The sequence below is a fragment of the Streptomyces sp. NPDC107454 genome (genome assembly GCF_055582885.1).
On sequence record NZ_JBVJPA010000026.1, the window covers coordinates 1 to 54634 of the forward strand.

The following is a 54634-nucleotide window of genomic DNA, read 5'->3' on the forward strand; positions in this document are numbered from 1 at the left end:
CCCTGGCCCGGAAGGTGGCGCGCAAGGCGGCGTTCGGCCTGGCGGCGTCGGCGGCTGTGCTGGGCGCGTTGGCGGCGAGCCACGGACACGGCCAGAAGCCGGCGACGGCTTCGGTGGCGGCGGTCAGCAGCACGGTGCCCCCGCAGGACAACAAGGCCGTTGTTGGTACGGGGGCCGCGCAGAGCGCGCACTTGACTACGACGTTCCACCATCCGTTCTACGACGAGACCCAGTCGGCGTTCGTGGATGCCAAGGACCTCCACACCGGAGACGTCCTCCAGACCCCGACCGGCACCGCTGAGGTCACTGGCGTCCGCCTCTACCACGCGAACACCACCACCTACGACCTCACCATCGGCACCCTCCACACCTACTATGTGGAGGCTGGGGATGCTCCTGTTCTCGTCCATAACTGTCAGGGCGGAGTGGACGCCTCTGGTGCACCTTGTTCTTGTGCCAGTCCGCGACCCGCTACTTGGACGATCGACGCAATTCAGCATCCTGACAGCGCAATACATGCTGCTGAAGAGGATGGCGAGGGGCTGATGGTTACCCTTGACCGGGCCGGAGCGGACGCGCGTCGAGCCGATAATCTTCGAGGGATACCGACTCGGCCCGGTCAAGATAGGGATGAATTCCCGCCGGCTATCTTCCGGGAAGGGCAAGGGACGCATGTGAAGCACATAGGCGCTGGAGATAACCGTGGCGCCGGTTCAGACATGAAGAACCAACTAGTCGATATTCCAGATGGCGGTAGAGTAAAGGTCATGATTCAGAGTCTCGGCTACATTTTGGGCGGCTAGTAAATGGAATTCAAGAGTATCGGCGAGTTGCTTGCGATCGCGGGTGAGGCTCTCTCGGACGCCCCGTCGAAGAGCGTCGCTCTCGTTGACGGGGACGCCCAGCAGCTGAGGGCTCTGCTTTCCAAGCGAAATGGTTTCTACGCGTTTGAATCGGCCTTGCATGTTTTCCCTGTGAGTGACTTGGCGCTACTGGGACGCTCGCTTTGTGAGTGGAATAATCGACAGCTTTGGGCTGAGTCTTACGGCGAGTTGGCGCCCCCTGCACTTTTCTTCGCCGAGGATATCTTCGGGGGGCAGTTCGGCCTTGTGGGTAATGCGGTCTATTTGTTTGACCCCGAAACGGCGAAGGTGACCGCCTTTGCCGAAAATATCGAGGAGTGGGCTTCGCGAATTCTTGCGCAGTGCGATTACGCTACGGGTTATTCGATTTCCCATGCGTGGCAAGTCGAAAATGGCGCATTGCCCGTTGGGCACCGATTGATCCCAAGGGTGCCATTTAGTTGCGGTGGTGAGTTCACCGTTGGAAATATGGTGCTGGTTGAGGCTGCATCGGCGATGCGCTACTGGGGTGACTTTGCCGCGATGATTGCAGGGCTCCCGGATGGCGCTCAGTTGAAATTTAATCCGGGCGTAGTCGACGGCTTGCGGTGTGCCGGCTGGCCGCGGGGGCGCAGGGCTGAATGTAGATGTTTCGACCAATGAGTGAGTTTTCGGGTTGCTACCCGCCAGTAGTTGTTGGCGACCCGCCTTTGCTGGTTTCGTCGCTGGTCGAACACGGTCACCTGGGCGAGGCATAGTTCCGTGCATGCGGCGGTAATCGGCGAGCTGATGGGCGGTGCCGTACCGGCCGATCAGTCGGTGGTGGGGTCAGCGGTGCGGAGTGCGCAGGGCGGATATCAGGCTGGCGAGTTGGCGTGGGCCGGTGGTGAGGATGGCGTCCGGTTCGTCGCTTTCTCGGAGGAGGATCCTTCCGTCGGGGGTGGTCGTCACATACACGCAAGCGGAGGCCTCCTGGCTGTAGGTGGACTTCTGCCAGTGCAGTCCGGGCATGGAGGGCTCCTTCAGAGGTCTTGGGCGAGTTGGGCGATGAAGTCGCGGGACTTGGCTGGGGGAAGTGCGGCTTGCCGCATGCGGTCCAGGACTAGGCGGTAGCGCTCCAGTTGGGCGGGGGCGTCGATGAGTTCGGCGCCGTGGTCGGTGTCCAGTTGGACGGTGTCGAGTTGGTGGACCGGGCCGTGGAGGTAGTCGACGCCCTGGCCGGAGGTGTGGAACGGGCCGTTGTCGAAGGGGACGACGGCGAGGGTGATGTGGTCCAGTTCGCTCATCTCGTTGAGGTGGTGGAACTGGGCCCTGATTGTGGTGCGGTCGCCGAAGCGCCGGGCCTGGCGGATTCGTGGGCGTCGGTCGTGGAGTTCGAGGGGGAGGTGCCGCCGCACACGGTCAGGGAGAGCAGGAGGGCGGCGGCGACGGACGTGGTGGTGAAGGTTCGGCGCGTGCCGGAGATGCTGACCTTCACGGAGGCGTGGCGGGTCCGTGTAGCGGAGCTGTGACGCGGTGTTCCCTTGTGGCGTGCGGTGTTCGAGCGTTCCTGTGACGACGGCTACAGAGCCGCTTCCAGGGTCACCGACTGGGACGCGAAGCCGTTGCGCTCGTAGAAACGAATCGCCTCGGCGTTGCTCGCGTAGGCCGTCACCTGCGCCGATTCGGCGCCCGATTCCTTTGCCCAGGCCCGGAATTCGTCCACCATGCGTCTGCCGATCCGGTCGCGCCGATATGCGGGGCGCACATACATGCTCACCAGCGACGCGGCCTTCACCGGTTTCATCGCGGACGGCTCCACCAGCGCGCCCGTGAGATAGCCGACCACTTCGCCGTCGCCGCGATCGGCGACAAGGAGCAGTCGGTTCGGGTCCGCCGTGCCGGACGCGAAACGCTGCGGCCCGTGCTCGCGTGGCCAGTTGATGTCGACGCCCGGATCCCGGGTACCGGCGTCCTCGGCGAACAGCGCGCTGCTGCACGCGACAAGCCCCTCGATGTCGGCTTGTTCGGCCCTGCGGACGATCACCTCATGCCGTTCATCACTCATGGGTGGTGACACTAACGGCGGGTACTGACATGACCGACTGAATCCAAGGGGGGAGAAGGCCGCGGGGACAGGGGCGCGACCGGTTTCCCCGGCGACAATGCAGCAATGCGTATCCGAGCGGTCCACATCGACGAACTTCCCCTCCTTCAGGACATCGAGCGTGCCGCCGGGCGGTGTTTCGCAGACATCGGTATGCCGGAGATCGCCGACGACGAGCCCCTCACGCTCGCCGACCTCGCCCACTATCAGCGGGCCGACCTCGCCTGGGTCGCGGTCGAGGAGGCCGACAGGCCGGTGGCGTACCTCATCGCGGAACACGTCGACGGCAACCTTCACATCGAGCAGGTGTCGGTGCACCCGGACAGCGCGCGGCGCGGCATCGGACGGTCGCTGCTGGACCATGTCGGCCACCGGGCCGGGGCAGACGGGATACCCGCTCTGACCCTGACCACCTTCGCCGACGTCCCCTGGAACGCGCCCTACTACGTGCGCTGCGGTTTCACGTTCCTGGATGACAGTGCGCTTGGCCCCGGGCTCCAGGACATCCGCCGACGCGAGGCCGCCCACGGTCTGGAGCGGTGGCCGCGGGTCTGCATGCGCCGGCGTCTGTGACCTCCGGGCTCGTTACGCCTCTGCGGCGAACAGTTCTTCCGCGTTGGTGGCGGTGAGGGCCCGGTCGAACCAGGTGCCCAGCAGTTCCAGGTCGGTGCAGGCGTTGACGCGTTCGCGGGCGGCGTCTGGGATGTCGACGGCGCGGAGGTCGAGGATGCGGAGGATGTCCTCGGCGCGGCCCTCGGCGCGGCCCTCGGCCCGGCCCTCGGCGCGGCCTTCGGTTCGGCCCTCGGTTCGGGTTTCCTCGATGAGGGTGCCGCTGCCGGGGAAGCGGCTGGGACGGAAGGTCATCAGGTGCCTCCAGAATGCGCGGCTCTGGGTGTCGCCCAGGCCGATCTCGGTGTATTCGGCCCAGTCCTGCGCGGTCTCGCCTCCGGTGTTGGCGAGCGCCGTCGCCAGCGCCTCCAGTATCGCAGGCAGGGCGGGGTCGTTGGCGTGGGCGAGCGCGGAGAAGACGGCGAGAGCCAGGTCCTCGGCCGCCTCGTCCGGGTCGATGATCGTGGGGAGGTTCTCGGGGCCCAGGACCAGTGGGAAGACCGCGATGCTGGTGTGGGCGGCCAGACCGATGCGGATGGGCTGCGCGGCCCAGGACGCCGTGGGTTTGTCCTGGCAGACGACCAGCAGGAGGGGCGGCAGCTTGTATTCGGCGTAGAGGTACGCCAGGTAGTACGTCCAGCTGTTGAACTTGTCCGGATCCGGTTTGCCTTGCGCCTCCACGGCGAGCAGGTAGCTTCCGCTGTCCGCCGTGTCGACGCGCATCAGGGTGTCCACACGGCGTGCCATGGGTTTGATCTCGGTGAGATCGGTGTCCAGGAGCTGGATCGTGGTGGGTTCGGGTAAGGCGATGCCCGCTTTCGGGAGGGCCCGGGCGAACAACCCCGGGTCCTCCCTGAAGATCTGGTGCATCGCCTCATGCGCTGAGCTGACCATGTGACGGAATGTAGTGATGTGGAGGCGTTCCATTGTGTGGCATGGGATCGGTTCAGCCGTTCGAGTGACTATGCCTCAGGTCTATGCGTGAGGCAGACGGCGGTGAGGTGCGTCAGCGCGTCACCGGCAAAGCCGTCGCGAACCGGTGGCCGTCGGCGCGGGTCTGGACCGGGAAGTCGACCTTGAGGGCGCCCTCCTGGCCCTCGACGGTCAGGTGGGTCACCACCTTGAGGCCCAGGAAGGTCTTCTTGGGCGCGCTCGCGGTGACGTACGGACGCGGGAGGTTCATCAGCAACTTGCCCGGCTTGCCGCCCCGGTTGCCGTCGAAGAACAGGATCCGCTGGTTCGTCAGGACGAGGTACATCGGGCGCGGAGTGACCGTCGCCATCACCGTTCCCGCGCTGAGTACGCCGACCACCGCCGCGGTGAGGGCCTGCTTGCGCACAGAGACCGTTCCGATGCCGGCCACGCTCGTGAGTTCGACCTGCTCGCCCTGGAGCAGCAAGGGGGCCGAGATCTCGAGCAGTTGTCTGGCGCGACGGGCGTTGAGTGCCACGGGTGGGGCTCCTGGTGACGGTGAGGCGAAAGTGACGGTGACAGGGACGGTGACAGGGACGGCATGGATTGTTCCAAGCCACCGGAAAGCCGGAACGTCTCCTCCCACAAGGCGAACTCAAGTTCGAGTCATGACCCGATCAAGATCAGTCATCGAAGGGTCAAGATGACGTCCGTATGGCCTGTTTGGGCATTGTGTTCCCACAACCTCCCCACACCTGACCGAAAACCGTCTCCAACCCGCCACTTACCATCCGCTCCATGTCGACCGACGCGTCCCTCCCACCCCCCGACTTCGAAGTCGCCTCCGCCTTCCCCGAGGCCGGCTGGCTGCGGCAGGCCACCGCCGCGCGGGACTGGGCGGGGATCAGGCAGTACGCCGGCGGACTGCCGCATGGCACCGACCGGGCGTTCCTCGTCCGGGTCGTCGCCGAGGTGCCCGGCGTCGAGCACTTCCTGCGGGAAGTCGTCGCCGCGGCCCCCGACGACGTGCTGGCTCTCACGATGCTCGGGACCCGCGAGATCGAGATCGGCTGGGAGATCCGGAGCAGCGCGCGCGCCGAGCACGTCAGCAGGGAGCAGTTCCGGCAGCTGCACGAGCACTTGCGGCAGGCCGAGCAACTGCTCATCCGGGCCACCGCCCTCGACCCGTCCCACGACGCGGCCTGGGCCGCGCGCCTGACCACGGCGATGGGACTGCAACTCGGGCAGAACGAGGCGCGGCGGAGGTACGACCGACTGGCCGCGTACCACCCCCACCACTTGACCGGGCAGGCCCGGCTGCTCCAGCAGCTGTGTCCCAAGTGGAGCGGGAGCTGGGAGGCGATGCACGGGTTCGCCCGCGAGTGCCTGCTCAACTCGCCCGAAGGGTCGCTCAGCGGTGGTCTGGTGGCGGAGGCGCACCTGGAGCGCTGGCTCGATCTGCCCTCCGCGGGGAGCGAGCGGACCGACTATCTGCGCCAGGCCCACGTCCACGCCGAACTCGTCGAGGCCGCCGAACGGTCCGTGCTGCACCCGTACTACCGACCCGTGTACGGGTGGGTCACCATCCAGGGCGTCTTCGCCGCGCTCTTCTCGCTGATCGGCGACACCGCGCGCGCCGCCGCGCACTTCCGCGCCCTGGGCAACCTGGCCTCCGAGTACCCGTGGAGCTATCTCGGCAAGCCCGCGCACGCGTACGTCAAACACCGTTCCGCCGCCCTCGGAAGAGGCTGAGCGGATGCAGAACAAGACAGGCAGAGGCAGACGATGAGCCAGGGCATCCATCACACCGAGGTCGACGGCATACCCACCCTCTTCGCGTACGCCACCGGGCCCATGCGTGCCGGACTGGTCTTCCGCGTCGGCGTCGCCGACGAGACGCTCGCCGGGGCCGGGATCACCCACCTGGTGGAGCACCTGGCGCTGCACCGCCAGGGCCTGGCCGACTACCACTTCAACGGCGCGACCAAGGCCGCGTTCACCCACTTCCACGTGGAGGGCGCCGAGCACGAGATCGTCGCCTACCTCGACGGTGTGTGCACCTCCCTCCTCGATCTGCCCATGGAGCGGCTGGAGACGGAGAAGGAGATCCTGCGCACCGAGGAGGCGAGCCGGGAGCCCGGGCAACTGCCGCTGTGGCGGTACGGGGCCCAGGGGTACGGGCTGGTCAGCTATCCGGAGTGGGGCGTACGGGGGTTGCGGCCGGACGACGTACGGGAATGGGCCGGGACCTGGTTCACCCGGGACAACGCCGTGCTGTGGATCGCGGGGGAGCGGCTGCCGGCCGGGCTCTCGCTCAAACTGCCCGCCGGTCAGCGGCGCCCGATGCCCGCCGTCACCTCCGCCCTCCCCACCGCCCCCGCCTACTTCTCCGACGGCAAGGGCGGCGTCCTGCTCGATGCCGTCGTCACCGACACCACCGCCGCCCGGCTTTATGCCGGCGTCCTGGAACGCGAACTCTCCCGCTCCCTGCGCCAGGAGGGCGGCTACTCCTACACGGCGGCCAGCGACTACACCTCCCGCCGGGACGGTTTCGCGACCGTCACCGCCTTCGCGGACGCCCTGCCCGCCAAGCAGGACGCGGTCCTCGGCGGGTTCGTCGACGTGCTCGCCGGGCTTCAGGTCGGCCGGATCGCGCAGGCCGACCTGGAGGCCGTACGCGGGCGCAGCGACGCCACGCTGACCGCGCCCGACGCGGCCGTACGGCGGCTGCCGGGCGCGGCGGAGGAACTGCTCGCCCACCGTCCGCCGCGCGGGCTCGACGAACTGCGCTCCGAGCTGTGGGCGATGACACCGCAGCATGTGCACGCGGTGGCGCTGGAGGCCGCCGGGACGGCGTTGCTGCAGGCTCCCTCGGGGCACCGGGCCGACTGGGCCGGGTACACGGCGGCCCCGATCACGTCGTCGTACGCCGTCACGGGCACGCGGTTCAAGGCCGTACGCGAGGGCGGCCCTGCCATGGTCGTCGGGGGCGAGGGGGTCAGCCTGACGGCGGGGGGCGAGGCGGCCACCGTGCTCTATCGCGCGTGCGCCGCCCTGCTCAGCTGGCCCGACGGCGGGCGCCGGCTCATCGGCACCGACGGGCTGTCCGTGGAGGTGGAGCCGGGGGAGTACGGGATCGACGCGCACACCATGGCGACCATCGACGCTGCGGTGCACCCGAGCGCGGTGGTGCGGTTGCCGCCCCGGCAGCGGCAACAGCAGCAGCGGCGGCAGGGGGGTGCTGCTTCGGCGGGGCAGGCCGGAGGATCCGGTGTGGCTCAGCAGGTTCAGCAGAAGGCGTCGGCGCGGCGTACCGGCGGGCAGACGGCGATGCTCGTCATCTTCGGGCTCCTCGCGGGACTCTGGTCCCTCCTGGCCGTCTCGTACACCGTCTTCGGCGCCTCGGACCCGGAGACCAGCACCGGGGAGTGGGCCGCTCTCGCCGTCTTCCTCTGGGCCATCGGGGCGCTGCTCGCCTGGCCGGCCGTCAGGGTTGTGCGAAGCACCCGGCGGGGGTGAACCGCCGGGTGCCTTGAGTGTGGACGAGGGTTTCCGGGTGACCTCAGCGCAGATACGGGTTGCCCGGCGCCGGGCCCGGTATGGGCCCGGGTGTCCGCCCCGCGTGCGCCGTGGCGTACTTCGGCGTGCGCTTGTCGAACAGTGCGAACAGCAGCAGCCACACCGCCATGGCCAGAGTGACCACGGCGACCGCGCCGAGGACGGGATCGCCCGCGTCCGACTGAACGGTCGCCCACGGCAGCGTCACCAGCTCGTACAGCAGGAACGCGGCGAAGGCGCCCCAGTCCGAGCCCCTGCCGCGGCGGATCGCGACATACAGGAACGGCACCCACACCAGCAGACCCAGCGACGCGACCGCCAGAACCGACCACGCGATCCGCTGGGCCCAGCCGGCTCCCAGACGCTTGTCCACGCTCATGCCCATGTCTATGCCCATGCCCTCACACCCCCGAGCACCCACGAGCGCCCTATGAGCCCCCCGAGAGGTCTCCCGGGTCCCGAGAAACCTCTCGGGGGCGTCATGCTCCCATCCAGCGGGTCACACGTGCTGGTGTTCGCCCTTCAGGGACGTCACGATCCGGGTCGCCAGCTTCTTCGCCGTGGCGGCGCCGTTGTCGTGGCCGTCCGTGGACATGACGCTGACGACGTCGGTGCCCGCGCGCACGGCGATCAGGGTCGTGCCGTTCTGCCAGGCGCTGTTGGTCAGGGTGAGGGTGTACGCGGCGTCGCCCAGGCCGGGCGTGCCGGCGCCGGTGACCTTCACCTTGGTGTGCGTGTCGGAGTCGGTGAAGGACGCGCACGTGGTGGCGGTCTTCTCCAGGTCCGCCAGCACGGTCGTCGAGGTCGTGCCGCGGTAGGTGTCGACCTCCTGGGCGATGTCCTCGGAAGTGTTCTTGCTGACGTAGTCGTTCTGGGCGAAGGACACCCCCGAGTCGCCGGTGATCGATATCCAGCTGGTGCCGCCCAGCAGGGAGCAGTCCGGCTTCGGCGCGGGCGAGGAACTCGGCGGGGCGTAGGTGGTGCCGGAGTCCCGCGCGCCGTTCGGGTCGACCGCGAAACCGGTGGCGAAGAACGACGCGGGCGCCAGCGCCTTCTTGAGCTGCGCGCCTGTCAGCAGACCGGCGTTGGGGTCCTTGGCCGGCTTCGTCTTGGCGGACGAGGGCTGAACGGTGGTGCCGGAGGAGCAGGCCGCCAGGGCCAGCGGGAGCACGGCTGCGGCGAGCAGGGCCTTGGCCGTGCGAGAGGGGTGAAGCATCGGGATGTCAGAGTCCTTCTTTGAGAAATGGTGCTGCTGAGCCGAGCGGACTCTATGGGTGCACAGGCCATGCACAGGCATCCGTGTGCCAAGGATAAGTAAAAGAGGGAGTCGAAGGGCCCGGGGTTCCGTGGACTCCCCAGGTTTTGCCGTGGCTTGAGTGATTCTTGTGGCGATTGGGATGCGGGGTTTCCCGATCAAGGGGGTGGCGTCGGTTACGGTGCGATCCGCCCCGCGCGCCGGGGGCCGGTCACCCTCTCGCGTCGGTGAGCCGGGATGGGCGCCGACGGGGCCCAACTGTCTTGAACTGTCTTGATTCGATCTATATGACCGTATGTCCTGCGTGTTCCGTACGCCGTGACGTGCGCGTGTCATGAATGGGGTGGGGATGTCCAGCCATCGGATGTCTAAGAAGGGCCGTTACATCGCTTGGGCGACGGCAGGCGCGGCAGTGGTCGCCGGGGCCGGGATCGCGGCGCAGACGTCGATGGCGGCGACCACCTGGCCCGCCCAGAAGACGTTCACGGGACGCGCCTTCGACACCTGCGCCGCACCCTCGCTGACGGCGATGAAGGCCTGGCACACCGGCTTCTACGGAGCCGCCGCCGTCTACATCGGCGGCAAGAACCGCGGCTGCAGTCAGCCCAACCTCACCGCGTCCTGGGTGAAGTCGGTCAGCACCCTGGGCTGGAAGCTCATCCCGCTGTACGTCGGCGCGCAGCCGTCCTGCCAGACCGGCTCCAACCCGGAGAAGCTCACCGCCACCAACGCCGCCTCGCTCGGCGCCACCGACGCCGCGGACGCGGTGGCCAAGGCGTCCGCGCTGGGCATGAAGGCGGGCAGCCCGATCTACCTGGACATGGAGTCGTACGACATCACGAACGCGGCGTGCAACAAGGCCACGCTGACGTACGTACGCGCCTTCGACAAGGCGCTGCACGCCAAGACGTACCGGACCGGGTTCTACGGCTTCACCAGCTCCAGCGCCAAGGCCATCGCGACCGCGACCGACAAGACGGACCTGCCGGGCAACCTCTGGTACGCGCTGTGGGACAAGGTCAACACCACGACCTCGGACTGGCCGTGGGGCTCCACCCAGTTCACCGGCCACAGCCGCGCCCACCAGTACATGGTCAACAGCAAGGAGACCATCGGCGGTTACACGATCACCGTGGACCGTGACGCCTGGGACGCGCCGGTCGCCATCACCGGCTGACACTCGGACGCGTCCCGAGATCGCCGGAGAACGTCAACCGGAGAACAACCGGAGGAGGAGCAGGGCATGAGGGTCGAAAGGCTGCCGGCGGTCGTCGGACCGTCCGCCGTCCGTGCCGGACTGGCGGCGCTTCCCGTCGTCAGCCTGGGGCTGTTGTGTCCTGTTCCGTCCCTCGTGATCGCCCTGCGGCGGGGCACCCGCGCGGACTGGGCGGTCTTCGGGGGGTTCTGCGCGGTACTGGTGGCGTGGGTCATGCAGCTCTCGCTCACGCCCGAGACCACCCACGGCCTCGAGTTCGCGGACGACGTGCTCCTGATCCTGGTGTCGATGGTCGGCGCGGCGGTGCACGCCTGGACGGTCTGGCCCCGGCGCGTCGGGTACTAGCGGCGCACCGGCCGCACCGGCCGCACGAAAACACGGAAGCGCGGAAGAGCGAAGAAGCGGAAGTACGGGAACCACGTGGTCAAGCGGGTCAGGCAGGTGCCGCAGGCGCAGCGCGCGAAGGCGGCGCGCGACGCCACACAGGAGTCGAGACTCGCCGCCGGTGTGCGGGCGGTACTCCAGTGGCCGCGTGTACTGGGCGGCAGGGGGATCGCGATGGTGGCGGGTGCCGTGATCGTCGCGGTCGCGGTCGCCGTCACCGGGTACTTCCTCTCCCGCACCGACACGAAGCCTCAGGTGCCCGACACCCGGGCCCGCCACTACAAGGACGTCGACGCCTGTCTGCTGACCGGCAAGGACGGGATCACGGCCGGGACCACCGCGGCCGAGGTCTGGCAGGGCATGCAGGACGCGTCCCTCACGACGCACGCGCGCGTGAGCTATGTCCCGGTGACCGGTGAGCAGTCCGCGGCCAACGCGCGGCCCTACCTCAACGGCCTGCTCCAGCGGTCCTGCGACGTGGTCGTCGCGACCGGAAAGTCCGAGGTCACGGCGGCCACGCAGACCGCCCCGCAGTACCAGAAGGTCGACTTCGTGCTGGTGGGGGACGCCGGAGCCGACTCCACGAGAGCCAAGAACATCACCGTGACGCACGTCGGCGACGGACTGCGCGCCGAGGTCGCCGGGGTCGTCGAGCGCGAGGTCAAGGCGCGCGGCTAGCCGTGGCCGGTACGACAGGACACGATCGGCCGTACGAGCGGATGTGAACGGTCGTACGAGCGGACGGTGGCCGTCCCGCTCGGCACGGCAGCCGCGCCGGTATCTGAAGTCTCCGCGAATCGTTGGTCGAATGGCTGGCCGAGAGCCGGGCCACTGCCTACCATCGATCACCGCAAGACTTTGTGCACCGTCGCACAATCTCCTCGGGAGGTTTCCTTGCACCGCCGCCGTCGCACCGCGTTCGTCCTCTCCGCCGCGATCGTCGCAGCGGCCCCCCTTCTCACGGCGTGCGGTGGCGAGGCGCACCCAGGCGCCGCGGCCGTCGTCGGTGGCCGGCGGATCACGGTCGCGCAGTTGGAGAGCCGGGTGAACGAGGTGCGCTCGGCACAGCGGGCCGCCGTCAAGGGCGAGGCCCAGTACGAGCAGGCCATCGCCAAGACCGGCAGCCTCACCCGCGACACCCTGCACACCATGGTCCTCGACCAGGTTCTCGACCGGGCCGCCAAGGACGCGGGCGTGAGCGTCACCCGCGCGGACACCCAGCAGATGCGAACGGCGCTGGAGGGCCAGGCGGGCGGTGCGAAGGCGCTGGAGACGGCCTGGCTGCAGCAGTACGGGGTGGCGCCCCAGCGTCTCGACGACAACCTCCGTACCGAGATCGAGGCCCAGAAGCTCGCCGCCGCGCTCGGCGCCGACATGAACACCACCGAGGGCAAGGCCACGTTCTGGAAGGCCATGTCCGACGCGTCCAAGAAGCTGAACGTCGACCTGAACCCGCGCTACGGCGCCTGGGACGTCCAGAAGAGCAGCCGCGTCGATGTGAAGACGCCGTGGCTGCGGGAGGTCACGTCGACGGGGACGCAGCAGACGGCGTAGTAGGTCACTGGGGGCGAGGCTGTGGATAAACGGTTCGTCCCACTCCCAGCCTGTGGATAACTCCTGGGGGCGTCGGTGGCGTGCGTTACGTTCGTGGAGTGAACGCAACCAGCTCCGACGCCACCGCCCAGGTTCCCGACCCCGGCCGTATCGTCCTGCTCACCACCAGCCACCGCGTCGCCCCCGGGCTGCTGTCCTGGCCCGCCTGGCAGGTGCTGCGCGCCGCCGACCAGGTGCTGTGTGCGGACGGCGCACATCCGCAGCTGCCGTATCTGCGTGAGGCGGGCATAGGCGTCGACGAGGCTTCCCCCGATGCCCAGGACCTGGTGGACGCCTGCGCCGGTGGTCGCACGGTGGTCGTCGTCGCCACCGGGGAGGGCGAGCCGCGCCTCACCGACGGCCTGGCCCGCCTCGCCGGCTCCGGCCGCATACAGATGCCCGACCTGGAGCTGCTCCCGGCCTCGTACGACCTGCCGGGCGCCCGCCTCCTCGACCTCGTCCAGGTCATGGACCGCATCCGCGTCGAGTGCCCGTGGTCGTCCCAGCAGACCCACAAGGGCCTCGCGAAGTACGGGATCGAGGAGGCGTACGAGCTCGTCGAGGCGATCGAGGAGGGCGACCGGGACGAGCTCAGGGAAGAGCTCGGCGACGTTCTGCTCCAGGTCGTCTTCCACGCCAGGATCGCTGAGGAGGACGCCGAGACTCCCTTCTCCATCGACGACGTGGCCGGCGGCATCGTCGCCAAGCTGATCCACCGCCACCCGCACGTGTTCGGCGACGAGACGGCCACGACCCCCGAGGAGGTCAAGGAGCACTGGCTGCGCACCAAGGCCGAGGAGAAGCGGCGGACGTCCGTCACGGAGGGGATACCGCTGGGCCAGCCGGGCCTTGCCCTCGCGGCGAAGCTGGCATCACGCGTGCGCACGGCGGGACTTGAGGTCGAGCTCCCCCGCGGCGAAGGCGTCGGCTACGAGCTGCTGGCCATCGCCGCCCACGCGGAGGCCGAGGGAGTGGACCCGGAGGCGGCCCTGCGCGCGGCGGCGCGTGCCTACCGGGACGCGATCCGGGCGACGGAGACGGGCTGACGGCCGGCGGTTCCGGGATTACGTGTGGGGGGCGCGGCTTGTCGGGTTGTGCCAGTTGGGGTGGGGGCGGTCCAGGAGCCACTCCGCGGGGCCCAGCGGGCGGGGGCGGCTGGGGTCGGCGGGTGGGAGGAGGTCGTGGAAGATCTGTTCCGGCGGCGTGCCGAGGGCGGGGAGCGCCTCGGCGATCTCCTCGACGAGCTGGGGCGGCCCGGCGAGGTAGACGTCGTGGCGGGCCCAGCCGGCGCGGTTGCCCAGCGCGGTCAGCAGTCGCTCGGTGGCCTGGGCCTTGGGGCGGCCGGGCGCGGGGGTGATGAAGGTGACACCGAGGCGGGGTAACCGTGACTGGAGTCGTTCCACGGCCGACCGGTCGTAGAGGTACGAGGTGTCGCGGGCCACGAGGAACAGCCGGGCCTCGTGCGTGGCGTCGAGTTGCTGGAGCAGCGCCTTGACGGGAGCCCATCCGGTGCCGGCCGCGATGAAGGTCAGCGGCCGGTCCACCGGCGCCCGCAGGGTCAGGGCGCCGCCGGGTGAGCCGAGCCGCAGGACATCGCCCTCCCGGGTCTGCCGGACCAGGGCGGTGGACAGCACCCCGTCCTCGACGCGGCTGACGTGCAGGTCGACGGTGTGGTCGGCGCGGGGCGCGTTGCCGAGCGAGTACGGGCGCCAGATCCCCGGCAGATGGGGGACGCTGACGCTGACGTACTGGCCGGGGGAGTAGCGCAGCCGGTGGTGCGGGCGGAGGGTCAGTACGACGAGGTCGTCGCCGTGCCGGGTCCGGGACACGACCTCGGCGTCCCACCAGGGCGGTTCACCCGCGTGCTGTGCCTCCCACGCGCCCTGGAGCATGACGTTCGTGATCGCCCCGTACGCCTCGGCCCAGGCCTTCTCGGCCTCCGCGCTCCAGGCCGACCCCGAGACGGCGGCGAACGCGGCGATCAGGCTCGCCCCCACGGCGGCGTAGTGCTCCGGTTCGGCCAGGTACTTCCGGTGGTCCCGTCCCAGCTCCCGCAGATACCCCGGCAGCGTCGGATCCTCCAGTCGCTCCATCACATACGTGAGTGCCGCGAACAACCGGTCCCGCTGTCGCTCCATGTCCTCCGGGAAGTCCAGGGGGAAGAGCCCGCGGACGTCCGGGTTGTGCCGGAAGAGATGCGAGTAGAAGTACTTGACCGCGAACTCGGCCCGTCTTTCGACGACCGCGAAGCTGGATCTGAGTATTTCGGGGTCCACGGCGCGAATTTAGGGAGGAGGCGAGCCGTTGAGTCAAACAGCAGCCGATTTCGGGATGGCCCGGGATGAACGGGGCGCGGCCCCCACCCCGCTCCCCCTCCCTTCGCCGTGCCGTCCCTCTCCTCCCTCCGGATACCGTCAGGGAGTGACCGATCAGCCGCCGCCGTTCAGCCCCGCCCCGGAACTCTTCACCTGGGAGTTCGCCAGCGATCCCTACCCCGCGTACGCCTGGCTGCGGGAGCACGCCCCCGTGCACAGGACGCGGCTGCCGAGCGGGGTGGAGGCCTGGCTGGTGACGCGGTACGCGGACGCCAAGCAGGCGCTCGCCGACGCGCGGCTCAGCAAGAATCCGGCGCACCACGACGAACCCGCCCACGCGAACTCTTCTGACTAACATGGCATGCGTGATGAACCGACCAGCGGGGCCGCCCCGCGTAGTGGGAGCGCTGCGACTCAGCAGATACACCGACGCCAGTACATCCCCCGAGGTGCAGACAGACACGGTCACACAGGCCGGCTTGTCCATCGGAGGGCGCTTCGTCGGGTGGGCGCGCGACACCGACGTCTCCGCGTTGAAGACGACGCCGTGGGAGCGGGGAGAGCTTCGCTACTGGCTGGACAGGCCCGAAGAGTGGGACGTCATGGTCTGGCAGCGCATGGACCGTGCCGTGCGCAGCATGGCGGACATGGCGGACCTAGGGCGCTACGCGAAGAGGCACGGAAAGCGGCTGGTCTTCGCCTCTGGTCCCGGGGGCGGAATGCTCGAACTCGATTTCACGTCGATCATGAGCGAATTCATGATGATGTTCCTGGCTTTCGCTGCGCAGTTGGAGGGGCAAACCATCCTGGAGCGAAACCAGGGTGCGGCGGCGTACCTGCAACAAATCGGCCGTTGGGCCGGAGGTGGCGTGCCCTACGGATTTCGTCCCGACCGGAAGGTCTTCCCTGACGGCAACGAGGGTTGGTGGCTGTTCGCTGACGAGGCGGGACCAGGGACGGCAAGCATTCGCCGGGAAATGGTAGCCATGGCGATTGAGGGCAGTACATTTGCTGACATTCAGGAGCACCTTCAGACGACAAAGGCGATAACTCCGAAGAACCACCGAGCCCGGTACGCCCGTCCTCAGCGAGAGTTCGACCCTGACGACAAGTGGCATGTCTCGACGGTGTCAAAGATGCTTCAGTCGCCCGTCATGCGTGGTCACACCGTCAAATCGGACGGCACTCCGGTATTGACGGCTACTGGTGAGCCGGTATTCCAAGGCGAGGCACTCGTCAGTGACGGTGACTGGTTCGACCTCCAAGAGGCTCTTAAGAGCCGGCTGACGAAGGCGAGCGGCGTACCCAAGAGGAAGGATGCCCATCCTCTCCTCGGAGTCATCATCTGCGGTACCTGCGGCAGGAACATGGTTCTCCACGTCTACGTGGAGCGTTCCGGCAGGGAGGCGGGAAACCGGATCGATCAGTTCACCTGTGCCAACACCCACCACCCGGTGGGGCCGGACGGTAAGAAGCTGCCTGGCCTGACAGTGAAGGCGGAGCCCGTCATCAAGTACGTCGAGGCTGAGTTCCTCCGTCGTGTTGGTCGGTTCCGCATGACGAAGGTCGTTACCCGAGGTGGGGTCGACAACCGCGCGGCTATCGCAGAGTTGGAAGCGTCCATTGCCACACTCGGACGCAACCTCGCCTCGATCGAAGGGCCAGCGGCGGGCATTTTGTTGGGACAGGTCAAAGGAATGTCTGAACGGCTCGCAGTCCTCCAACAGACGCCCTATGAGCCCCCGCGGCAAGTAGTCGTGCAGCTTCCGGGCACTTGGGCGGACGAGTGGGCGAAGGACAGTGACAATCAGCGACGTCGGGAGATGCTGCTTCAGGCTGGCGTCAGGGTCACCGTCGGCAAGGTCGCGAGGTGGCGGCAACCTGTCGACGAGCGATTGACCTTTGAGCTTGGGGAGTTCGGCGACCCGGAGGCAACGGCGCTGGAAGCAATCGCGCGCGAAGAGGCAACGGACTAACTCAACGCGTAAGTCACCACACTTGCCGCACCACTGTGCGGCGCTCATGGCACAGCCCCGACATCAACTTGGCGGAAGACTCGGGGCTGTGTCCTCAACAGAGGAGAGATCAATGTACGCCATCACCCCCGTTCTCTGCGTCGGCCCCGTCGCCACCCCTGCCGACGTCAAGGCGCTCCGCACTCTCGCCTACAACGTCGCCAGTGAGCTTGGACGGCCGGCGGTGTGGGCGACGGACGCGGACCACTCGACCACCGACTACGAGGCCCTCTACCTGACGGGCGACCACACGGAGCTGAGGGACGCCCCGACGCTTGTCCTCGTCGCCGAAGCGCTGGTTGCGCATATGGACGTCAGCGAGCCGCTAGCGGCCGGCGAGGTGCGGGCGTGTGACTGCGGGCTCATCTCGCGGCACACGCGCCCCGCGGTCGACGACGAAGGCGCCGTGTGGTGCGCCGAGTGCCGCGAGGAGTCCGGTTGTGCGTGGTGTGGCGAGTGGAACGACACGGAAGACCTGGAGATCGTCCACCACGGAAACGCGTGGGTCCCGCTGCACGCTGCCTGCCTCGTCGGCCTCCGCCGTGACGCCCGCTGGGGCGCGCTGAAGGTCGCCGCGTGAGTGGCGAGGCGCAAGACCTCCGGGAGCTCTTGGAGGCCGTGTACGAGTCGTTGACGGTCCCGGGCGACTCGTCCGAGGGGCGTCGCCTGTCTGACCGCGCGATGTGGGCGCGCACCACTATCCGGGGCGCGCTGGACGAGGCGCCGGAGGATCTCGCGTGGAACGTCGACTTCCTCCGCCAGAAGATGGAGGAAGAGGAGCGGCACGCAAGTAAGTAACTATCTGTAACGGGGAAGGCCCTGCACTGGCTTCGGCCGGCGCGGGGCCTCCGTGCCGTCGACGTCGAGGAGGCGCGGTGCGTGCAGGGTGCATCGAAATGGTGGTTGCAGAACGTAGTCGATTCTCCGCCTCTCGTCACCCTCCGTCGACAGGCTGGCCAATCAGAGTGCCAAACCGACGAACTAACCCCTATCTCAACTTTCTCTCTACACGCGTTAGAAGAAATTGAAAGTACCGGTTAGTTCGACACTTTGACACTCAGTCTGTCCAGGGCGGGTGGAGGAGCCCGGTCGACGGGTGGTGACGGAGGGGGGTCGGACGGCACCCGAAAAACGTGACGCGGCTGACCGTCACAACGCCCTCGTTTTCCCCCATTACCCAAGTAGCAAGCCGAACGCCCGGCTCGCCGACGAATGGGGACTCCACATGTACGAGGACGGGAACGGCAACGCCGCTCGCCGGCACACGCGCTACACGTACGGGGCGGAGGCGGACGCGGCCTTCGCCGAGGAACTGGCGGAGGGCGGGGCGTACGTCTCCCCCTCGCGTACGCACTGGCGCGGTCTGGAAGGCACTGACCCGCTCGACGAGGTGACCGACGAGGAGTTCGGGGAGCGGCGGTTCGAGGACTGGCTTGACGCGTCGGAGGTCGACGAGGAGCGCCCCGTCCGGCAACGACCGTCGGGCAGGTCGGTCGACGTCGTTCCGCCTGTCGTAGGGGAGGTGACGGTTCGTGTCGACCCGGCGATAGCCGCAGCGTTCGCCGCACGGCAGGCGGAGGCAACTCCAACACTGTCGTACGAGAGCGCCGGCGGCCACGTCACGGTTGTCGGTCAGTCGAAGATCTGGCGGGGCAACTGTGCTCAGTGCTCGCAGCCCTTCGAGCAGCGTCGCCCGGTGAGCCAGCGTCGACGATGGAAGAGCCTGTGCGGCGACGAGTGCACCGCTGAGTGGGCACGTGCTGGCGCTCGCAGTCGCATGCGACGCCTACGGGGCGCCAAGGCAGCGTGACGCGTTCGCTTTTGTATTAGAAGTGGAGGGGGGTTGCATGTGCCCCCCTCCACGTCGCGACGGAGAGTCTCCGGCCCTGGAACGGTCGTTGTAGCCTCCCGAACCGCGTGGCGTCGTCCTCTCCTCCGGCGTCGCGCTGAATGCCCCCGCTCGTGTCGAGCACCGGTTCACCCCAGTGGCCGTGTCGCTCCGCGGGCGGGGGCATTCCTTTACCCGAAATTCGAGCGCTGGAGCGCTAGACCGATGAACGGACGGAGGTCCGACAATGCTCGATGTACCCAGCCGTGGGACACGGCCGTGCCTGACATGCTCTGAGGTGCTGCCTCACGACCTGGAGCACTTTCCCTTCGACCCGATGGGACGTGGAGGCACGCGGCCTCACTGCCTGGCGTGCTGGAACCGTCGGCGACGTCAGGCGTACGCCGACGATCCCGAACCTACGCGCAGGCGAAACCGCGAGCGGTACGCCGAACGCGCGGCGCACTACCGACAGGCCCTTGTCCCAGGTGGACCGGGGCCTGACTTGTTTGACGACACGGAGGATTGATCATGGCCACGAATGTGGAATTGGAAGCGGCACGAAGCACCGTGCCTGACATCGTCGACGCTCAGCGACGGCTCACGGCAGCGAAGACCCTCGTCGAGGACGCCCCGCCCCACGTGGATCCGCAGGCGGCGAAGAACGCCGTGCGCGACGAGGCCACGGAGTCCTTCATGGCGGGTAGGCCGTGGCCCAAGGACGTCGGGCAGCGCGCAGCGAAGGCCTTCGAAGAGGCAGAGGCGGCAAGAGAGGAGTTGCAGGCCCGTCAGATCGTTGTAACACGCGCTGAATGGGCGCTCTACGGAGCTCTGGACGCTGGTACAGAGGACGTTCTGACGGCTCTGGGAGCACGGCTCTCGGAGCTCCTCGACGAGGCCCGGAGCGCCTTCTCAGCCCTCCGTGGCGCCAACTCCGCGGAGGCTGCCATCGACGCCGGAGGCGACGCTGTGGAGGCTTGGGGCCGGCTGCGGAAGCTGACGGAGGACCTCAAGCAGGTGCGCGAAGCGCAGTGGGAAGCCCTCAAGGGGCCGCGCGTCCCCGGGAGCGGCGTGGACCTGGACGTACGCGTGCACGTCTGGAAGAACAAGGGATTCGGGCACGTGCGCGGTCTGAACCCCGCGGAGATGCCGGCGTTCGCGCGGGAGACCATCCGGACCGGTGCGGTAACGCGTGAGTTCCTCCGCTGGACGGCATCGCAGGACGGCTACGTTCCGACGAGCATCGAGGACATGGAGGCCGACATGGCGTCGACCCTCCCCGACGCCTTCGGTGACGACACGTGGGTGCCGACCGTGGAGGCCGTATGAGCGACGTACAGGGCTCCAACGCCCTAGAAGCCGGCGCAGCGCGCTACAGGGCCGCGCAGGGCGACACCTCCCCTGACGTACGGATGGCGCTCCGCGGCACTGTGGGTGGACGCTCCGACGTCCTGACGCCACCTCAGAACGCCCCCATCGGCGGGTGGTTCAACGGAGTTCCGTGGCGGCGCACCGAGGCGGGACGGGCGTACGTAGAGCAGTGCAGGACGGGTCGGCTGTGATCTTCGACGAACTCACCGCAGAGGCAGTCCTCAACCACGCGACCGCACTCGACGGCCTGTCAGCAACCGTCCACGTCAAGGACGGAACGACTCTGACGGGCGTTGTGGCCCGTGCCTCGACGTACGTCCTCATGGTCACTGACGGCACTGAGACGCACCACGTGCCTGTGTACGAGGTCGAGCGCGTGTCGAGCATCGGTCAGGGCTGACGTCAACGGCGCCAGAACCTCCAGAAGTCGGCAAGCGCACGGATGATCTCCGGTCTCTCGTTGGCCGCTGAGCCACGCAGGCTGAGCGGCAGGGAGACGAGGACGATCAGGAAGAGCGCAGTCACCAGCGCTCCTACCAACCATGGTGCAGCTAGGGCGAGTTCACCCAGCACAGACCACACGACAAGCACTCCTCGGCAACGGTGTGTGCCACGTGCCGGTGGAGGTAGTGAGGGCTACCTCAACGACGACAGGTGACCTGTCAGTACGCAGGGCCCTAGCTGCGCGCTGCACCGTTGCGGTGCATGTCGTTGAGGTCTACTGGAGACCTACAGAGTGGTGGCTCCCTGATGGCGTTGCGCCGTTGGGTACCTGTCTACTCAGGGCCGCTACTTGCCGGAACATGTAGCCAAGCTCCGTTGCGGAGCGGTTCCGCTCCCGTTGCGGGAGCGGTGCTGAGTTGGCGGTCCCAGCGCTCTGAGAGTAGCAGCCCGATGGTCGAGTCAGGCGGAAGTCGGCAACGTCAGCGACGGTGATCGTCGGGAGCCCCGCGCCGGCTTCGCAGCGAAGATCGACTAGCCCCGCCCCCAGGGGGGTGACCCCCTCCGGGACGATCTCCTGACCGTAAAGGTGCTGGGCCTCGCTCCGTCTACGGGTCTGGGAGAAGTGGACGAGGCGCTCACAGGCGCTCCCTGGAGGCCCGAGCAGAGGTCGCCCGGACTGATTTGGACCCCGGATCGGCAGACGGGCACACAGGGCTTCAGTCTTACAGGATGATAGATAGCCGCAGGTCAGACCTTGTTTTACCGTTACCGGCCGCACTAGAATGGTCCCCATGAACACACGGAGATGCGAGCGGTGCGTCGAGCACCTGGGCGCGAGGCACTCGCACCGGGCGCGCTACTGCTCGACTCGTTGCCGTGTTGCTGCGCACCGCGCGGCGAAGAACGACGCGACTCCACACGAGCTGACGACCCGCGACAGGTGGGTACGCCGAGCCGCGGATAAGAGGCCGCTCACGATCGGCGACATGCCGGCGTCGAGCACCGACCCGCGGACCTGGAGCACGCACAAGGATGCCGCCGCTTCGACGGCCGGCGTCGGTCTGGGATTCGTCCTGAGCGACGAGGACGACATCGTCTGTCTCGACCTGGACCACTGCATGAACCCGCTCACTGGGCAACTCGCCCCGTGGGCCGCAGCGATCGTCCGCGGCGCGGGAGCCACCTACGTAGAGGTTTCCCCGTCCGGTGACGGGCTGCACATCTGGGGCCGTGCCGACGTCCGACAGGGACGGAAGCTTCGTCGCCCCGACGGTACGGCCGTGGAGATCTATGGGACCGGCCGCTACATCGCAATGACGGGACGCCGACACGGCAGTTGCCCGTCGGTGCTAGGCGACCTTGCCCGCCTCGTTCGCGGGCTCATGGGCTGAGGCGGTCGGCCCCTCGCGGAACTTGCGCAACTCTTCGCGCACTTCCCGCAAGGCCCTGATCGCCTTCACTGCCTTATGGCTCAACGGGGGTATGTGGTCGAGCGCCCGCCCGATGAATCGGGCCAGGAAGCCGAGGAAGAAAAGGGCAAGCATGCCCACCGCCGCCATCTTCAAAAGATCACACCTTCCTTATCTGTAACGAACACAGGTATCCCCTGTGCGTTGATAGACGGCGTGATCTCTGGCGGGATCGAAAAAGACGCTAGCACGTCCGCCGTCATCCAATCCAGAGCTTTCCGGGCTGAGGTCGACTTAGTGGATCTTGGTGGACAACCCGCCAGTTGTGGATAGCCCGTTGACATGGGCGGGGGGGCGATGGCCAGCCGTGGACCCGCCCCGAAGGCCTCCGTGACGCGCAGACGTCGACGAGCAGCACCACACACCCCACAGACCATCGGAAGGAACCCCAGCGTTCGCGCTGGAGGTCCCTTTCTTCATGCCCTGGAGCAATTCCCTATGACCCCACGAGATTTGACGCGATGCCTTCGCCCCGGTTGCCGTTTCGCGCCTTTGCCGGCGCTGACGGAATCTGGAGGGCTGATGGTATTCGCCTACTGTTCCATCGACTGCAAGGAATGGACGGAGTCAGCAACGGCCGTTGCGCAGTCCCAACACTCCCCAACGATCGAACGTCAGGCGGAACAGCTCGACGTCATCGCGCGTTTGCTGGATCTCCGCGCGCACCCCAATGAGTTCGACCCGGCAAACGGGGGTGTTTGATGGTCGCGGACCTGGACGTCGTAGGTGGAGCAGCCGTTGACGTCGTTCCGATCGCCCCACAGTTCCACAACAAGCTAAAGGCCATCGTGCTCCCCGCCGCGGACCGCGTAGGCGAGGAGGCGGGGCGCAGGCTCGGCGACGCTATCAGTCGTCACATCGTCGTTGCTATCCCTGACGGTGTGACGCTAGGCGGTCAGCGTGCGCGGGTCTCCGCCACGCGTCAGGGAACGCAGATTGGGGGGGCTTTCGGCGAGTCCATCAAGCGCCGGTTGGAAGTAGCCTTCCGGTCCCTTCCGCGGGCTGACGTCCGTCTCGGGGACACGGGCGTGAACGCTCAGATAGACCGGATTCGCAGCCGGATCGAGTCGTTGGCCGGTAAAACGGTGGGGATCGATATCGACGCTGGCGCGACTCTGGCGGAGATCCGCGATATCAATGAGCGGTTGGAGCGGCTCAACGCTCAACATCCGAGCGTGCAACTGAGAACGGATACGGCTGCTGCGCGTGCTGCGTTGGCAGACGTCCAACGGCAGATCAACGACGTTGACCGTGACGACGTGAATATCCGCGTCAGAGTTGATTCCGCCGAAGCAATGGCAGCACTCCGAGGTATCGGAATTGCGGTTGCGGCCGTCGGAGCAATTCCCGTTGTCCCGGTCGCCGCCGCTGGGATCGGCGCTATCGCGTCGGCGGCAGTAGCGGCCGGCGCGGGAGTTGGCGCACTCGCACTCGCTGCGGTTCCGGCGATCAAGTCGGTTACCTCTGCGATCCAGCAGAAGACTGCCGCAGAGCAGCAGAGCAAGACGGCGACGGACAATTCCGCGGCCTCGTCGGTGAAGGCCGCTCAGCAGGCACTGACGCTCGCCGGCGCTCAGGCGTCGCTCACTGCGGCACACCGCCAGGCAGCACAGGCCGTAACGCAGGCGAACCGGCAAGTTGAGGACGCCGAGCGGTCCCTTGCCGACGCTCAACGAGGCGCGCGTCAGGCGGAGTTGGACCTGACGCAGGCTCGGGCGGACGCCGCACAGACTCTCAAGGATCTGAACGACCAACTCCTTGACGGGATGTTGGACCAGCGCGAGGCAACGCTCCGAGTCCAGGAGGCGAAGGCCGACCTTGACAAGACGATGGCCGACCCCACGGCCAGTGACCTTGAGCGGCAGCGCGCACAGCTCACGTACGACGAGGCCGTACGGAACGCGGACAAGCAGAAGTCGAAGAACGCTGAGCTGAAGAAGTCCGTCGACGACGCCAACAAGGCGGGCGTCAACGGCAGTAAGCAAGTCAGGGACGCGCAGGAACAGGTCCGGCAGGCGAACCAGAAGGTCGGCGACCAGGAGCGCGCTCTTGCCGACTCTCGCGCGAAGGTCCGCGGTGCCCAGGTGCAGGGCGCCGAGGCCGTCGCGAATGCCGAACGAGGCCTCCAGTCCGCGCAGTTGTCCGGGATCGACACCAGCACGAAAAGTGCGACGAAGGCGGACGAGTACCGCAAGGCACTCGCGAAGCTGACCCCGGAGCAACGCGACCTGTTCGACTCCATCGCCGGCCCGAAGGGGCTGACGTCGGCATTCAAGGACTGGTCGAAGGAACTTCAGCCGGACGTCCTCCCCCTCTTCACGCGAGGAGTTGACGGAGCGAAGGCGTCCCTTCCGGGTCTGACGCCACTCGTGAAGGTCGCGGCGGACGCGGTCGGGATTCTCTTCGACAGATCGTCGAAGGCTCTGAAGTCGCCCTTCTGGACAGGTTTCAAGCAGGACATCAACGACAACGCGAAGCCGGCGATCGTCGGGCTAGGAGTAGCGTTCGGCAACGTCCTTGCGGGGATGGCCGGAATCGTCGACGCCTTCCTTCCGCATATGGACGGAATTTCGGCGACGATGGAGCGGATCACCGGGCGCTTCGCGACGTGGGGGAAGGGCCTCAAGGGCTCCCCCGAGTTCGAGCGCTTCCTGTCCTACTCGTCGAACAAGGCGCCACTGATCGCCAGCACCTTCGGGAAGATCGCGGACGCGGTCATCGATATCGGAACGGCTCTGTCACCGGTATCCGGCCCGCTTCTGACGATGGTTGGCGGACTCGCACAGGGCGTCGGCTGGCTCGCGATGAACGTTCCTGAGTTGGTCCTTGGGATCTACGGCCTGTATCTCGCAACGAAGTTGTGGGCGGTCTGGCAGTTCGTCGTGAACGGCGCCATAACCGCGTTCAACATCGTCGCGTCTGCCGGCCCGTGGGGATGGATCGCTCTTGCGATCGGTGCCGTGGTCATCGCAGTCATCTACGCCTACAACCACTTCACGTGGTTCCGCGAAGGACTCCAGGCTATTTGGTCCTGGCTGAAGTCGTCGACGTCGGACCTGTGGGAGCACGCGCTCAAGCCGTTTTTCCATGCCGTCGCTGACATCGCCGTGTGGCTTTGGAAAAACGTCCTGGCGCCCGTGTTCGCCGCGATGGGTCTCGTCATCACGGTGTGGTGGAAGCATGTTGCCGAACCACAGTTCAACGCCGTGAAGAACGGCATCAAGCTGATGGCCGACGTCTTCACCTGGCTTTACGAAAAGGTCGTCAAGCCGGTTTGGAAGAACGCGCTCGGACCACTGATCACCGCCGTGTGGAAGGATCAGATCAAGCCCGCTTTCGACGACCTGAAGTCTTCCGTCGGACACATCGCTGATGCCTTCAAGGACGCGAAGGTGGCCATCGGTAAGCAGTGGGCGGGCATCAAAGATGCGACGAAGGATCCGATCAACTTCGTCATCGGGACCGTGTGGAACAACGGCATCGTCCCGGCGTGGAAGAAGATCGACAAGTGGGTGCCGGGACTTCCCACTCTCGGCAAGCTGCCGCTCCTCGCACAGGGCGGAACGCTGCCCGTTCAGTCGGGCGTCTTCAACCGTCCGACGGCCATCGTCGGGGAGGGCAATCCGAACTACCCCGAGTTCGTGATCCCGACAGACCCGCGGTACCGGGCGCGGGCGTTGGCGCTGCACGCACAGGCCGGCACACAGCTCCTCGCTGACGGAGGCATCATCGGCGACGTCTTCGGCGGACTGAAGTCCATCGGAGGCTCGATCGGCTCCGCGTTCTCCTCGGCTACCTCGTTCCTGACCAACCCCGGCAAGGCCCTCGACGGACTCCTCGGCAAGCTCCTCAAGCCGCTCGACTCCTTCAAGGACACCGCTTGGGGAAAGCTGTCCGTCGCCCTTCCGAAGGCCGTTCTCAAGGGACTGAAGAGCGTCGTCACCGGTGGTGGCGGAGGTGCTTCGGGACTCGGGGGAGACCTCGGGGCGCACGGCGCATCCGCAAGCCAGGCACAGCAGTTGGCCCGTTTGCTGCTCGGCCACTACGGCTGGTCTCAGGCACAGATGCCGTCGCTGATCAAGCTGTGGAACGGCGAGAGCGGATGGCGCTGGAACGCCCTCAACGCCTCCTCCGGCGCGTACGGCATTCCACAATCCTTGCCGGCCTCGAAGATGGCGTCTGCGGGCGCCGACTGGCGGACGAACGCGGGGACCCAGATCAAGTGGGGACTCAGCTACGTCAAGAGCCGGTACGGGTCTCCGGATAACGCCTGGTCTGCGTGGCTGTCCCGATCTCCAAACTGGTATGACAGCGGGGGCATGCTCCAGCCCGGATTGAACCTCGTCGCCAATGGCACGGGACGCCCGGAGCCTGTCCTGACGTCTGGCCAGTGGGACGCGATCCGCTCAACGTCACAGCAGCGCAACGGGGTCAGCGCGGACGGGATCAACGTCTACGTCTCGACGACGCTGGACGGCCGCGAGCTGACCGGCTTCGTGGACAAGCGCATTGAGGTCCACGACGACTCGACAGCTTCAGCAATCACAACCGGTCGCTACGTCTGACGCACACCACCACGCACACATCGGGCCGACGTCGCCATGACGTCGGCCCTTCCCACGCCCCGCGGACCGACATGGCTGCGGGGCGTCCCGACTTGAGAGGACCGACCATGCTTGGACAGCCGGCGAAGAAGCAGCACGTCTCTTGCCCGCAGTGCGGTGCCGACGTCGCGCAGAGCCCCGGAGCGGGACGCCCGCGTCAGTTCTGCACGCCCGCCCACGGACGCACCTGGCGACGTCGCATGCGCCACGCGGGATGGCTGTAGGGCTATCGCCTCTGAGATGCCACGGCGCCTGTGTACGTCTCGCGCGTCAGGTGCTCGGGGCTGATTCCAAGTTCGGCCAGCACCGCGCGGACATCGTCAAGTGCGGCGCCCACCTCGTCCTCGTCGACGAGCGTCTCAACTTCTAGGAACGTCCCATCGATCTCCGGCACCCGTACGAGAGTGGCGAGCATCTGCCGTCCGTGCGCTTCGAAGTCGTAGTTACGGCACCGCTTCTCGAACGCGATGGCGGGCACGTATCCGAGCCCCTGCAAGATGGCGTGCGCAGCCTTTGAGTCCTCAACGCGTGTCTCGTGCTCGGGCTTTGAGCCAGACGACTCGTCAACTGTGGCGCCCTTGAACGTGAGAACCGTTCGTCGGCCGTCGGCGCCGTGCACGGTCCGCACCCGAAGCTCTTGGTCCCGCTTGTCCAGAGATCCATCAGGCTCGTCGTAATACGTGTCCTGGTAGACCTCAACGCGCGCTGTGGCGCGCTCATCGAGTCGACGCATGACCGCCTCGGGCGAGTGGACGCGAGCCTTCAACTCCGCCTCGATCACGAGCGGTTCCCCTCTCCTCGTCACACCGTTCGATGCCCGCCGCTGAGCATCGCCTCGAACATCCGTCGAAACCCACGAAACAGAGGTCCATGGGGCGTCTCCATCACCTTGTACGTCGCGCTCTCGTGGCCTTCCCACCCTGGGTCAAAGGCGCTGACGAACATGGTGGAGTCTGCACGGATGAGCCGCCAAGTAGGCAGCATGCGGTACCGGTGTGCCTGGACGTCGCAGGAGTCGGCGAGTAGCTCACGTAGCCGTGCCTCTGCCAGCCGTACGCCCCCAGCGAGGGACTCGGCGGACTCCCCGATCTCTGCCGCCCGCTGGGTCAGAGCCTCGCTGTCAGGGTCGAGCAACAGGACGCGCACGCGTAGTCCCTTGTCTCCCTGATTCCGCGGTAGGCAGGCGCGCAGAAGCGAGTCATTGAGGCCGATCAGACCAAGACCGCGAACGGCAAGGACGTCCAACTCCTGCGCCTCGCGCGCCTGCTGTTGGATCTCCTCTGCTGCGGAGTTCTGAGATGCGTAGACGCGGACGACTTCGGGGAACGCAGCCAAGTCGAACGCCGCTCCCCCTGAGCGCTTCTCGCGGCTGGCAGCAAGGCCCAAGAGGTGGCGCGCATCGTCAGGCATGTGAAGGCCGTCAGCAATGCGTTCGTATACGTCAAGACGGGAGACCTCCCGACGTCCGTTGATGATCTCGTTGACGCGGGATTGCGTCATCCCGGAGGCTGTTGCAATACGTGCCTGACTGGCGCCGGAATAGCGCTGCACGTGCCGGAACACTGCGCCCACATCCCGAGCGCGCAAGGCTTGGCGAACGTCAGCGTGCTCCCAAGCCCAGTCAGGCAGGTCGATCGGCTCAAGCGCAATCGACATGGCGCAGCCCCCGGTATCCATGAACGGGATCAAAAGTCATCTCACGGTGAGATTACCCGTAGGGGATCGATCGCACAGCGTGTGTTCCGTAATTCTGCACCTAAAAGTCCACGGCGGAGGTGCAGGTATGGCGCTTGAGACGACGATGAGAGATCCGGTCGAGCTGTCCGACCCGCTCAAACACGAAGAACCACACCCCGCCCCCGGCTGTGACGTATGCGGGGCGCTGCTGAAGCAGTGGCGGCAGGCGAATGAAGCCGGTTCGCCGGCGTACGACCCGTCGCACGCGACGGACCTTGCCATCGAGATCAAACGGCATCCGCACGAGTGGCAGAAGAAGGGGCGGTCGACGTCGTGAAGGTTGATCCGTTCCCCGAGATCAAACACCGCATGGAGCTCGACTCCATACCGTCGCGGAACTGGATCGAGTGCGTCAACTGCATTGAGAGCCAGGACGTGCGCGACGGACGGGACCCCGACGAGTGGGCGCTTGAGCATTCGGTGTCCTACCCGTCGCACCAGCGGTACCGCATCGTCAGTCAGGTCAACTTCCGCGTCGTCCCGTCCGGTGTCACGCCGGACGCTCCGACCGGGCACGAGCCCGTGTGCGGCGTGACGCAGACGTTCCCCAGTGACCCGGAATGGCTGGCGCGGTTCGGGTTCGCGCCGACGATGGGCAACGTCACGGTGACGTGCGGGGAGCCGCATCACATGTGCGCTCCGGGGGACGTCGTGCATCACGCGACGGTCGTCGACGAGGAGAGCGACTCGTCCGCAAGTTACTACTGGGGCCCCGGGTACCGTCCACCGGGCCTCGTCTCGTCCCCCTGAGCCCGCCCGTCGGCTGCCTGTGCAGTCGGCGTGCGGTGGGCGCGGCGGGGGTTGGGTGCCGGGTGAGGCTGGCAGCCGCCCGACCCCCGCTAGCGTCCGAACCTCGTCCCCGGTGTGCTCATCACAGACGGCCGCGGACGAGCCGGCACGGTGGGTTCCGCACCTTCCCGGTCGTGCCGGAGCTGGGATCCCGCTCGTCTCTTGCCGTGAGAGGCGAGCGGGATTTCTTCGTGCCTTGGATCAGACGCTCCTCTATATAGAGGAGCCGCTCCGCCTACTGCATAGGGTCGGGGCATGCGCCATGACGAGCCCCGTGTACCCGAACTCTTCTCATGGGAGTTCGGGTCCAACCCGTACCCCACCTACGCACAGATGCGGGATTCGGAACCTGTGCGGTGGACGAGGCTCCCCAGTGGTGTGGACGCGTGGCTTGTGACGCGCCACGACCTTGCACGGCAAGCGTTGGCAGACAGCCGGCTGTCTAAGAACCCGGACCATCACATGACATGCAAGTCAGGAGAACTTGCGCACGCGAAAGGGAAGACGGGTATTCCGGGGGAGCGCAAGGCCGAGTTGATGACGCATCTGCTCAACATCGACCCGCCGGACCACACCCGGCTGCGGCGGCTGGTCTCGAAGGCGTTCACGCCGCGACGCGTGGCCGAGTTCGCGCCACGCGTGCAGGAGCTCACCGATCAGCTGATCGACCAGTTCGCGGCGAAGGGTTCCGCCGATCTGATCCACGAGTTCGCGTTCCCGCTTCCCATTTACGCCATTTGCGATCTGCTGGGCGTGCCCCGCGAGGACCAGGACGACTTCCGGGACTGGGCGGGGATGATGATCCGGCACGGCGGCGGACCGCGGGGCGGGGTCGCGCGGTCGGTCAAGAAGATGCGTGGGTATCTGCTCGAACTCATTCACAAGAAGCGGGAAGGCCTTCCCGACACGCCCGCGCCCGGTGAGGACCTCATCTCCGGTCTCATCCGCGCGTCCGACCACGGCGAGCACCTCACGGAGAACGAGGCCGCCGCCATGGCCTTCATTCTGCTCTTCGCCGGCTTCGAGACGACCGTCAATCTCATCGGCAACGGCACGTACGCCCTCCTCACCCACCCCGAGCAGCGCGCGCGCCTCCAGAAGTCCCTCGCCGCCCGCGAACGCGAACTCCTGGAGACCGGCGTCGAGGAACTCCTCCGTTACGACGGGCCCGTGGAACTGGCCACGTGGCGGTTCGCCACCGAGGCCGTGTGCATCGGCGGGCAGGGCATCGCGCCCGGCGACCCCGTCCTCGTGGTCCTCGCGGCTGCGGACCGTGACCCCGCGCGGTTCGAACAGCCGGACACCCTCGACCTCTCCCGCCGTGACAACCAACACCTCGGCTACGGCCACGGCATCCACTACTGCCTCGGCGCCCCGCTCGCCCGACTGGAGGGCCAGACCGCGCTCGCCACCCTCCTCACCCGTCTCCCCGACCTTCAACTCGCGGGAGATTCGGCCGATTTGCGCTGGCGTGGCGGGCTCATTATGCGTGGATTGCGCACGCTTCCAGTGGAGTTCACGCCTCCGGTACCGGTCGCGCGATAGCGGGCGACCATACACCCACGGACGCTCAAACCTGACGCGCACTCAACTCTGTGATCTTCACGTGATCTACGCTGCATCGACTTGTGACAAGTGTTCGGGTGCGGATACGTTCACTCGTCAACGCGACTCACACGTCGCGTAGTCACCTGCTGTCACGTGAAAGGCTTCCGCATGCTCTCCGGGAACGGCCGCCATCGTCGCCCCCGTCAGGCCCCGGCCCTCATCGTCGCGGCAGGAGTGACCGGATCCGCCATCGCGATCCCGTTGCTCGGTGCCACCAGCGCGAGCGCGGCCGACGGCACCACGTGGGACCGGGTCGCCGAGTGCGAGAGCGCCGGCCAGTGGAGTGCCGACAGCGGCAACGGGTATTACGGCGGGCTCCAGATCAGCCAGGCGGACTGGGAGAAGTACGGCGGCCTCGCCTACGCGTCGAGCGCCGACGAGGCCAGCCGCTCGCAGCAGATAGCCATCGCCGAGAAGCTCCTCGACCACCAGGGCCTCACCGCCTGGCCGACCTGTGGACCGCTCTCCGGGCTGAGCAAGAACTCGGGCAACATCCTGGTCGACACGGGCGTGGCGAACGACTCGTCCAGTACATCGGATTCATCCGGTTCCTCCGGTTCATCCAGTTCGTCCAAAACTTCGAACCCGTCGGCCTCTTCCGGCTCGAAGTCCGATTCGTCTTCGTCCGGCTCGTCTTCATCCGGTTCGTCCTCGAAGGCGACCGGGAAGGCGGCCGAGAACACGACGAAGGCCGACACCAGCGGCGACGCCCAGGGGTCGGACGGCTCCGACACGGATGCGTCGAAGAGTGACAACTCGGGCAACTCCGGCCAGGGTGGCGACTCTTCCGGCACGTCCGAGAACGCGACGACCGGTGCGGGGCGCCACCGCGGCGGCACCGCGGACGAGAACACCACCGACAGCGCCGTGGACGGCCGTAGCGACGACTCCTCCGGGCGGCATGCCTCGCGCGGCGCCGGCGCCTCCCGTGATGTCGTCGACGGCTCCTACGTCGTGCGCGCCGGAGACAATCTCTGGACCATCGCGGACGCCCTTGACCTCGAAGGCGGATGGGCCGAGCTGTACGACGCGAACAAGAAGACGGTCGGCGTCGACCCGAACCTCATCCTCCCCGGTCAGAGCCTTGCAGTTGGTGCCGAATCGGGCGAAAAGTAGGGGCAGTTCACGTCATGGTTCGCTGTGTAATGTCCGGTTTGGCGTGAGTGAGAGATGGATCTCAAAGGCCCTGATCGTCTTTGGAATTCAGCCGATCGACTGCTTACGGTCATGACCGCTCGCCACAGCGGGCCCCGACGGTCGTCAACGCCGAATCCTGCCAACGGCCGTACGGGAACAGTCGACGCGTCAGCGCCGTAGGCAGGAGCGGGGGACCCAAGGTACGCGCCGCGCCCGGTAGTTGACCGGGAGCGGCTTGGGGTGAAGCCGAGCGCTCAGAGCGCACGGCCGGGCACTCACCCGCCCGAACCCGACAGCTCACCTCGCAGGCGTCGGTGAGGGGATCTCTCCATGCTGTTTTCCAGCAAGGGCAAGCACCGCCGTCCGTCCAAGGCCACTCGTGTCGCCACGCTCGCCGGTGTCACCGGTGTCGCCATCGCCGCTCCGCTGATGGCGGCCGGCAACGCCTCCGCCGCCACCGCCTCCCAGTGGGACGCCGTCGCCCAGTGCGAGTCCGGCGGGAACTGGTCCATCAACACCGGCAACGGCTACTACGGCGGTCTGCAGTTCTCGTCTTCCACCTGGGCCGCGTACGGCGGCACCGCGTACGCCGCGACCGCCAACCAGGCGTCCAAGTCGCAGCAGATCACCGTCGGCGAGAAGGTCCTCGCCGCGCAGGGCAAGGGCGCCTGGCCGACGTGTGGCACGGGCCTGTCGAGCGCCGCGTACACCGGCGGTGCGAGCACCCCGTCGACCTCGTCTTCCTCGAACAGCTCCTCGTCGAACAGCTCGCCGAGCGCCGGCACCACCACCCGCTCGACGGACACCGCGGCCTCCCGTTCGGCGTCCCGCCCGGCCGCCCAGAAGACCGTCTCCACCCCGACCGGCAAGAAGGTCAAGAAGGGTGACGGCGAGTACAAGGTCGTCAAGGGTGACAGCCTCAGCTCGATCGCCGAGAAGAAGAAGGTCAAGGGCGGCTGGCAGCAGCTGTTCAAGCTGAACAAGGACATCGTCGCCGACGCCGACTTCATCTACCCGGGTCAGCAGCTGCACCTCAGCTGATGATCGGTAGCCTCACCCCAGCTGAATGACAGGTCCCACATAAAAGGGGTCTCCACACTGGAGACCCCGGTGAGGGTCGCCCCCGTCCCCACGGGCTCCCCGCTCCGGTGCGTGTTCCCCCGTACGCACCGGAGCGGGGTTTTTCGTCTCCGGCATTTCGTCTCCGGCATTTCGTGCGGAGCGTTTCGCACCCAGATTTCCGTACCCGTTTTTGTTCCGTTCTGGAACAATGTGTACGTTCAGTTCTGCCCAAGGGGTGGGCGACCGGCTGGCCGATCCCCCCGGGGCGGTTAGGCTCATGTCGCGAAGCCATCACAGGCTCCGCGTACCCGCGTCACATCCCAGAAGGAGATGCTCGTGCCGTCCATCGACGTCGTCGTAGCCCGGGAAATCCTGGACTCCCGAGGCAACCCCACGGTCGAGGTCGAGGTCGGCCTCGACGACGGCAGCACGGGTCGTGCCGCCGTTCCGTCCGGCGCGTCCACCGGCGCCTTCGAGGCCATCGAGCTGCGTGACGGTGACCCCAACCGTTACGGCGGCAAGGGTGTCGAGAAGGCCGTCCTCGCCGTCATCGAGCAGATCGGACCGGAGCTCGTCGGTTACGACGCCACCGAGCAGCGCCTGATCGACCAGGCGATGTTCGACCTGGACGCCACCGACAACAAGGGCTCGCTCGGCGCCAACGCCATCCTCGGCGTCTCGCTCGCCGTCGCGCACGCCGCCTCCGAGGCGTCCGACCTCCCCCTCTTCCGCTACCTGGGCGGCCCGAACGCGCACCTGCTGCCCGTTCCGATGATGAACATCCTGAACGGCGGCTCGCACGCCGACTCCAACGTGGACATCCAGGAGTTCATGATCGCCCCGATCGGCGCGGAGTCCTTCTCCGAGGCCCTGCGCTGGGGCGCCGAGGTCTACCACACCCTCAAGAAGGTGCTGAAGACCAAGGGCCTGTCCACCGGCCTGGGCGACGAGGGCGGCTTCGCCCCGAACCTGGAGTCGAACCGCGCCGCGCTCGACCTCATCCTCGAGGCCATCAAGCAGGCCGGATACATCCCCGGTGAGCAGATCGCGCTCGCGCTCGACGTCGCCGCGTCCGAGTTCTACAAGGACGGCAAGTACGAGTTCGAGGGCAAGTCCCGCTCGGCCGCCGAGATGACCGAGTACTACGAGGAGCTCGTCTCCGCGTACCCGCTGGTCTCCATCGAGGACCCGCTGTACGAGGACGACTGGGCCGGCTGGAACGTCATCACCGAGAAGCTGGGCGACAAGGTCCAGATCGTCGGCGACGACCTCTTCGTCACCAACCCGGAGCGCCTGGCCCGCGGCATCGAGGAGGGCTCCGCGAACGCCCTGCTCGTCAAGGTCAACCAGATCGGCTCGCTGACCGAGACCCTGGACGCCGTCGAGATGGCCCAGCGCAACGGCTTCAAGTGCATGATGTCCCACCGCTCCGGTGAGACCGAGGACGTCACCATCGCCGACCTCGCCGTCGCGGTGAACTGCGGCCAGATCAAGACCGGCGCCCCGGCCCGCTCGGACCGCGTCGCCAAGTACAACCAGCTGCTGCGCATCGAGGAGATCCTCGACGACGCGGCGGTGTACGCGGGCCGCAGCGCCTTCCCGCGCTTCAAGGGCTGACACCCGCGGAGGGTCAAGCCTTAGCCAGTCGTACGTACGTCCCCGTACCCGGTCCCGTACCGTGTCCGGGGACGTACGCGCGTGTGACGGGAGGCGGGACATGGCCGTGAAGGACCGGGACCGGTTCTCCACCGCGACCAGGCTGAAGCTGCTCGGCGAGCAGACGGCGGCCCGGGTCTACCGCTCGCAGACCAAGCGCCAGGCCCGCCGCTCACGCCTGACCGGCCGCGCCGCGCTGCTGGCTCTCGTACTCTGTTCTCTGATCGTGGCCCTCGCGTACCCGATAAGGCAGTACGTGTCCCAGCGCTCCGAGATCGCCGATCTGGAGCGACAGCAGGAGCGGGCCCGTGCCCGGGTCGAACAGCTGCGTGACCTCAAGGCGCGCTGGCAGGACGACGCGTACGCGAAGCAGCAGATCCGGGAACGGCTGCACTATGTGATGCCGGGCGAGACCGGATACGTCGTGATCGACCCGGACGCGGCGAAGCAGTCGCGTACGGATCTGGGGGCGGCAGCCCGCCCCTGGTACGCCAACGTCTGGGACGGCGTCGACAAGTCGGACCACTCCGACCGGTGACCTGACGACCGGTGAATCGAAGAAGAAAGAGACTTGAGCACAGGCATGGAAACGCCCCCGCCGCCCACCCCGCGCACCGAGCCGACCGACGCGGACGTCGAGGCCTTCAAACAGCAGCTCGGCCGGCCGCCGCGCGGGCTGCGGGCGATCGCGCACCGCTGTCCCTGCGGTCAGCCGGACGTGGTGGAGACGGCGCCCCGGCTGCCGGACGGTACGCCGTTCCCGACGACGTACTACCTCACGTGCCCGCGCGCGGCCTCCGCGATCGGCACGCTGGAGGCGGACGGCGTCATGAAGGAGATGACGGACCGGCTGGCGACGGATCCCGAGCTGGCCGCCGCGTACCGGGCCGCGCACGAGGACTACATCGCGCGGCGCGACGCCATCGAGGTACTGGCGGGCTTTCCTAGCGCCGGTGGGATGCCGGACCGGGTGAAGTGTCTGCATGTGCTGGTGGCGCACTCGCTGGCCGCGGGGCCCGGGGTGAATCCGCTGGGCGACGAGGCGATCGCGATGCTGCCGGAGTGGTGGCGCAAGGGTCCGTGCGTGGTGGCGGCGGAGCCGCCGTCCGAGGGGGAGTGAGCGGGCTGCGCGGCGTCCTCCCGGTGCGTGGTCTGTCTGCGGGTGGGTGGGGGCTGGTCGCGCAGTTCCCCGCGCCCCCCGGGGCGGGGCTTCGCCCCGATGTCCCGTGCGCCCGGAGTGCTTTGTCCGCGGGTGGGTGGGGGCTGGGCGCGCAGTTCCCCGCGCCCCCGGGGCGGGGCTTCGCCCCGATGTCCCGTGCGCCCGGAGTGCTTTGTCCGCGGGCCGGTGGGGGTTGAGCGCGCGGTTCCCCGCGCCCCCGGTACTCCGTGCGCCTCGGTCGTACGTCGTCGAAACGAATTCACGAGCAGGAGACAACAACCGATGACCAGGGTCGCCGCCATCGACTGCGGTACGAATTCGATCCGGCTCCTCGTCGCCGACGCGAACCCGGTGACGGGAGAACTCGTCGATCTGGACCGCCGGATGACGATCGTCCGGCTCGGCCAGGGCGTCGACCGCACCGGACGCCTCGCCCCCGAGGCTCTGGAGCGCACCTTCGCGGCCTGCCGCGAGTACGCGGCGATCATCAAGCGGCACGGCGCGGAGCGCCTGCGCTTCGTGGCGACCTCCGCCTCCCGCGACGCGGAGAACCGCGACGAGTTCGTACGCGGCGTGCTGGACATCCTGGGCGTCGAGCCCGAGGTCATCACCGGCGACGAGGAGGCCGAGTTCTCCTTCACCGGCGCGACCAAGGAACTGACGGGCCGGCACGACCTCGCCAGGCCCTACCTGGTCGTCGACATCGGCGGCGGGTCCACCGAACTGGTCGTCGGTGACGACCACGCGCGCGCCGCCCGCTCCGTGGACATCGGCTGCGTACGGATGACCGAGCGGCACCTCGTGCACGACGGGGTCGTCAGCGACCCGCCGACCCCCGCCGAGATCGAGGCCATCCGCGCCGACATCGAGGCGGCGCTCGACCTCGCCGAGCGGACGGTCCCGTTGCACGAGGCCCACACGCTCGTCGGCCTCGCGGGTTCGGTCACCACGGTCGCGGCCATCGCGCTGGACCTCCCCGCCTACGATTCGGCCGCCATCCACCACTCCCGCTTCCCGTACGAGAAGGTCCGCGAGATCACCGAGCGGCTGCTGGCCTCCACCCACGCCGAGCGCGCCGCGATCCCTTCCATGCACCCGGGGCGCGTCGACGTCATCGCCGCCGGCGCCCTCGTCCTGCTCGCGATCATGGAGCGGATCGGTGCGGCCGAGGTCGTGGTGAGCGAACACGACATCCTGGACGGGATCGCGTGGTCCATCGCCTGAGGGGCTGACCGGACGGGGCCGAGGGGTGCCGTTTCCGCGTACGGCTCATGAGGCGAGGGAGCCTTTACTACCCGCTGGTAGCCTCCCTTGAGCAGGTCGGATAACGTATGAGCGCGCCCAGGGGGCCATTCGGGCCCTCTCGGCGACACGCCGCCGGAAAACTTCGTGAAGTTCTTCACAAGGAATTCGGCCCTGTGGGGGGACGATGGGCCCCCTTGAGTGCTCCTGGGGTGCTCACCAGGCTCGGGAGGGTGCTCAACGGAGTGTTCCGGGAGTGTTTCCGGCGGGTGAAGCGGAGGGGTGGTTCGACCGGTTCGACACCCGGAGCGGCAGCTCAAGCGGTGTTGACAACGGTCGCCACTACACGGTGGTTCCCTCTCGCCGCCATGACCTGGGTCACGTGAGCGGCGCAGTGTAGCAGAGGGCCCACCCAAGCTTGTGAAGGGGCGCACGAGCGACCCTCCAGGGGCGGGTGGATACTCGATGGCATGAGCACCACGGAGCGTCCCAGGATCCTCGTAGTAGGCGGTGGGTACGTAGGCCTGTACGCAGCTCGGCGCATTCTCAAGAAGATGCGCTACGGCGAGGCGACCGTCACGGTCGTCGACCCCCGGTCGTACATGACCTACCAGCCCTTCCTCCCCGAAGCCGCCGCCGGCAGCATCTCCCCTCGGCATGTCGTCGTCCCGTTGCGACGCGTCCTGCCCAAGGCGGAGGTCCTCACCGGCCGGGTCACCACCATCGACCAGGACCGCAAGGTCGCCACGATCGCCCCCCTCGTGGGCGAGGCGTACGAGCTGCCTTTCGACTACCTCGTCATCGCGATGGGCGCGGTCTCCCGCACCTTCCCGATCCCCGGCCTCGCCGAACAGGGCATCGGTATGAAGGGCATCGAGGAGTCCATCGGCCTGCGCAACCACGTCCTGGAGCAGCTCGACAAGGCTGACTCGACCACGGACGAGGACATCCGCCGCAAGGCGCTCACCTTCGTCTTCGTGGGCGGTGGCTTCGCGGGTGCGGAGACCATCGGCGAGGTCGAGGACATGGCCCGCGACGCGTCGAAGTACTACACCAACGTGTCCCGCGAGGACATGCGCTTCATCCTCGTCGACGCCGCGGACAAGATCCTCCCCGAGGTCGGCCCCAAGCTCGGCCAGTACGGCAAGGAGCACCTGGAGGGCCGCGGTGTGGAGATCTACCTCTCCACCTCCATGGACTCCTGCGTCGACGGCCACGTCGTGCTGAAGAACGGCCTCGAGGTCGACTCCAACACCATCGTGTGGACGGCCGGCGTCAAGCCGAACCCCGTCCTCTCCCGCTTCGGTCTGCCGCTCGGCCCGCGTGGTCACGTGGACACCCAGACCACCCTCCAGGTGCAGGGCACGGACTACATCTGGGCCGCCGGCGACAACGCCCAGGTGCCGGACGTCGCCGCGCGCAAGGCCGGGGTCGAGAACGCCTGGTGCCCGCCGAACGCGCAGCACGCGCTCCGTCAGGCGAAGGTCCTCGGCGACAACGTGGTCTCCGGCATGCGGGGCTTCCCGCAGAAGGAGTACTCGCACGCCAACAAGGGCGCCGTCGCGGGTCTCGGCCTGCACAAGGGCGTCGCGATGATCGTCATGGGCAAGATGAAGATCAAGGTCAAGGGCCGTCTGGCGTGGTACATGCACCGCGGCTACCACGGTCTGGCGATGCCGACGTGGAACCGTAAGATCCGGGTCTTCGCCGACTGGACGCTCGCGATGTTCCTCAAGCGTGAGGTCGTCTCGCTCGGTGCGATGGAGACTCCTCGTGAGGAGTTCTACGAGGCTGCGAAGCCGGCTCCGGCTCCGGCCGCCGCCTCGGCTCCGGCCGCCGCCAAGACCGAGGAGAAGGCCAAGGCCTCCTGACCTCCGGTCACCTGTTCGTCCCTGAGGGACCTCCCGCCATCCGTGGTGCGGGGGGTCCCTTTGGCGTTGTTCGGCCGCGGGCCGGTGGGCGCCGGTCGTGCAGTTCCCCGCGCCCCTGAAAGCCTCGGGGCGCCCGGCGTTTTGGAGTGCGCGCCCCCTTTCACCCCCGCGAAAGAACATGGTGGGTACAAGTATTTTGCTCAGCTGTAACGCGGAAGGGGGACTGCGCGCGAGGCCGGTTGGTGTTTACGTGGTGTTGGAGCGTTCGGGAGTGTTGTCTCGGAGGTGTACGCCATGCAGGACGCCGCGCTGCGGCTGAAGAGCCTTGTCGAACAGTTGGTGGGGGCCCCGCTCCCGATCCGCATCCGCGCCTGGGACGGCTCGGAAGCGGGCCCTCCCGGCGCCCCCGCCGTTGTCGTCCGCAACCGGCGCGCCCTGCGCCGGCTGCTGTGGAAACCGGGTGAGGTGGGGCTCGCCCGGGCCTGGGTCGCCGGGGACCTGGGGGTGGAGGGCGACCTCTACACCGCGCTCGACCTGCTGTCGGGGCTCGTCTGGGACCGGGGCGAGGACGCGCGGGGCCTCGCGGAGGCCCTGCGTGATCCGGAGGTACGGGCCGCCGTGCGTGGACTGGTGAAGATGGGCGGCCTTCCGTTGCCGCCCAGCCCGCCCCCGGAAGAGATGCGCAGGCGCCGCCGCCACCTCCACACCAAGCGCAGCGACCAGCGCGCCATCAGCCACCACTACGACGTGGGCAACGACTTCTACGAGATCGTCCTCGGGCCCTCGATGGTCTACTCGTGCGCCTACTGGGAGGACGGCGGAACCCTCGAGGACGCCCAGCGCGACAAGCTGGAACTCATCGCGCAGAAGCTCGATCTGAGCCCGGGGCAGCGGCTCCTCGACGTCGGCTGCGGCTGGGGCTCGATGGCGATCCACGCCGCCCGTGAGCACGGCGTGAGCGTCGTCGGGGTCACGCTCTCGCACGAGCAGGCCGCGTACGCCCGTAAGCGGGTCGCGGACGAGGGGCTGACCGACCGGGTGGAGATCCGGGTGCAGGACTACCGGGACGTCGCCGACGGGCCGTACGACGCGATCTCCTCCATCGGCATGGCCGAACACGTGGGCGCCGAGCGCTACCTGGAGTACGCCGAGGTGCTGTACCGCCTCCTCAAGCCGGGCGGGCGGTTGCTCAACCACCAGATCGCACGGCCGCCCCGGCGGGACGAATCGGCGTACGACGTCGACGAGTTCATCGACGCCTACGTCTTCCCGGACGGCGAGCTCGCACCCATCGGCACGACCGTCACCCAGCTGGAACGCGCCGGGTTCGAGGTCCGCGACGTCGAGTCGATCCGCGAGCACTACGCCCTCACGCTCCGCCGCTGGGTCACCAACCTGGAGGCGCAGTGGGCGCGGGCCGTGGCGCTCACGGGTCCGGGCCGCGCCCGTGTCTGGCGTCTGTACATGGCGGCTTCCGCGGTCGCCTTCGAGCGCAATCGCATCGGCGTCAACCAGGTACTGGCGATCAGGACCCCCGAGCCCTCCGGCGCCGCCGGAATGCCCCTGCGGGCCAGGACCTGGAACCCGGCCCACTGACACTGGTCCGCCGACGACCGGGGCCCCGTTCCGATCCGGAACGGGGCCCCGACGCTCGTGACCGGTTCTCCGCTACTCCGACTTGATCGCCGACAGCATGTTCAGGCGGGACGCCCGGCGGGCCGGCCACAGCGCGGCCAGCACGCCGACCGTGCCCGCGAGGAGCAGGAAGAGAGCCATCCGGCCCCAGGGCAGGACCAGTTCGTACGTCGACATCTTGCTGCCGACGAGCTCGCCGGCCGCCCAGCCGAAGAACACGCCCAGGCCGATGCCGAGCACGCCGCCGAAGAGCGAGATGACCAGGGACTCCAGGCGGACCATCCGCTTGATGCCCTTGCGGTCGAGGCCGATCGCGCGGAGCATCCCGATCTCCTGGGAGCGCTCGAAGACCGACATGGCCAGGGTGTTGATGACACCGAGGACGGCGACGATGACCGCCATGGCGAGCAGGCCGTACAGCATGTTCAGGATCAGGGTGAACATCGTCGCGATGCCGTTGGAGATGTCCTTCTTGTCCTGGACCTGGACGGCCGGGTTGTCGCCGAGGGCCTTCTCCAGCTTGCTCTTGGTCGCGTCGGACGTGCCGTCGGCCGTCTTCACCATGACCTGCATGTCGGCGACGTCCGTCAGGTGCGGGGAGAGCGTCGCGTTGTCGACCATGATGCCGTTGATCATCATGTTGCCCTGGTAGATCCCGACGACGGTCAGGCGCTGCTTCTTGCCGTCCTCGTAGGAGACCGAGAGGTCCGAACCGGCCTTCCATCCGTGCGACTTGGCGGTGTCGTCGTCCACGACGACCTGCGTGCCGCCGACCTTGAAGGCGCCCTCGTCGAACGTGAGGTCGGTGAGCTTGGCGATGGACTCGCCGTTGACGCCCGCCAGCACCTCGGACTTGCCGTCGATGCGCGAGGGGGAGGTGCGCAGCGGGCTGGTGTCGGTGACACCGTCGAGGGTGGAAAGGGTCTTCGCCACGTCGGGGGAGAGCGAGTTGCGGTTCGCCATGGACACGATGTAGTCCGCCTTGATCGCGGAGCTGGCCATCTTGTCGATCGACTTCTGCAGGCTGCCCGCCATCACCGTCATACCGGTGATCAGGGTGAGCCCGATCATCAGGGCGGAGGCGGTGGCGGCCGTACGGCGCGGGTTGCGCACCGAGTTCTGGCGGGCCAGCTTGCCGGAGACCCCGAAGACACGGAGCACCGGGGCCGCGGCCGCGATCAGAGGGCGGGAGAGCAGCGGGGTCAGCACGAAGACGCCGATGATGAGGAGGACCGCGCCGAGACCCATCGGGGCCTGGCCGTCCGAGCCGCTCATGGTCGTCGCGTACAGGACGACGGCGACGCCGGCCGCGGCGAACAGGGCGCCGAGCGTGTTCCGTACGACCAGGGACTTTGTCGTCGCCTGCGCGTGCACGCTGCTCATCGCGGCGACCGGCGGGATCTTCGCGGCGCGACGGCCGGGCAGCCAGGCGGCCAGCATGGTGATGAGGATGCCGACGAGCAGGGCCGTGGCGATCGTGCCGGGCGAGATCACCAGCGGGCCGTCGGGGACGGTGGCGCCGAGCGAGCCCATCAGCGAGCGCATGCCCGCGCCGATGCCGATGCCCGCGAGCAGACCCGCCACCGCGGCGACCGCGCCGACGACGAAGGCCTCGACGAGCACGGAGCGGGTGACCTGGCGGCGGGAGGCGCCGACGGCGCGCAGCAGGGCGAGTTCCTTGGTGCGCTGGGCGACCAGCATGGTGAAGGTGTTGGCGATGATGAACGTACCGACGAACAGTGCGATGCCCGCGAAGACCAGCAGGCCCGTCTTCATGCCGCTCATCGCGGAGGCGATCGCGCTCGCCTGGTCGTCGGCGAGCTGCTTGCCGGTGGTGGTGGAGGCGACGCCCTTCGGGACGACCTGGTCGAGGGCGGCGCGCAGGGCGGTCTGGCTGGTGCCGGACGCGGCCTTCACGTCGATCTCGTCGTACTCGCCGACGCGGTGGAAGAGCTGCTGCGCGGTCGCCGTGTCGAAGAGGGCGAGGCTGCCGCCGGCCGCGACATTGCCGTCGTCGGTGGTGAAGACGCCGGCGACGGTGGGAGCGAGGACGGGGCCGTCGACGGACAGCCGTACGGTGTCGCCGACCTTGTAGCCCGCGCGCCTCGCGGTCTCCGAGTCGATCGCGACCTCGTTCTTGCCCTGGGGCGCGTGGCCGCTGGTCAGCGGGTAGCGGGCGTCCTTGGTGCCCCAGTAGTTGCCGCCCTGCGACTGGAAGCCGCTGCCGACGAGTTTGCCGTCCTTGTCCGCTATCGCGGTGAAGCCGGTCACCACGCCCATGGTGGTGCCGGCGCCGGGGGCCTTGGAGGCCTTCTCCAGCAGTGCCTGCGTGAGCTTCTGCTCCTTGCCGACCTTGTCGCCCTTGTCGTCCTGGGTCTTGGGCTGGATGGCGACGTCCACCTGGCCGAAGCCCTTGGCGGAGCTCTTCTGGTAGGCGTCGGAGATGGTGTTGGTGAAGACCAGGGTGCCCGATACGAACGCCACGCCGAGCATTACGGCGAGCACGGTCATCAGGAGCCTGGCCTTGTGCGCGAGCACGTTGCGCAAGGCGGTTCGGAACATGGGGTTTCTCAGTCCAGGAGGGTGAGGCGGTCGGCAGGCGGAGGGTGTGGCCTTGTGCGCGGGCCGGTGAGGGCTGCTCGCGCGGTTCCCCGCGCCCCTGAGGGGGCGCTGCGCGCATCTTCAGCCCGTCCGGCGCTCGCGGACGAGGCCGTTCAGGCCGATGCGGGGGTCCGGAGGGCGGACGCCCTCGGTCAGCTGGTGCGGCCCTTGGCGTCGAACTGCTTCATGCGGTCCAGGACGGAGTCCGCCGTCGGTCCGTACACCTCGTCCACGATCCGTCCGTCCGCGAGGAAGACCACCCGGTCCGCGTACGCAGCCGCCACCGGGTCGTGGGTCACCATCACCACGGTCTGCCCCAACTCCCGTACCGAGTTGCGCAGGAAGCCCAGCACCTCCGCACCAGAGCGCGAGTCGAGGTTTCCGGTCGGCTCGTCGCCGAAGATGATGTCGGGCCGGGAGGCGAGCGCGCGGGCGACGGCGACGCGCTGCTGCTGGCCGCCGGAGAGCTGGGAGGGCCGGTGGCTGAGGCGGTCGGAGAGACCGATCATCGTGATGACCTTGTCCAGCCACTCGCGGTCGGGCTTGCGGCCCGCGATGTCCATCGGGAGGGTGATGTTCTCCAGGGCCGTCAGCGTCGGCAGCAGGTTGAACGCCTGGAAGATGAAGCCGATCTTGTCCCGGCGGAGCTTGGTGAGCTGCTTGTCCTTGAGGGAGCCGAGCTCGGTCTCGCCGATGCGCACGGAGCCGGAGGAGAAGGTGTCGAGGCCCGCCACGCAGTGCATCAGCGTGGACTTGCCGGACCCCGAGGGGCCCATGATCGCGGTGAACTCGGCCTGCCGGAAGTCGACGGAGACCCGGTCGAGGGCGACCACCTGGGTCTCGCCCTGTCCGTAGACCTTCGACAGTTCCGTGGCGCGGGCGGCCACGGTGGTGGCCCGGTCGGCGAGGGGCGTGGTGGTCACGGGAGGGTGCTCCTGTCGGGACGACGGTGTTTCTGGGGACGTGTCCCATCCTCGCGGCCGTTCGGCGCCTTGGAGTCAGCCGCTGTTCTGGTTCCGGGGGCAGCCTCGGGTCGGACCGCGGGCGGTCTTGTCATACCTGGGGATGAGGGCGCGCCCTGAGTGCTCCCTGAGTGCTTCCCGAGCGCCGTACGGGTACGACTCCTGTGGGTGCGTCCGTTCGGACGGTGAAATTCCGTCATTCCGTATACGCGGGTCTGTGCCGCCCGAAAGGCTATTGGCAAGTGCGGATGGCCCGTACCGGGGGCTGATGCACCCTCAGACGTCAATAAAATAAGACAACATCGGTTCGCTCGTCCGCTGTTCGAGGGATGCGCCCCGATAGGCTCGGAACCTCAATGCGGAGCCCATGGCCTGCCCGGATGGTGGAATGCAGACACGGCGAGCTTAAACCTCGCTGCCCCTCGCGGGCGTACCGGTTCAAGTCCGGTTCCGGGCACCTCCGACCCTTCTGTCCTTTTGCGTCCCTCGGGGGCGTCTTCGGCGACTTCATCGTGAACCGTTGACAGCAAGCGCGTGCCGTCGCAGACTCGCGTCAGAAAATGGTGAAGTAATTTTCACCAGACGAACAAGCCCGTCGGGCGAGCAAGCCGGACTGCGGGCTGAGCGGAACGCGAAGGGGCGTGCCGGATGCGAACCACCGTCGGAATCATCGGAGCCGGGCCGGCCGGCCTGCTGCTGGCGCGGCTGCTGCACAACGCGGGGATCGACTCCGTCGTGCTGGAGAGCCGCGACCGGGCCTACGTCGAGCAGCGCCAGCGCGCCGGGATCCTGGAGCAGGGGACGGTGGACGTGCTGCGGGCCGCCGGGGCCGGCGGCCGGATGGACCGGGAGGGGCTGCGGCACGACGGGATCGAGCTGCGGTTCGCGCGGGAGCGGCACCGGGTCGACTTCCCCGCCCTGACCGGCGGCAGCTCCGTCATGGTGTACGCCCAGACGGAGGTCTGCAAGGACCTCATCGCGCTCCAGCTCGAGGAGGGCGGCCCGCTGCTCTTCGAGGCCGAGGCGCTGGCGGTGGAGGGGGCGGAGAGCCAGCGGCCGCGGGTCCGCTTCCGGCACGAGGGGCGCGAGGACGTACTGGAGTGCGACTACGTCGTCGGCTGCGACGGGTTCTGGGGGGTGGCCAGGCGGGCGATACCCGCCGAGCACTCCCGCGTGTTCGAGCGGACGTACCCCTTCAGCTGGCTCGGGATCCTCGCCGACGTGCCGCCCTCCCACGACGAACTGGTCTACGCCCGCCACGACCGCGGCTTCGCCCTGCTCAGCATGCGCTCGCCCGCCGTCTCCCGGCTCTACCTCCAGGTGCCCGAGGGCACGGACGCCGGTTCGTGGGCGGACGAGGAGATCTGGGACGAGCTGGAGCGGCGCTTCGAGACCGCCGACGGGTGGAGTCTGGAGCGCGGGGCCATCACCTCCAAGTCCGTCACCCCGATGCGCAGTCACGTCCACGAGCCCATGCGGCACGGGCGGCTCTTCCTCGCCGGGGACGCCGCCCACATCGTTCCGCCGACCGGCGCCAAGGGACTCAACCTCGCCGTCGGCGACGTGGTGACGTTCGCCCGCGCGTTGGTCCACCTGGAGGAGACCGGATCGGCGGAACGTCTCGACGCGTACTCCGAGACCTGTCTGCGCCGCGTCTGGCAGGCCGAGCGGTTCTCGTACGACATGACCACCCTGCTGCACCGCGCCCCGGACGCCACCCCCTTCGAGGACCGCGTCCAGCTGGCCCGGCTGCGCCGGATCGCCACTTCACGGGCGGCCGAGACGGACCTGGCGGAGGGTTACACCGGGTTTCCCCTGGACTGATCGCCGCCAGAGCCCCGAGACCCCGCCCAGCAGGGCGTAGGGGGCCTGTCACGGCTTGGTACCAGTGCGCGCGGGCCGGGAGACACGCGCGTACCTTGGCAGCGTGAGGGAAAGATCCTCCCCAAGCAGTAGGGTCAATCCTTTGCCTACCCATTACCCTTGAGCCAAGGCCACGCACGGTGGCCATGGAGGAGTGAAATGAGGAGCAGCAACCCGGTCTTCTCGCGACGGGGGTTCAGCCGCGACAACGGCTACGCGGGCTTCAACGCGGCGCCGCAGGCCGGGGGACCCGCTGTCGGCACGCAGGCCAACCCGTACGCCCAGGGCAACCCGTACGCGCAGAACCCTTACGCCCAGCAGGACCTGCAGCACGGCGCACCGCCGCAGGCCCCGGTCTCCACCGGCCGGATGACGATGGACGACGTCGTCATGCGCTCGGCCATGACGCTCGGCACCGTCACCGTGGGCGCGATCCTCGCCTGGGCGCTGCTTCCGGTGTCCAGCACCAGCTACGGGCTCGCCATCGGCGCCGCGCTCGTCGCGTTCGTCCTCGCGATGGTGCAGTCCTTCAAGCGCACGGCCTCGCCCGCGCTGATCCTCGGTTACGCCGCCTTCGAGGGCGTCTTCCTCGGGGTCATCAGCGAGATGTACAACAGCCGGTGGAGCGGCGCGCCCTTCCAGGCCGTGCTCGGCACCATGGCGGTATCCGGAGCGACCCTCCTCGTCTACAAGGCGGGCTGGGTCCGGGTGACCGCGCGGTACGCGCGCATCGGTATGACCATCGCGATCGCCTTCGTGGTCGTCACGGCGGTCAACCTGCTGCTCGTCGTCTTCGGCGTGGCCAACGACGGCGGACTGCGCAGCATGGGCCCGCTGGGCGCGATCGTCGGCATCCTGGCGATCCTGATCGGCGCGTTCTTCCTGACCCTCGACTTCAAGCAGATCGAGGACGGCATCGCGTACGGCGCGCCGAAGGAGGAGGCCTGGCTGGCCGCGTTCGGCCTGACCATGACCCTCGTGTGGATCTACGTCGAGATGCTGCGTCTGGTCGCCATCTTCAGCGGCGACGACTAGCCGACCCCGCCGGCCGAACGGGCCGGTGACCGACCTGAAGGGCCCGCGAACCGACGGTTCGCGGGCCCTTTGCCATGGGGATGCCTGGTCCTGGTGGTGGTGCGCGCTCAGAGCAGTTTGCGCGCGGCCCTCCTCAAGTCGTACTCATGAATGATCGCCTTGGCGTGGCCGTACGCGAGATTGTGCTCGGCGCGGAGCCAGCTGACCTTCTCCTCGAAGCGGAAGAGAGCGGGGCCTTCGTCGACGGTGCGCAGCCAGTCGGACACTTCACGACCGGTGCAATGGGGAATGCGGGCGAGCAGATTGCGGTGGGTCTCCTGGGAGAACACTTGGGACATCGGCGCCTCCGGACGCAATGGGGTGTAAGCCGGTCCTTCACGCCACGGTGCCTGAGGGTTCGGTTGTTGGCAACAGTCCCGTCGCGGCGCGTAGTCTCGCGGCGTGCTTGATACGACGCCGCTGACCCGAGCCGTGGACCACTTCGCCGACCGGTTGCGGGCCGCACCGCAGAGCCGGCTGCAACGGGGGGCCGCCGCGGAGGCGCTGGGGCTGGCCAGGGAGTTGGCACGGTGGGCGCAGCGTGTGGAGGACCCCGCGGCTGAGCCCTTGGAGATGCCGGACGCGGGGATGTTCGCCGTCGCCGATCAAATCACCGTCGCCGCGCATGATGTGGCGGTCGTCCTGAAAGACGAGCGGGAGCTCGCGGAGGCGTTGATGTTGGTGGAGGAGGCGCAGAAGAGGGCCGGGGTGTGACGCCGGTTCAGGGACCTGCGGGGGCCTACAGGGGCCTTCAGGGACCCGCGGGGGCCTACAGGGACGCTATGACCCTGTCCGCCAGGATGTAGATGCTCTCCTCGCCGCAGGCGAAGGTCAGGGCGTAGGCGCCGGAGACGCCGGAGCCGCCGAGGAGGACCGGGGATTCACCGGCGCGCAGGGCCGCGGCCAGCCGTTCGGCGGTTTCGCGGTGGCCGGGGGTCATGCACAGGGTCGTACCGTCGGCGAAGACGTAGACGTCGAGGGTGCCGAGCGGGCCGGGGCGGACGTCCGCCAGCTCCGTGCCGGACTCGGCGAGCTCCTCCAGGCAGGACACCGTGCGCTCGTGGTCGTTCACGACGGGTGACTGGACCGGGACGAAGTCCGGGTGCGAGGGGTGACGGCGGCGGGCCGCGGCCAGTTCGGGCGAGTCACCGGCGAACTCGTCGGCGTCGAGGCCCGCCTCGGTGACCGGCTCCAGGGACTCCAGGCTCAAGAAGTCCGACTCGCGGGGCATGAACAGTTCGCTGTCGGGCAGACCGAGCAGCGAGGGCGCGTCCGAGACGTCACGTGCCTCCTGGGCCGCCCAGAACGCCCGTGCCTCGGCGAGCTCACGCTCCCGCTCCTCGGCGAGCGCGTCGGCGACGGCAGCGCGTATCTCGTCCGTGTCCGCGGCCGAGCGCGCCGCCGGTACGAGGCCGTGCGGGACGGTCGTGGCGCGGGTCTCGGCCAGCTCCTTGTGCAGGGCCGCGACCTGCCGGCGCAGGCCCTGAAGGGTGCGCAGAACGGCGACGCCCACAGCCGCGGTCGCGGCGGTGGTGAGCAGCAAAGCAATTGGCATGGCGCTCACTGACGTACTCCCGGTTCAAAGTCGACCCCCCGACTTCCTACATCAGCTTGAAGGGCGGACCATCCCGCTGTCAGTGCGTAACGTCACGAATAGGACAGGACTTTGGCCCTCGGGTTTAGCTGAGTAGCGGCTCTGACCTGCGTAAATCGCTCTCCAGGGGGAGATAGGTCACATCTTGGGGGGGATTGGATCACAAATCGGCCCAGAGTCCCGGTGGTTACTGGGCTCTGGGCCGATTCGGTCACGCTGGGCTCAGTGGTGATCACCCGTACGGAACTAGCTGAGGCGCTCGATGACCATCGCCATGCCCTGGCCGCCGCCCACGCACATCGTCTCCAGGCCGAACTGCTTGTCGTGGAACTGGAGGGAGTTGATGAGGGTGCCGGTGATGCGGGCGCCGGTCATGCCGAAGGGGTGGCCGACGGCGATCGCGCCGCCGTTCACGTTCAGCTTGTCCAGCGGGATGTTCAGGTCGCGGTAGGAGGGGATCACCTGGGCGGCGAAGGCCTCGTTGATCTCGAAGAGGTCGATGTCGTCGACGGTCAGGCCGGCGCGCTGGAGGGCCTGCTTGCTGGCCTCCACCGGGCCGAGGCCCATGATCTCGGGGGAGAGGCCGGTGACGCCGGTCGACACGATGCGGGCGAGCGGGGTGAGGCCGAGCTCGCGGGCCTTCGTGTCGGACATGATCACGAGGGCGGCGGCGCCGTCGTTGAGGGGGCAGCAGTTGCCGGCCGTGACCATGCCGTCGGGGCGGAAGACGGGCTTGAGGCCCTGGACGCCCTCCAGCGTCACGCCCGCCCGCGGGCCGTCGTCCTTGCTGACGACCGTGCCGTCGGGGGTGGTGACCGGGGTGATCTCGCGCTCCCAGAAGCCGTTCTTGATGGCTTCCTCAGCGAGGTTCTGGGAGCGGACGCCGAACTCGTCCATGTCCTGGCGGGTGACGCCCTTGATGCGGGCGAGGTTCTCGGCGGTCTGGCCCATCGCGATGTAGGCGTCCGGGACGAGGCCGTCCTCGCGCGGGTCGTGCCAGGTCGAGCCCTCGGACTGGGCCACGGCCTCGGTGCGGGCCTCGGCCTCCGCGAAGAAGGGGTTGCGCGTGTCGGGGAGGGAGTCGGAGTTGCCCTTGGTGAAGCGGGAGACCAGCTCGACGCCGGCCGAGATGAAGACGTCGCCCTCGCCGGCCTTGATGGCGTGCAGGGCCATGCGGCTCGTCTGGAGGGACGAGGAACAGTAACGGGTGATGGTGCAGCCCGGGAGGTGGTCCATGCCCATCTGCACGGCGACGATGCGGCCGAGGTTGTTGCCCTGCTCGCCGCCGGGGAGGCCGCAGCCGAGCATCAGGTCGTCGATGTCCTTGGGGTCCAGCTCGGGGACCTTGGCGAGGGCGGCCTGAATGATCGTGGCGGTGAGGTCGTCCGGGCGGAGGTCCTTGAGGGAGCCCTTGAAAGCGCGGCCGATGGGGGAACGGGCGGTCGAGACGATCACGGCTTCGGGCATCACGGCTCCATGGGCGCTATGGGGTGGACGGGCAGGGCTGCTTGGGAAGTTACCCGCCCGTACCGCCCGGGTCACCGCTCCGACGGTGTGACTAGGACCGCATTTCTAAGCGCTTGCTTTCCAGGCCCACCGGAATCCGGGGCGCAGCCCCGCCTGGGGGGCGCGAGGAACTGCGCGCCAAGCTCCCACCGACCGGCAGCCGAAGAAGGCCGGGCCGCCGGGGAATCGGGGCGCAGCCCCGCCTTGAGGGGCGCGGGGAACTGCGCGACCGGCCCCCACCGGCCCCCACCGGCCGACAGCCGGAGAACGTCGGGCGGGCGGAGGATTCGGGCGCAGCCCGCCGCAGGGGCGCGGGGAACTGCGCGACCAGCCCCCACACACCCGCAGCCGGAGAACACACCCCTCACGTACCCGCAGCCGGAGCCCCCCGCACCCGCAGCCAGAAAACACACCCTCGCCACCCGCCGTCTCACGCGGACGGCGTCGGCGCGGGCGCCGGATCCGTGGCGGGAACGCGCCGGCGCCGGCGGCGCTTGAGGAGGGCCCACGGGCCCCGCGGCCCCGTGGGCATGGCGGCCGTGACCTCCGTGCCCGGCTCGGACGCCGCCTCCGCCGCGGCGCGCGCGACCGGCAGGAAGCCCTCGCGACGGGAGACGTCCGGGCGTTCCTCCTCGGCCGGCCAGAGGCCCAGCGCCGCGCAGACGGTGGGAAGGACGGCCATCGCGGCCGTCGCGTACCCCTCCGCCGAGGGGTGGTAGTTGTCAGGGCCGAACAGCTCACGCGGATTCGCCTCGAACTCGGGTCCCAGCAGGTCGCCCAGCGAGACGGTACGGCCGCCCTGCTCGACCGTGCCGATGGTCTGCGCGGCGGCGAGCTGGCGCGAGGCGCGCCGGGCCAGCCAGCGCAGCGGCTGCTGGACCTGCTCCACCGTGCCCAGATCGGGGCAGGTCCCGACGACCACCTCCGCCCCCGCCGTACGCAGCCGTCGCACCGCGGCCGACAGATGGCGGACCGACCGCGTCGGCGGCATCCGATGGGTGACATCGTTGGCACCGATCATGATCACGCAGACGTCCGGCACCCGCGAGGTGTCCGCGAGGGCGACCGCGACCTGCCGGTCGAGGTCGTCGGACTGGGCGCCGGGCAGCGCGACGTTCCACATCTCCACGGGGCGTTCGGCGACCGCCGCGAGCCCGGACGCCAGCAGCGCGCCGGGCGTCTGGCGGGCCCGGTGCACGCCCTGCCCGGCCGCCGTCGAGTCACCCAGCATGGTCAACCGCAGCGGCGGCCCGTCCTGCACGGCGTACGCGTACCCGTAGAGACCGTCCGCGCGGGGCGCGTGCGCGTGCCCGTTGCCCACATGGCGCTTCGCCAGCTGCACCTCCGCCAGCACCAGCCCGACCGCCGCCGCACCCACCAGCCCGATCCCGCCGCCGCCGTACGCCGCGCCCGCCGCGATCCGCCGTGCCACCCTCGCCCTCGACAAGCTCGACATACGTCGCCGCCACCTCCTCGTAGCCGTACAAACACTGCTTGCCCCGTGGAGCAGGTCGGCCAATCTCAACGGCGAGTGAACCGTCACCCAGGGCCTTAGGCTGACGGGACCATTCCTGTTGAAACGCAGCTCCGGAGACAACGGTGCAATTCCACGACTCGATGATCAGCCTCGTCGGCAACACCCCGCTGGTGAGGCTCAACAACGTGACCGCAGGCATCCAGGCGACCGTCCTGGCGAAGGTTGAGTACTTCAACCCCGGCGGGTCCGTGAAGGACCGCATCGCCCTGCGCATGATCGAGGCCGCGGAGGAGAGCGGCGCCCTCAAGCCCGGCGGCACGATCGTCGAGCCCACCAGCGGAAACACCGGGGTCGGGCTGGCCATCGTGGCCCAGCAGAAGGGCTACAAGTGCATCTTCGTCTGCCCCGACAAGGTGAGCACGGACAAGATCAACGTGCTGCGGGCGTACGGCGCCGAGGTCGTCGTCTGCCCCACGGCCGTCGACCCGGAGCACCCGGACTCGTACTACAACGTCTCCGACCGGCTGGTCCGTGAGACGCCCGGCGCCTGGAAGCCCGACCAGTACTCCAACCCGAACAACCCCCTCTCGCACTATCACTCCACCGGCCCCGAGCTGTGGGAGCAGACGGAGGGGAGGATCACCCATTTCGTGGCGGGCGTCGGCACCGGCGGCACGATCTCCGGGACCGGTCGCTATCTGAAGGACGCGAGCGACGGCAGGGTCAAGGTCGTCGGCGCCGACCCGGAGGGGTCCGTGTACTCGGGCGGGTCCGGGCGGCCGTACCTCGTCGAGGGCGTCGGTGAGGACTTCTGGCCGACGGCGTACGACCGTACGGTCGCGGACGAGATCGTGGCCGTGTCCGACAAGGACTCCTTCCAGATGACGCGGCGGCTCGCGAAGGAGGAGGGGCTGCTCGTCGGCGGCTCCTGCGGGATGGCCGTGGTCGCCGCGCTGCGGGTGGCCGAGCGGCTCGGACCCGACGACGTCGTGGTCGTGCTCCTCCCCGACAGCGGGCGCGGTTACCTCAGCAAGATCTTCAACGACGAGTGGATGGCCGACTACGGGTTCCTGGAGGACTCCGGCCCGAGCGCGCGCGTCGCGGACGTGCTCAACGACAAGGTGTCCGGCTCCATCCCCTCCCTCGTCCACATGCACCCGGACGAGACGGTCGGCGAGGCCATCGAGGTGCTGCGCGAGTACGGCGTCTCCCAGATGCCGATCGTCAAGCCGGGCGCCGGTCACCCGGACGTGATGGCCGCCGAGGTCGTCGGGTCCGTCGTCGAACGGGAGCTGCTCGACGCCCTGTTCACCCAGCGCGCCTCGCTGCAGGACCCGCTGGAGAAGCACATGTCGGCGCCGCTGCCGCAGGTCGGCTCCGGCGAACCGGTCGGCGACCTGATGTCGGTGCTCGGCAGCGCCGACGCGGCGATCGTCCTCGTCGAGGGCAAGCCCACCGGTGTCGTCAGCCGCCAGGACCTGCTGTCCTTCCTCGCCAAGGGCGGCGCCAAGCAGTAGGCGCCGACGGGCGGCCCCCGGGCAAGAAGGCGCCGGTCAGGGCGATTTCCGCAGGTGGCAGGAGGATATTTCCCGAAGTTCCCCTCCTGAGCGGGATCTTCCTGTCTTTCGGCAGGGAACTTCGCGGAAGTGGTACGAGCGCGTCACGTCCGCGCAGCACCCGCTTAACACGGGTCCGGCACATTAGTGGGTGTCGGCAGGGCGGGAGCGGCTCCCCGCCCCGGCCGACGCCAAAACGGCGCCAAGGACCTCCGGAGCGGCTCCCGGACCTCCATGGACGCCACGGACGCGCAAGCCCGGCCCTGACCCGGCCCGCGTCCCTCGCGGGGACCGCCGTCGTCCCGCCCCCCGGTAACGGGGGTGCGGCGGTCCCCGCGCAATACGTGAGAAGGGCCCGGCACCAGTCAGGTGCCGGGCCCTTCCCGTGTGTACGTCGCGATCTACCGACGCTCCTCGCTCGCCCAGGGCCTGTCGTTTGGATCAGGCCTGGGCCGCGGGGTCTGATCAAGCCCCGTCGCCCGAAACGACCTGATCCCAGCGACAGGCCCTAGTCCTCCCAGTCGGAGTCCTTGCTCCTGCGGCGGCCGAAGAAGCTCGGGGTGACGCGCGCGGCCTGGACCACGTTGACGCCCACGATGCCGGCCCAGGCGACCAGCAGGCCGGGCAGATGCGCCACGCCGCCGCCGATCGCGGACAGCGGGACCGCCAGGACCAGCGACACGATCCCGAAACCGAAGCGCTCCCCCCACGAGTCGGTCGTCCCCTGCGGGGAGCGCGCACCGCGGGCCACCACCATCTGCTGCTCGGCCAGCTGCCGCCGTACCCGGCGGTCCACCACGCCGTCGACACGCTGTTCGACCTTCTCCAGGAACGATTCGACGAGCGCGGACTCGTACTCCTCGCCCAACTCCCTGCGCGCGTGCAGGGTGGCGTCGAGTTCCTTCTTCAGTTCGGCGTCGCCGCCCGCTTCCCTACCGGTCATGCTGTCCACGTTAGAGAGCGACGGCCCCCGAGGCACTGGGGTTAGCCCCCCTGTTGGCGCTGGGTCGCACCCCCCCGGGGGGAGCTCTAGGGGAGGAGGGTGACCAGGCTGGAGTCGAGGTCGAACCGCGCGGCGGCCACATGCGCCGCGGTGAAGGCCGGGTCCGCCCGGATCGCGTCCCGGACCCAGGCCGCGTGCGCCCGTACGGTGTGGTCGGCCCAGTCCCCGGGCACCGCCCGGGTGCGGAGCGCCGCGGGCGTGATCTCGTCCACCAGAAGCGCGAGATGGCCGGGCACGGGTGCCCCCGTACGGAGGTGTTCGAGCGTCGCCGCGACGGCCCCGCAGCGCTCGTGCCCCAGCACCAGCACGAGGGGAACGCCCAGCTCCGCCACCCCGTACTGGACGGATGCGAGGACCGCCTCGTCGAGCACCTGCCCGGCGGTCCTTATGCAGAGCAGGTCCCCGATCCCCTGGTCGAAGACCAGCTCGGGCGGGACACGGGAGTCGATGCAGCCGATGACGACCGCGAACGGGTGCTGCCCGGCGGCGAGGACATGCCGCCGGGCGCGCTCCTCGTGCGGATGACGGGGCTGCCCGGCGGCGTACCGCCGGTTGCCCGCGAGAAGTTCGTCGAGCGCCGCGCGGGCGGTCGCCGGCCGGG

General features: G+C 68.3%; 56 protein-coding genes, 1 tRNA gene, 1 pseudogene and 1 riboswitch (1 of these 59 cut by a window edge). Of the genes and pseudogenes, 38 read left to right on the forward strand and 20 right to left on the reverse strand.

The genetic code is table 11. The features are described from left to right. On the forward strand, nucleotides 1–803 hold an 803-nt coding region (locus ACZ69M_RS45155; RefSeq protein WP_470059465.1), incomplete at its 5' end, for a polymorphic toxin-type HINT domain-containing protein. Nucleotides 804–806: 3 nt separating this feature from the next. Beyond that, nucleotides 807–1505, forward strand: a complete 699-nt coding sequence (locus ACZ69M_RS45160) for an SMI1/KNR4 family protein (protein ID WP_470059467.1) — start codon at nucleotides 807–809, stop codon at nucleotides 1503–1505. A 165-nt stretch (nucleotides 1506–1670) separates the two neighbouring features. On the opposite strand, the gene ACZ69M_RS45165 is transcribed toward ACZ69M_RS45160, so the two are convergent. Together ACZ69M_RS45165 and ACZ69M_RS45170 are read right to left on the reverse strand one after the other, a co-directional pair. Next, nucleotides 1671–1853, reverse strand: a complete 183-nt coding sequence (locus tag ACZ69M_RS45165; RefSeq protein WP_470059468.1) for a DUF397 domain-containing protein — start codon at nucleotides 1851–1853, stop codon at nucleotides 1671–1673. A gap of 11 nt (nucleotides 1854–1864) precedes the next feature. After that, on the reverse strand, nucleotides 1865–2128 hold the full coding sequence (locus ACZ69M_RS45170) for a Scr1 family TA system antitoxin-like transcriptional regulator (RefSeq protein WP_470059470.1): 264 nt from the start codon (nucleotides 2126–2128) through the stop codon (nucleotides 1865–1867). Between ACZ69M_RS45170 and ACZ69M_RS45175 the strand changes: the two genes are divergently transcribed. After that, the gene (locus ACZ69M_RS45175) at nucleotides 2111–2353 is read left to right on the forward strand and encodes a hypothetical protein (RefSeq protein WP_470059472.1); all 243 of its coding nucleotides are present in this window, start codon (nucleotides 2111–2113) and stop codon (nucleotides 2351–2353) included. The genes ACZ69M_RS45170 and ACZ69M_RS45175 overlap by 18 nt on opposite strands. A gap of 50 nt (nucleotides 2354–2403) precedes the next feature. Here ACZ69M_RS45175 and ACZ69M_RS45180 read toward each other — a convergent pair whose 3' ends face one another. After that, entirely contained in the window at nucleotides 2404–2889 is a 486-nt protein-coding gene (locus ACZ69M_RS45180; protein ID WP_470059473.1) for a GNAT family N-acetyltransferase, read from the reverse strand. A gap of 105 nt (nucleotides 2890–2994) precedes the next feature. Here ACZ69M_RS45180 and ACZ69M_RS45185 point away from each other — a divergent pair, with 105 nt between their 5' ends. Then, nucleotides 2995–3501, forward strand: a complete 507-nt coding sequence (locus tag ACZ69M_RS45185) for a GNAT family N-acetyltransferase (RefSeq protein ID WP_470059475.1) — start codon at nucleotides 2995–2997, stop codon at nucleotides 3499–3501. A gap of 12 nt (nucleotides 3502–3513) precedes the next feature. Here the strand turns inward: ACZ69M_RS45185 and ACZ69M_RS45190 are convergent, their stop codons facing one another. Further along, complete coding sequence (locus ACZ69M_RS45190; protein ID WP_470059477.1) at nucleotides 3514–4431, reverse strand: RpnC/YadD family protein; 918 nt, start codon at nucleotides 4429–4431, stop codon at nucleotides 3514–3516. Nucleotides 4432–4543: 112 nt separating this feature from the next. Then, nucleotides 4544–4987 (reverse strand): hypothetical protein, encoded by a 444-nt coding sequence (locus tag ACZ69M_RS45195; protein ID WP_351698239.1) that lies wholly within the window; start codon nucleotides 4985–4987, stop codon nucleotides 4544–4546. A gap of 260 nt (nucleotides 4988–5247) precedes the next feature. On the opposite strand from ACZ69M_RS45195, the gene ACZ69M_RS45200 reads away from it, so the two are divergent. Together ACZ69M_RS45200 and ACZ69M_RS45205 are read left to right on the forward strand one after the other, a co-directional pair. Then, nucleotides 5248–6201 carry a hypothetical protein gene (locus tag ACZ69M_RS45200; RefSeq protein WP_470059479.1) on the forward strand — a complete coding sequence of 318 codons (954 nt, stop codon included), beginning with the start codon at nucleotides 5248–5250 and terminating at the stop codon, nucleotides 6199–6201. A gap of 33 nt (nucleotides 6202–6234) precedes the next feature. Then, on the forward strand, nucleotides 6235–7968 hold the full coding sequence (locus ACZ69M_RS45205) for a peptidase M16 family protein (RefSeq protein WP_470059481.1): 1734 nt from the start codon (nucleotides 6235–6237) through the stop codon (nucleotides 7966–7968). Between the two features lie 43 nt (nucleotides 7969–8011). On the opposite strand, the gene ACZ69M_RS45210 is transcribed toward ACZ69M_RS45205, so the two are convergent. Beyond that, complete coding sequence (locus tag ACZ69M_RS45210) at nucleotides 8012–8404, reverse strand: hypothetical protein (protein WP_470059483.1); 393 nt, start codon at nucleotides 8402–8404, stop codon at nucleotides 8012–8014. 102 nt (nucleotides 8405–8506) lie between these two features. Then, entirely contained in the window at nucleotides 8507–9223 is a 717-nt protein-coding gene (locus ACZ69M_RS45215) for a hypothetical protein (protein WP_470059484.1), read from the reverse strand. A gap of 388 nt (nucleotides 9224–9611) precedes the next feature. Here ACZ69M_RS45215 and ACZ69M_RS45220 point away from each other — a divergent pair, with 388 nt between their 5' ends. The 5 genes from ACZ69M_RS45220 to ACZ69M_RS45240 all read left to right on the forward strand — a co-directional run bounded on the left by ACZ69M_RS45220 (nucleotide 9612) and on the right by ACZ69M_RS45240 (nucleotide 13501). Next, a complete protein-coding gene (locus ACZ69M_RS45220; RefSeq protein ID WP_470059486.1) occupies nucleotides 9612–10439 on the forward strand; it encodes a glycoside hydrolase domain-containing protein in 828 nt (275 codons plus the stop codon). A 66-nt stretch (nucleotides 10440–10505) separates the two neighbouring features. After that, nucleotides 10506–10823, forward strand: a complete 318-nt coding sequence (locus ACZ69M_RS45225) for a hypothetical protein (protein WP_351300940.1) — start codon at nucleotides 10506–10508, stop codon at nucleotides 10821–10823. A 75-nt stretch (nucleotides 10824–10898) separates the two neighbouring features. Further along, a complete protein-coding gene (locus tag ACZ69M_RS45230; RefSeq protein ID WP_470059488.1) occupies nucleotides 10899–11540 on the forward strand; it encodes a hypothetical protein in 642 nt (213 codons plus the stop codon). Nucleotides 11541–11756: 216 nt separating this feature from the next. After that, entirely contained in the window at nucleotides 11757–12416 is a 660-nt protein-coding gene (locus ACZ69M_RS45235) for a SurA N-terminal domain-containing protein (protein ID WP_470059490.1), read from the forward strand. Between the two features lie 98 nt (nucleotides 12417–12514). Then, nucleotides 12515–13501, forward strand: a complete 987-nt coding sequence (locus ACZ69M_RS45240) for a nucleoside triphosphate pyrophosphohydrolase (protein ID WP_352044375.1) — start codon at nucleotides 12515–12517, stop codon at nucleotides 13499–13501. A gap of 18 nt (nucleotides 13502–13519) precedes the next feature. Here ACZ69M_RS45240 and ACZ69M_RS45245 read toward each other — a convergent pair whose 3' ends face one another. Then, nucleotides 13520–14731, reverse strand: a complete 1212-nt coding sequence (locus tag ACZ69M_RS45245; protein ID WP_470059492.1) for a globin domain-containing protein — start codon at nucleotides 14729–14731, stop codon at nucleotides 13520–13522. Between the two features lie 145 nt (nucleotides 14732–14876). Between ACZ69M_RS45245 and ACZ69M_RS45250 the strand changes: the two are divergent. The 8 genes and pseudogenes from ACZ69M_RS45250 to ACZ69M_RS45285 all read left to right on the forward strand — a co-directional run. Then, nucleotides 14877–15110 (forward strand): annotated as a pseudogene (locus tag ACZ69M_RS45250) (cytochrome P450); the annotation flags it as partial. A 28-nt stretch (nucleotides 15111–15138) separates the two neighbouring features. After that, nucleotides 15139–16746, forward strand: a complete 1608-nt coding sequence (locus tag ACZ69M_RS45255; RefSeq protein ID WP_470059636.1) for a recombinase family protein — start codon at nucleotides 15139–15141, stop codon at nucleotides 16744–16746. A 112-nt stretch (nucleotides 16747–16858) separates the two neighbouring features. Beyond that, nucleotides 16859–17365: a hypothetical protein gene (locus tag ACZ69M_RS45260; protein ID WP_470059494.1), complete on the forward strand. Its 507-nt coding sequence runs from the start codon at nucleotides 16859–16861 to the stop codon at nucleotides 17363–17365. Next, nucleotides 17362–17583, forward strand: coding sequence for a hypothetical protein (locus ACZ69M_RS45265; RefSeq protein ID WP_470059496.1), 222 nt, complete (start codon nucleotides 17362–17364; stop codon nucleotides 17581–17583). Before ACZ69M_RS45260 ends, ACZ69M_RS45265 begins: the two co-directional genes overlap by 4 nt. A 427-nt stretch (nucleotides 17584–18010) precedes the next feature. Beyond that, nucleotides 18011–18595 carry a hypothetical protein gene (locus tag ACZ69M_RS45270; protein ID WP_470059498.1) on the forward strand — a complete coding sequence of 195 codons (585 nt, stop codon included), beginning with the start codon at nucleotides 18011–18013 and terminating at the stop codon, nucleotides 18593–18595. A gap of 549 nt (nucleotides 18596–19144) precedes the next feature. Next, nucleotides 19145–19942: a hypothetical protein gene (locus ACZ69M_RS45275; protein ID WP_470059499.1), complete on the forward strand. Its 798-nt coding sequence runs from the start codon at nucleotides 19145–19147 to the stop codon at nucleotides 19940–19942. Then, the gene (locus tag ACZ69M_RS45280; protein WP_470059501.1) at nucleotides 19939–20175 is read left to right on the forward strand and encodes a hypothetical protein; all 237 of its coding nucleotides are present in this window, start codon (nucleotides 19939–19941) and stop codon (nucleotides 20173–20175) included. Before ACZ69M_RS45275 ends, ACZ69M_RS45280 begins: the two co-directional genes overlap by 4 nt. Continuing rightward, the gene (locus tag ACZ69M_RS45285) at nucleotides 20172–20384 is read left to right on the forward strand and encodes a hypothetical protein (protein WP_470059503.1); all 213 of its coding nucleotides are present in this window, start codon (nucleotides 20172–20174) and stop codon (nucleotides 20382–20384) included. The genes ACZ69M_RS45280 and ACZ69M_RS45285 overlap by 4 nt, the downstream gene beginning before the upstream one ends. A 2-nt stretch (nucleotides 20385–20386) precedes the next feature. Here ACZ69M_RS45285 and ACZ69M_RS45290 read toward each other — a convergent pair whose 3' ends face one another. Then, nucleotides 20387–20509: a hypothetical protein gene (locus tag ACZ69M_RS45290; protein ID WP_470059505.1), complete on the reverse strand. Its 123-nt coding sequence runs from the start codon at nucleotides 20507–20509 to the stop codon at nucleotides 20387–20389. 905 nt (nucleotides 20510–21414) lie between these two features. Between ACZ69M_RS45290 and ACZ69M_RS45295 the strand changes: the two genes are divergently transcribed. Continuing rightward, entirely contained in the window at nucleotides 21415–21819 is a 405-nt protein-coding gene (locus ACZ69M_RS45295; protein ID WP_470059507.1) for a hypothetical protein, read from the forward strand. Here the strand turns inward: ACZ69M_RS45295 and ACZ69M_RS45300 are convergent. Then, nucleotides 21778–21993: a hypothetical protein gene (locus ACZ69M_RS45300; protein WP_470059509.1), complete on the reverse strand. Its 216-nt coding sequence runs from the start codon at nucleotides 21991–21993 to the stop codon at nucleotides 21778–21780. The two genes, ACZ69M_RS45295 and ACZ69M_RS45300, sit on opposite strands and share 42 nt — an antisense overlap. A gap of 426 nt (nucleotides 21994–22419) precedes the next feature. On the opposite strand from ACZ69M_RS45300, the gene ACZ69M_RS45305 reads away from it, so the two are divergent. Beyond that, complete coding sequence (locus ACZ69M_RS45305) at nucleotides 22420–22599, forward strand: hypothetical protein (RefSeq protein WP_470059510.1); 180 nt, start codon at nucleotides 22420–22422, stop codon at nucleotides 22597–22599. Further along, nucleotides 22599–26462 carry an aggregation-promoting factor C-terminal-like domain-containing protein gene (locus ACZ69M_RS45310; protein WP_470059512.1) on the forward strand — a complete coding sequence of 1288 codons (3864 nt, stop codon included), beginning with the start codon at nucleotides 22599–22601 and terminating at the stop codon, nucleotides 26460–26462. Before ACZ69M_RS45305 ends, ACZ69M_RS45310 begins: the two co-directional genes overlap by 1 nt. A gap of 265 nt (nucleotides 26463–26727) precedes the next feature. Here the strand turns inward: ACZ69M_RS45310 and cyaB are convergent, their stop codons facing one another. Both cyaB and ACZ69M_RS45320 read right to left on the reverse strand, forming a co-directional pair. Next, nucleotides 26728–27282, reverse strand: coding sequence for a class IV adenylate cyclase (gene cyaB, locus ACZ69M_RS45315; protein ID WP_470059514.1), 555 nt, complete (start codon nucleotides 27280–27282; stop codon nucleotides 26728–26730). Between the two features lie 20 nt (nucleotides 27283–27302). Then, nucleotides 27303–28178 carry a helix-turn-helix domain-containing protein gene (locus ACZ69M_RS45320; RefSeq protein ID WP_470059516.1) on the reverse strand — a complete coding sequence of 292 codons (876 nt, stop codon included), beginning with the start codon at nucleotides 28176–28178 and terminating at the stop codon, nucleotides 27303–27305. A 106-nt stretch (nucleotides 28179–28284) separates the two neighbouring features. Here ACZ69M_RS45320 and ACZ69M_RS45325 point away from each other — a divergent pair, with 106 nt between their 5' ends. The 11 genes from ACZ69M_RS45325 (at nucleotide 28285) to ACZ69M_RS45375 (ending at nucleotide 40358) form a co-directional block, all read left to right on the forward strand. Then, the gene (locus ACZ69M_RS45325; RefSeq protein WP_470059518.1) at nucleotides 28285–28515 is read left to right on the forward strand and encodes a hypothetical protein; all 231 of its coding nucleotides are present in this window, start codon (nucleotides 28285–28287) and stop codon (nucleotides 28513–28515) included. Continuing rightward, nucleotides 28512–28988 carry a DUF7848 domain-containing protein gene (locus ACZ69M_RS45330; RefSeq protein WP_470059520.1) on the forward strand — a complete coding sequence of 159 codons (477 nt, stop codon included), beginning with the start codon at nucleotides 28512–28514 and terminating at the stop codon, nucleotides 28986–28988. Before ACZ69M_RS45325 ends, ACZ69M_RS45330 begins: the two co-directional genes overlap by 4 nt. 294 nt (nucleotides 28989–29282) lie before the next feature. After that, nucleotides 29283–30572: a cytochrome P450 family protein gene (locus tag ACZ69M_RS45335; protein WP_470059522.1), complete on the forward strand. Its 1290-nt coding sequence runs from the start codon at nucleotides 29283–29285 to the stop codon at nucleotides 30570–30572. 171 nt (nucleotides 30573–30743) lie between these two features. Beyond that, nucleotides 30744–31751: a LysM peptidoglycan-binding domain-containing protein gene (locus ACZ69M_RS45340; protein ID WP_470059524.1), complete on the forward strand. Its 1008-nt coding sequence runs from the start codon at nucleotides 30744–30746 to the stop codon at nucleotides 31749–31751. 183 nt (nucleotides 31752–31934) lie between these two features. Then, nucleotides 31935–32098: riboswitch (cyclic di-AMP (ydaO/yuaA leader) on the forward strand. A gap of 4 nt (nucleotides 32099–32102) precedes the next feature. Further along, nucleotides 32103–32813 carry a transglycosylase family protein gene (locus ACZ69M_RS45345; protein WP_470059526.1) on the forward strand — a complete coding sequence of 237 codons (711 nt, stop codon included), beginning with the start codon at nucleotides 32103–32105 and terminating at the stop codon, nucleotides 32811–32813. 351 nt (nucleotides 32814–33164) lie between these two features. Beyond that, nucleotides 33165–34451 (forward strand): phosphopyruvate hydratase, encoded by a 1287-nt coding sequence (eno, locus tag ACZ69M_RS45350; RefSeq protein ID WP_060897729.1) that lies wholly within the window; start codon nucleotides 33165–33167, stop codon nucleotides 34449–34451. Between the two features lie 100 nt (nucleotides 34452–34551). Then, nucleotides 34552–35028 (forward strand): FtsB family cell division protein, encoded by a 477-nt coding sequence (locus tag ACZ69M_RS45355; protein ID WP_470059527.1) that lies wholly within the window; start codon nucleotides 34552–34554, stop codon nucleotides 35026–35028. A 45-nt stretch (nucleotides 35029–35073) separates the two neighbouring features. Then, complete coding sequence (locus ACZ69M_RS45360) at nucleotides 35074–35610, forward strand: DUF501 domain-containing protein (protein WP_470059638.1); 537 nt, start codon at nucleotides 35074–35076, stop codon at nucleotides 35608–35610. Between the two features lie 321 nt (nucleotides 35611–35931). Next, the gene (locus ACZ69M_RS45365; RefSeq protein WP_470059529.1) at nucleotides 35932–36873 is read left to right on the forward strand and encodes a Ppx/GppA phosphatase family protein; all 942 of its coding nucleotides are present in this window, start codon (nucleotides 35932–35934) and stop codon (nucleotides 36871–36873) included. A gap of 488 nt (nucleotides 36874–37361) precedes the next feature. Then, nucleotides 37362–38762, forward strand: a complete 1401-nt coding sequence (locus ACZ69M_RS45370; RefSeq protein ID WP_470059531.1) for an NAD(P)/FAD-dependent oxidoreductase — start codon at nucleotides 37362–37364, stop codon at nucleotides 38760–38762. 294 nt (nucleotides 38763–39056) lie between these two features. Continuing rightward, nucleotides 39057–40358: a class I SAM-dependent methyltransferase gene (locus ACZ69M_RS45375; protein ID WP_470059533.1), complete on the forward strand. Its 1302-nt coding sequence runs from the start codon at nucleotides 39057–39059 to the stop codon at nucleotides 40356–40358. A gap of 72 nt (nucleotides 40359–40430) precedes the next feature. Here ACZ69M_RS45375 and ACZ69M_RS45380 read toward each other — a convergent pair whose 3' ends face one another. After that, complete coding sequence (locus ACZ69M_RS45380; RefSeq protein ID WP_470059535.1) at nucleotides 40431–42959, reverse strand: ABC transporter permease; 2529 nt, start codon at nucleotides 42957–42959, stop codon at nucleotides 40431–40433. A 191-nt stretch (nucleotides 42960–43150) separates the two neighbouring features. Then, nucleotides 43151–43921: an ABC transporter ATP-binding protein gene (locus ACZ69M_RS45385; protein ID WP_352044385.1), complete on the reverse strand. Its 771-nt coding sequence runs from the start codon at nucleotides 43919–43921 to the stop codon at nucleotides 43151–43153. 413 nt (nucleotides 43922–44334) lie between these two features. On the opposite strand from ACZ69M_RS45385, the gene ACZ69M_RS45390 reads away from it, so the two are divergent. From ACZ69M_RS45390 to ACZ69M_RS45400, 3 genes are all read left to right on the forward strand, one after another. After that, nucleotides 44335–44417, forward strand: a tRNA-Leu gene (locus tag ACZ69M_RS45390). 191 nt (nucleotides 44418–44608) lie between these two features. Beyond that, nucleotides 44609–45784, forward strand: a complete 1176-nt coding sequence (locus tag ACZ69M_RS45395) for a 4-hydroxybenzoate 3-monooxygenase (protein WP_470059538.1) — start codon at nucleotides 44609–44611, stop codon at nucleotides 45782–45784. A gap of 198 nt (nucleotides 45785–45982) precedes the next feature. After that, a complete protein-coding gene (locus ACZ69M_RS45400) occupies nucleotides 45983–46858 on the forward strand; it encodes a Bax inhibitor-1/YccA family protein (RefSeq protein ID WP_095854246.1) in 876 nt (291 codons plus the stop codon). Nucleotides 46859–46965: 107 nt separating this feature from the next. Here the strand turns inward: ACZ69M_RS45400 and ACZ69M_RS45405 are convergent, their stop codons facing one another. Then, a complete protein-coding gene (locus ACZ69M_RS45405) occupies nucleotides 46966–47196 on the reverse strand; it encodes a DUF4287 domain-containing protein (protein WP_054237274.1) in 231 nt (76 codons plus the stop codon). Between the two features lie 103 nt (nucleotides 47197–47299). Here ACZ69M_RS45405 and ACZ69M_RS45410 point away from each other — a divergent pair, with 103 nt between their 5' ends. Further along, a complete protein-coding gene (locus tag ACZ69M_RS45410) occupies nucleotides 47300–47611 on the forward strand; it encodes a hypothetical protein (protein WP_470059540.1) in 312 nt (103 codons plus the stop codon). A gap of 55 nt (nucleotides 47612–47666) precedes the next feature. Here the strand turns inward: ACZ69M_RS45410 and ACZ69M_RS45415 are convergent, their stop codons facing one another. The 3 genes from ACZ69M_RS45415 to ACZ69M_RS45425 form a co-directional block, all read right to left on the reverse strand. Then, on the reverse strand, nucleotides 47667–48452 hold the full coding sequence (locus ACZ69M_RS45415; protein ID WP_470059542.1) for a hypothetical protein: 786 nt from the start codon (nucleotides 48450–48452) through the stop codon (nucleotides 47667–47669). A gap of 285 nt (nucleotides 48453–48737) precedes the next feature. Further along, the gene (locus ACZ69M_RS45420) at nucleotides 48738–49958 is read right to left on the reverse strand and encodes an acetyl-CoA C-acetyltransferase (protein ID WP_054237276.1); all 1221 of its coding nucleotides are present in this window, start codon (nucleotides 49956–49958) and stop codon (nucleotides 48738–48740) included. 469 nt (nucleotides 49959–50427) lie between these two features. After that, nucleotides 50428–51453 carry an SGNH/GDSL hydrolase family protein gene (locus tag ACZ69M_RS45425; RefSeq protein WP_470059544.1) on the reverse strand — a complete coding sequence of 342 codons (1026 nt, stop codon included), beginning with the start codon at nucleotides 51451–51453 and terminating at the stop codon, nucleotides 50428–50430. A 143-nt stretch (nucleotides 51454–51596) separates the two neighbouring features. Between ACZ69M_RS45425 and ACZ69M_RS45430 the strand changes: the two genes are divergently transcribed. Then, complete coding sequence (locus ACZ69M_RS45430) at nucleotides 51597–52991, forward strand: cystathionine beta-synthase (protein WP_470059546.1); 1395 nt, start codon at nucleotides 51597–51599, stop codon at nucleotides 52989–52991. Between the two features lie 547 nt (nucleotides 52992–53538). On the opposite strand, the gene ACZ69M_RS45435 is transcribed toward ACZ69M_RS45430, so the two are convergent. Continuing rightward, on the reverse strand, nucleotides 53539–53973 hold the full coding sequence (locus ACZ69M_RS45435; RefSeq protein WP_470059547.1) for a hypothetical protein: 435 nt from the start codon (nucleotides 53971–53973) through the stop codon (nucleotides 53539–53541). 86 nt (nucleotides 53974–54059) lie between these two features. Beyond that, nucleotides 54060–54634, reverse strand: partial view of a carbonic anhydrase gene (locus ACZ69M_RS45440; protein WP_470059549.1) — the 3' portion only. The gene runs 91 nt beyond the window's last position; the window shows 575 of its 666 coding nt (coding positions 92–666); the start codon falls outside the window, past its right edge; its stop codon occupies nucleotides 54060–54062.

What these genes read in the sequence shown, in the direction of transcription:
- ACZ69M_RS45270 (WP_470059498.1), top strand. Translation starts at nt 18,011, where the DNA reads ATGTACGAGGACGGGAACGGCAACGCCGCTCGCCGGCACACGCGCTAC.
- ACZ69M_RS45225 (WP_351300940.1), top strand. Translation starts at nt 10,506, where the DNA reads ATGAGGGTCGAAAGGCTGCCGGCGGTCGTCGGACCGTCCGCCGTCCGT.
- ACZ69M_RS45260 (WP_470059494.1), top strand. Translation starts at nt 16,859, where the DNA reads ATGTACGCCATCACCCCCGTTCTCTGCGTCGGCCCCGTCGCCACCCCT.
- ACZ69M_RS45295 (WP_470059507.1), top strand. Translation starts at nt 21,415, where the DNA reads ATGCCGGCGTCGAGCACCGACCCGCGGACCTGGAGCACGCACAAGGAT.
- ACZ69M_RS45420 (WP_054237276.1), bottom strand. Translation starts at nt 49,958, where the DNA reads ATGCCCGAAGCCGTGATCGTCTCGACCGCCCGTTCCCCCATCGGCCGC.
- eno (WP_060897729.1), top strand. Translation starts at nt 33,165, where the DNA reads ATGCTCGTGCCGTCCATCGACGTCGTCGTAGCCCGGGAAATCCTGGAC.
- ACZ69M_RS45425 (WP_470059544.1), bottom strand. Translation starts at nt 51,453, where the DNA reads ATGTCGAGCTTGTCGAGGGCGAGGGTGGCACGGCGGATCGCGGCGGGC.
- ACZ69M_RS45400 (WP_095854246.1), top strand. Translation starts at nt 45,983, where the DNA reads ATGAGGAGCAGCAACCCGGTCTTCTCGCGACGGGGGTTCAGCCGCGAC.
- ACZ69M_RS45395 (WP_470059538.1), top strand. Translation starts at nt 44,609, where the DNA reads ATGCGAACCACCGTCGGAATCATCGGAGCCGGGCCGGCCGGCCTGCTG.
- ACZ69M_RS45280 (WP_470059501.1), top strand. Translation starts at nt 19,939, where the DNA reads ATGAGCGACGTACAGGGCTCCAACGCCCTAGAAGCCGGCGCAGCGCGC.
- ACZ69M_RS45190 (WP_470059477.1), bottom strand. Translation starts at nt 4,431, where the DNA reads ATGGTCAGCTCAGCGCATGAGGCGATGCACCAGATCTTCAGGGAGGAC.
- ACZ69M_RS45180 (WP_470059473.1), bottom strand. Translation starts at nt 2,889, where the DNA reads ATGAGTGATGAACGGCATGAGGTGATCGTCCGCAGGGCCGAACAAGCC.
- ACZ69M_RS45345 (WP_470059526.1), top strand. Translation starts at nt 32,103, where the DNA reads ATGCTGTTTTCCAGCAAGGGCAAGCACCGCCGTCCGTCCAAGGCCACT.
- ACZ69M_RS45255 (WP_470059636.1), top strand. Translation starts at nt 15,139, where the DNA reads ATGAACCGACCAGCGGGGCCGCCCCGCGTAGTGGGAGCGCTGCGACTC.
- ACZ69M_RS45205 (WP_470059481.1), top strand. Translation starts at nt 6,235, where the DNA reads ATGAGCCAGGGCATCCATCACACCGAGGTCGACGGCATACCCACCCTC.
- ACZ69M_RS45310 (WP_470059512.1), top strand. Translation starts at nt 22,599, where the DNA reads ATGGTCGCGGACCTGGACGTCGTAGGTGGAGCAGCCGTTGACGTCGTT.
- ACZ69M_RS45215 (WP_470059484.1), bottom strand. Translation starts at nt 9,223, where the DNA reads ATGCTTCACCCCTCTCGCACGGCCAAGGCCCTGCTCGCCGCAGCCGTG.
- ACZ69M_RS45360 (WP_470059638.1), top strand. Translation starts at nt 35,074, where the DNA reads ATGGAAACGCCCCCGCCGCCCACCCCGCGCACCGAGCCGACCGACGCG.
- ACZ69M_RS45415 (WP_470059542.1), bottom strand. Translation starts at nt 48,452, where the DNA reads ATGCCAATTGCTTTGCTGCTCACCACCGCCGCGACCGCGGCTGTGGGC.
- ACZ69M_RS45200 (WP_470059479.1), top strand. Translation starts at nt 5,248, where the DNA reads ATGTCGACCGACGCGTCCCTCCCACCCCCCGACTTCGAAGTCGCCTCC.
- ACZ69M_RS45370 (WP_470059531.1), top strand. Translation starts at nt 37,362, where the DNA reads ATGAGCACCACGGAGCGTCCCAGGATCCTCGTAGTAGGCGGTGGGTAC.
- ACZ69M_RS45380 (WP_470059535.1), bottom strand. Translation starts at nt 42,959, where the DNA reads ATGTTCCGAACCGCCTTGCGCAACGTGCTCGCGCACAAGGCCAGGCTC.
- ACZ69M_RS45405 (WP_054237274.1), bottom strand. Translation starts at nt 47,196, where the DNA reads ATGTCCCAAGTGTTCTCCCAGGAGACCCACCGCAATCTGCTCGCCCGC.
- ACZ69M_RS45305 (WP_470059510.1), top strand. Translation starts at nt 22,420, where the DNA reads ATGGTATTCGCCTACTGTTCCATCGACTGCAAGGAATGGACGGAGTCA.
- ACZ69M_RS45375 (WP_470059533.1), top strand. Translation starts at nt 39,057, where the DNA reads ATGCAGGACGCCGCGCTGCGGCTGAAGAGCCTTGTCGAACAGTTGGTG.
- ACZ69M_RS45185 (WP_470059475.1), top strand. Translation starts at nt 2,995, where the DNA reads ATGCGTATCCGAGCGGTCCACATCGACGAACTTCCCCTCCTTCAGGAC.
- ACZ69M_RS45275 (WP_470059499.1), top strand. Translation starts at nt 19,145, where the DNA reads ATGGCCACGAATGTGGAATTGGAAGCGGCACGAAGCACCGTGCCTGAC.
- ACZ69M_RS45160 (WP_470059467.1), top strand. Translation starts at nt 807, where the DNA reads ATGGAATTCAAGAGTATCGGCGAGTTGCTTGCGATCGCGGGTGAGGCT.
- ACZ69M_RS45320 (WP_470059516.1), bottom strand. Translation starts at nt 28,178, where the DNA reads ATGGATACCGGGGGCTGCGCCATGTCGATTGCGCTTGAGCCGATCGAC.
- ACZ69M_RS45365 (WP_470059529.1), top strand. Translation starts at nt 35,932, where the DNA reads ATGACCAGGGTCGCCGCCATCGACTGCGGTACGAATTCGATCCGGCTC.
- ACZ69M_RS45335 (WP_470059522.1), top strand. Translation starts at nt 29,283, where the DNA reads ATGCGCCATGACGAGCCCCGTGTACCCGAACTCTTCTCATGGGAGTTC.
- ACZ69M_RS45165 (WP_470059468.1), bottom strand. Translation starts at nt 1,853, where the DNA reads ATGCCCGGACTGCACTGGCAGAAGTCCACCTACAGCCAGGAGGCCTCC.
- ACZ69M_RS45325 (WP_470059518.1), top strand. Translation starts at nt 28,285, where the DNA reads ATGGCGCTTGAGACGACGATGAGAGATCCGGTCGAGCTGTCCGACCCG.
- ACZ69M_RS45220 (WP_470059486.1), top strand. Translation starts at nt 9,612, where the DNA reads ATGTCCAGCCATCGGATGTCTAAGAAGGGCCGTTACATCGCTTGGGCG.
- ACZ69M_RS45435 (WP_470059547.1), bottom strand. Translation starts at nt 53,973, where the DNA reads ATGACCGGTAGGGAAGCGGGCGGCGACGCCGAACTGAAGAAGGAACTC.
- ACZ69M_RS45170 (WP_470059470.1), bottom strand. Translation starts at nt 2,128, where the DNA reads ATGAGCGAACTGGACCACATCACCCTCGCCGTCGTCCCCTTCGACAAC.
- ACZ69M_RS45210 (WP_470059483.1), bottom strand. Translation starts at nt 8,404, where the DNA reads ATGGGCATAGACATGGGCATGAGCGTGGACAAGCGTCTGGGAGCCGGC.
- ACZ69M_RS45355 (WP_470059527.1), top strand. Translation starts at nt 34,552, where the DNA reads ATGGCCGTGAAGGACCGGGACCGGTTCTCCACCGCGACCAGGCTGAAG.
- ACZ69M_RS45340 (WP_470059524.1), top strand. Translation starts at nt 30,744, where the DNA reads ATGCTCTCCGGGAACGGCCGCCATCGTCGCCCCCGTCAGGCCCCGGCC.